This is a genomic window from Saccharibacillus kuerlensis DSM 22868 (assembly GCF_000378145.1).
In the GTDB taxonomy this organism is placed as follows: domain Bacteria; phylum Bacillota; class Bacilli; order Paenibacillales; family Paenibacillaceae; genus Saccharibacillus; species Saccharibacillus kuerlensis.
Window position 1 is genome coordinate 1 of the sequence record NZ_KB899300.1, and the last position, 55,637, is coordinate 55,637.

71 protein-coding genes, 1 rRNA gene and 1 other annotated feature (1 of these 73 running past the window's edge) are annotated in these 55,637 nt (G+C 50.6%); all 72 genes read right to left on the reverse strand.

Going from position 1 to position 55,637, the window contains the following annotated elements:
• Positions 1–75 (reverse strand): 16S ribosomal RNA (locus F456_RS0117405); the annotation flags it as partial.
• Between the two features lie 513 nt (positions 76–588).
• Positions 589–816 carry a hypothetical protein gene (locus F456_RS0117410; protein WP_018978333.1) on the reverse strand — a complete coding sequence of 76 codons (228 nt, stop codon included), beginning with the start codon at positions 814–816 and terminating at the stop codon, positions 589–591.
• A 112-nt stretch (positions 817–928) separates the two neighbouring features.
• Positions 929–1,549: a stage II sporulation protein M gene (locus tag F456_RS0117415; RefSeq protein WP_018978334.1), complete on the reverse strand. Its 621-nt coding sequence runs from the start codon at positions 1,547–1,549 to the stop codon at positions 929–931.
• Between the two features lie 11 nt (positions 1,550–1,560).
• Complete coding sequence (locus F456_RS0117420; protein ID WP_018978335.1) at positions 1,561–2,700, reverse strand: Mrp/NBP35 family ATP-binding protein; 1,140 nt, start codon at positions 2,698–2,700, stop codon at positions 1,561–1,563.
• Between the two features lie 138 nt (positions 2,701–2,838).
• Positions 2,839–4,008 (reverse strand): sulfate adenylyltransferase, encoded by a 1,170-nt coding sequence (gene sat / locus F456_RS0117425; protein WP_018978336.1) that lies wholly within the window; start codon positions 4,006–4,008, stop codon positions 2,839–2,841.
• A 39-nt stretch (positions 4,009–4,047) separates the two neighbouring features.
• A complete protein-coding gene (locus tag F456_RS0117430; RefSeq protein ID WP_018978337.1) occupies positions 4,048–4,740 on the reverse strand; it encodes a phosphoadenylyl-sulfate reductase in 693 nt (230 codons plus the stop codon).
• A 327-nt stretch (positions 4,741–5,067) separates the two neighbouring features.
• Positions 5,068–5,460 (reverse strand): 30S ribosomal protein S9, encoded by a 393-nt coding sequence (gene rpsI / locus F456_RS0117435; RefSeq protein ID WP_018978338.1) that lies wholly within the window; start codon positions 5,458–5,460, stop codon positions 5,068–5,070.
• 19 nt (positions 5,461–5,479) lie between these two features.
• Positions 5,480–5,917, reverse strand: a complete 438-nt coding sequence (rplM, locus tag F456_RS0117440) for a 50S ribosomal protein L13 (RefSeq protein ID WP_018978339.1) — start codon at positions 5,915–5,917, stop codon at positions 5,480–5,482.
• 258 nt (positions 5,918–6,175) lie between these two features.
• Positions 6,176–6,961 (reverse strand): tRNA pseudouridine(38-40) synthase TruA, encoded by a 786-nt coding sequence (gene truA / locus F456_RS0117445; RefSeq protein WP_018978340.1) that lies wholly within the window; start codon positions 6,959–6,961, stop codon positions 6,176–6,178.
• 127 nt (positions 6,962–7,088) lie between these two features.
• Complete coding sequence (rplQ, locus tag F456_RS0117450; protein ID WP_018978341.1) at positions 7,089–7,454, reverse strand: 50S ribosomal protein L17; 366 nt, start codon at positions 7,452–7,454, stop codon at positions 7,089–7,091.
• A gap of 33 nt (positions 7,455–7,487) precedes the next feature.
• Positions 7,488–8,432: a DNA-directed RNA polymerase subunit alpha gene (locus F456_RS0117455; protein ID WP_018978342.1), complete on the reverse strand. Its 945-nt coding sequence runs from the start codon at positions 8,430–8,432 to the stop codon at positions 7,488–7,490.
• A gap of 70 nt (positions 8,433–8,502) precedes the next feature.
• Complete coding sequence (gene rpsK, locus F456_RS0117460; RefSeq protein WP_018978343.1) at positions 8,503–8,898, reverse strand: 30S ribosomal protein S11; 396 nt, start codon at positions 8,896–8,898, stop codon at positions 8,503–8,505.
• Positions 8,899–8,917: 19 nt separating this feature from the next.
• On the reverse strand, positions 8,918–9,286 hold the full coding sequence (rpsM, locus tag F456_RS0117465; protein ID WP_018978344.1) for a 30S ribosomal protein S13: 369 nt from the start codon (positions 9,284–9,286) through the stop codon (positions 8,918–8,920).
• A 21-nt stretch (positions 9,287–9,307) separates the two neighbouring features.
• On the reverse strand, positions 9,308–9,421 hold the full coding sequence (rpmJ, locus tag F456_RS0117470; protein WP_003333770.1) for a 50S ribosomal protein L36: 114 nt from the start codon (positions 9,419–9,421) through the stop codon (positions 9,308–9,310).
• Between the two features lie 108 nt (positions 9,422–9,529).
• Entirely contained in the window at positions 9,530–9,745 is a 216-nt protein-coding gene (infA, locus tag F456_RS0117475) for a translation initiation factor IF-1 (RefSeq protein ID WP_018978345.1), read from the reverse strand.
• A 2-nt stretch (positions 9,746–9,747) separates the two neighbouring features.
• Complete coding sequence (locus tag F456_RS0117480; RefSeq protein ID WP_018978346.1) at positions 9,748–10,056, reverse strand: KOW domain-containing RNA-binding protein; 309 nt, start codon at positions 10,054–10,056, stop codon at positions 9,748–9,750.
• A gap of 9 nt (positions 10,057–10,065) precedes the next feature.
• Positions 10,066–10,818: a type I methionyl aminopeptidase gene (gene map, locus F456_RS0117485; RefSeq protein ID WP_018978347.1), complete on the reverse strand. Its 753-nt coding sequence runs from the start codon at positions 10,816–10,818 to the stop codon at positions 10,066–10,068.
• Between the two features lie 5 nt (positions 10,819–10,823).
• Positions 10,824–11,468, reverse strand: a complete 645-nt coding sequence (locus F456_RS0117490) for an adenylate kinase (protein ID WP_018978348.1) — start codon at positions 11,466–11,468, stop codon at positions 10,824–10,826.
• 93 nt (positions 11,469–11,561) lie between these two features.
• Positions 11,562–12,860 carry a preprotein translocase subunit SecY gene (secY, locus tag F456_RS0117495; RefSeq protein ID WP_018978349.1) on the reverse strand — a complete coding sequence of 433 codons (1,299 nt, stop codon included), beginning with the start codon at positions 12,858–12,860 and terminating at the stop codon, positions 11,562–11,564.
• A complete protein-coding gene (rplO, locus tag F456_RS0117500; protein ID WP_018978350.1) occupies positions 12,860–13,300 on the reverse strand; it encodes a 50S ribosomal protein L15 in 441 nt (146 codons plus the stop codon). Before rplO ends, secY begins: the two co-directional genes overlap by 1 nt.
• A 59-nt stretch (positions 13,301–13,359) precedes the next feature.
• The gene (gene rpmD, locus F456_RS0117505) at positions 13,360–13,545 is read right to left on the reverse strand and encodes a 50S ribosomal protein L30 (protein WP_018978351.1); all 186 of its coding nucleotides are present in this window, start codon (positions 13,543–13,545) and stop codon (positions 13,360–13,362) included.
• Positions 13,546–13,558: 13 nt separating this feature from the next.
• Positions 13,559–14,059, reverse strand: a complete 501-nt coding sequence (gene rpsE, locus F456_RS0117510) for a 30S ribosomal protein S5 (protein ID WP_018978352.1) — start codon at positions 14,057–14,059, stop codon at positions 13,559–13,561.
• Positions 14,060–14,084: 25 nt separating this feature from the next.
• A complete protein-coding gene (rplR, locus tag F456_RS0117515; protein WP_018978353.1) occupies positions 14,085–14,453 on the reverse strand; it encodes a 50S ribosomal protein L18 in 369 nt (122 codons plus the stop codon).
• A 78-nt stretch (positions 14,454–14,531) separates the two neighbouring features.
• Positions 14,532–15,074, reverse strand: coding sequence for a 50S ribosomal protein L6 (gene rplF / locus F456_RS0117520; RefSeq protein ID WP_018978354.1), 543 nt, complete (start codon positions 15,072–15,074; stop codon positions 14,532–14,534).
• 31 nt (positions 15,075–15,105) lie between these two features.
• Positions 15,106–15,504 carry a 30S ribosomal protein S8 gene (gene rpsH / locus F456_RS0117525; protein WP_018978355.1) on the reverse strand — a complete coding sequence of 133 codons (399 nt, stop codon included), beginning with the start codon at positions 15,502–15,504 and terminating at the stop codon, positions 15,106–15,108.
• Positions 15,505–15,537: 33 nt separating this feature from the next.
• Positions 15,538–15,723: a type Z 30S ribosomal protein S14 gene (locus tag F456_RS24085; RefSeq protein WP_037291562.1), complete on the reverse strand. Its 186-nt coding sequence runs from the start codon at positions 15,721–15,723 to the stop codon at positions 15,538–15,540.
• A 72-nt stretch (positions 15,724–15,795) separates the two neighbouring features.
• Complete coding sequence (rplE, locus tag F456_RS0117530) at positions 15,796–16,338, reverse strand: 50S ribosomal protein L5 (protein WP_018978356.1); 543 nt, start codon at positions 16,336–16,338, stop codon at positions 15,796–15,798.
• Between the two features lie 32 nt (positions 16,339–16,370).
• On the reverse strand, positions 16,371–16,727 hold the full coding sequence (gene rplX, locus F456_RS0117535; protein WP_018978357.1) for a 50S ribosomal protein L24: 357 nt from the start codon (positions 16,725–16,727) through the stop codon (positions 16,371–16,373).
• Between the two features lie 60 nt (positions 16,728–16,787).
• Positions 16,788–17,156 (reverse strand): 50S ribosomal protein L14, encoded by a 369-nt coding sequence (rplN, locus tag F456_RS0117540; RefSeq protein ID WP_018978358.1) that lies wholly within the window; start codon positions 17,154–17,156, stop codon positions 16,788–16,790.
• Positions 17,157–17,194: 38 nt separating this feature from the next.
• Positions 17,195–17,461, reverse strand: coding sequence for a 30S ribosomal protein S17 (gene rpsQ / locus F456_RS0117545; RefSeq protein WP_018978359.1), 267 nt, complete (start codon positions 17,459–17,461; stop codon positions 17,195–17,197).
• A 54-nt stretch (positions 17,462–17,515) separates the two neighbouring features.
• The gene (rpmC, locus tag F456_RS0117550) at positions 17,516–17,716 is read right to left on the reverse strand and encodes a 50S ribosomal protein L29 (protein ID WP_018978360.1); all 201 of its coding nucleotides are present in this window, start codon (positions 17,714–17,716) and stop codon (positions 17,516–17,518) included.
• Positions 17,706–18,140 carry a 50S ribosomal protein L16 gene (gene rplP, locus F456_RS0117555; protein WP_018978361.1) on the reverse strand — a complete coding sequence of 145 codons (435 nt, stop codon included), beginning with the start codon at positions 18,138–18,140 and terminating at the stop codon, positions 17,706–17,708. The genes rpmC and rplP overlap by 11 nt, the downstream gene beginning before the upstream one ends.
• A gap of 2 nt (positions 18,141–18,142) precedes the next feature.
• On the reverse strand, positions 18,143–18,808 hold the full coding sequence (rpsC, locus tag F456_RS0117560) for a 30S ribosomal protein S3 (RefSeq protein ID WP_018978362.1): 666 nt from the start codon (positions 18,806–18,808) through the stop codon (positions 18,143–18,145).
• A gap of 12 nt (positions 18,809–18,820) precedes the next feature.
• Positions 18,821–19,153, reverse strand: a complete 333-nt coding sequence (rplV, locus tag F456_RS0117565) for a 50S ribosomal protein L22 (protein ID WP_018978363.1) — start codon at positions 19,151–19,153, stop codon at positions 18,821–18,823.
• Between the two features lie 39 nt (positions 19,154–19,192).
• On the reverse strand, positions 19,193–19,471 hold the full coding sequence (gene rpsS / locus F456_RS0117570; protein ID WP_018978364.1) for a 30S ribosomal protein S19: 279 nt from the start codon (positions 19,469–19,471) through the stop codon (positions 19,193–19,195).
• A gap of 70 nt (positions 19,472–19,541) precedes the next feature.
• Positions 19,542–20,372 (reverse strand): 50S ribosomal protein L2, encoded by an 831-nt coding sequence (rplB, locus tag F456_RS0117575; RefSeq protein ID WP_018978365.1) that lies wholly within the window; start codon positions 20,370–20,372, stop codon positions 19,542–19,544.
• Positions 20,373–20,386: 14 nt separating this feature from the next.
• Entirely contained in the window at positions 20,387–20,680 is a 294-nt protein-coding gene (rplW, locus tag F456_RS0117580) for a 50S ribosomal protein L23 (RefSeq protein ID WP_018978366.1), read from the reverse strand.
• Positions 20,680–21,303, reverse strand: coding sequence for a 50S ribosomal protein L4 (gene rplD, locus F456_RS0117585; RefSeq protein WP_018978367.1), 624 nt, complete (start codon positions 21,301–21,303; stop codon positions 20,680–20,682). Before rplD ends, rplW begins: the two co-directional genes overlap by 1 nt.
• A gap of 30 nt (positions 21,304–21,333) precedes the next feature.
• Entirely contained in the window at positions 21,334–21,957 is a 624-nt protein-coding gene (rplC, locus tag F456_RS0117590) for a 50S ribosomal protein L3 (protein ID WP_018978368.1), read from the reverse strand.
• A gap of 39 nt (positions 21,958–21,996) precedes the next feature.
• On the reverse strand, positions 21,997–22,305 hold the full coding sequence (rpsJ, locus tag F456_RS0117595) for a 30S ribosomal protein S10 (RefSeq protein WP_018978369.1): 309 nt from the start codon (positions 22,303–22,305) through the stop codon (positions 21,997–21,999).
• 311 nt (positions 22,306–22,616) lie between these two features.
• Positions 22,617–23,807 (reverse strand): elongation factor Tu, encoded by a 1,191-nt coding sequence (gene tuf, locus F456_RS0117600; protein ID WP_018978370.1) that lies wholly within the window; start codon positions 23,805–23,807, stop codon positions 22,617–22,619.
• Positions 23,808–23,905: 98 nt separating this feature from the next.
• Complete coding sequence (gene fusA / locus F456_RS0117605; RefSeq protein WP_018978371.1) at positions 23,906–25,984, reverse strand: elongation factor G; 2,079 nt, start codon at positions 25,982–25,984, stop codon at positions 23,906–23,908.
• A gap of 49 nt (positions 25,985–26,033) precedes the next feature.
• Positions 26,034–26,504 (reverse strand): 30S ribosomal protein S7, encoded by a 471-nt coding sequence (gene rpsG, locus F456_RS0117610; RefSeq protein WP_018978372.1) that lies wholly within the window; start codon positions 26,502–26,504, stop codon positions 26,034–26,036.
• A 46-nt stretch (positions 26,505–26,550) separates the two neighbouring features.
• Positions 26,551–26,973 (reverse strand): 30S ribosomal protein S12, encoded by a 423-nt coding sequence (gene rpsL / locus F456_RS0117615; protein WP_026293957.1) that lies wholly within the window; start codon positions 26,971–26,973, stop codon positions 26,551–26,553.
• A gap of 160 nt (positions 26,974–27,133) precedes the next feature.
• Positions 27,134–27,382, reverse strand: coding sequence for a ribosomal L7Ae/L30e/S12e/Gadd45 family protein (locus F456_RS0117620; RefSeq protein WP_018978374.1), 249 nt, complete (start codon positions 27,380–27,382; stop codon positions 27,134–27,136).
• 157 nt (positions 27,383–27,539) lie between these two features.
• Positions 27,540–31,154 (reverse strand): DNA-directed RNA polymerase subunit beta', encoded by a 3,615-nt coding sequence (gene rpoC / locus F456_RS0117625; RefSeq protein WP_018978375.1) that lies wholly within the window; start codon positions 31,152–31,154, stop codon positions 27,540–27,542.
• A gap of 40 nt (positions 31,155–31,194) precedes the next feature.
• A complete protein-coding gene (gene rpoB, locus F456_RS0117630; protein ID WP_018978376.1) occupies positions 31,195–34,746 on the reverse strand; it encodes a DNA-directed RNA polymerase subunit beta in 3,552 nt (1,183 codons plus the stop codon).
• Positions 34,747–35,239: 493 nt separating this feature from the next.
• Entirely contained in the window at positions 35,240–35,839 is a 600-nt protein-coding gene (locus F456_RS0117635; RefSeq protein ID WP_018978377.1) for a class I SAM-dependent methyltransferase, read from the reverse strand.
• 162 nt (positions 35,840–36,001) lie between these two features.
• Positions 36,002–36,364, reverse strand: coding sequence for a 50S ribosomal protein L7/L12 (rplL, locus tag F456_RS0117640; RefSeq protein ID WP_018978378.1), 363 nt, complete (start codon positions 36,362–36,364; stop codon positions 36,002–36,004).
• A 179-nt stretch (positions 36,365–36,543) separates the two neighbouring features.
• Entirely contained in the window at positions 36,544–37,050 is a 507-nt protein-coding gene (gene rplJ, locus F456_RS0117645; RefSeq protein ID WP_018978379.1) for a 50S ribosomal protein L10, read from the reverse strand.
• Positions 37,051–37,156: 106 nt separating this feature from the next.
• Positions 37,157–37,288, reverse strand: a sequence feature (ribosomal protein L10 leader region).
• Between the two features lie 73 nt (positions 37,289–37,361).
• Positions 37,362–38,054 carry a 50S ribosomal protein L1 gene (rplA, locus tag F456_RS0117650; RefSeq protein ID WP_018978380.1) on the reverse strand — a complete coding sequence of 231 codons (693 nt, stop codon included), beginning with the start codon at positions 38,052–38,054 and terminating at the stop codon, positions 37,362–37,364.
• An 88-nt stretch (positions 38,055–38,142) separates the two neighbouring features.
• Positions 38,143–38,568: a 50S ribosomal protein L11 gene (rplK, locus tag F456_RS0117655; RefSeq protein ID WP_018978381.1), complete on the reverse strand. Its 426-nt coding sequence runs from the start codon at positions 38,566–38,568 to the stop codon at positions 38,143–38,145.
• 24 nt (positions 38,569–38,592) lie between these two features.
• Complete coding sequence (nusG, locus tag F456_RS0117660) at positions 38,593–39,126, reverse strand: transcription termination/antitermination protein NusG (protein ID WP_018978382.1); 534 nt, start codon at positions 39,124–39,126, stop codon at positions 38,593–38,595.
• 24 nt (positions 39,127–39,150) lie between these two features.
• Positions 39,151–39,342, reverse strand: coding sequence for a preprotein translocase subunit SecE (gene secE, locus F456_RS0117665; protein WP_026293958.1), 192 nt, complete (start codon positions 39,340–39,342; stop codon positions 39,151–39,153).
• Between the two features lie 21 nt (positions 39,343–39,363).
• A complete protein-coding gene (gene rpmG / locus F456_RS24090) occupies positions 39,364–39,513 on the reverse strand; it encodes a 50S ribosomal protein L33 (RefSeq protein ID WP_083923737.1) in 150 nt (49 codons plus the stop codon).
• Positions 39,514–39,749: 236 nt separating this feature from the next.
• Complete coding sequence (gene sigH, locus F456_RS0117670) at positions 39,750–40,397, reverse strand: RNA polymerase sporulation sigma factor SigH (protein WP_018978384.1); 648 nt, start codon at positions 40,395–40,397, stop codon at positions 39,750–39,752.
• Between the two features lie 185 nt (positions 40,398–40,582).
• On the reverse strand, positions 40,583–41,104 hold the full coding sequence (locus F456_RS0117675; RefSeq protein WP_026293959.1) for an NYN domain-containing protein: 522 nt from the start codon (positions 41,102–41,104) through the stop codon (positions 40,583–40,585).
• 9 nt (positions 41,105–41,113) lie between these two features.
• Positions 41,114–41,860: a 23S rRNA (guanosine(2251)-2'-O)-methyltransferase RlmB gene (gene rlmB, locus F456_RS0117680; protein WP_018978386.1), complete on the reverse strand. Its 747-nt coding sequence runs from the start codon at positions 41,858–41,860 to the stop codon at positions 41,114–41,116.
• Between the two features lie 55 nt (positions 41,861–41,915).
• A complete protein-coding gene (locus F456_RS0117685) occupies positions 41,916–42,380 on the reverse strand; it encodes a Mini-ribonuclease 3 (RefSeq protein WP_018978387.1) in 465 nt (154 codons plus the stop codon).
• Between the two features lies 1 nt (position 42,381).
• Positions 42,382–43,785 (reverse strand): cysteine--tRNA ligase, encoded by a 1,404-nt coding sequence (gene cysS / locus F456_RS0117690; protein WP_018978388.1) that lies wholly within the window; start codon positions 43,783–43,785, stop codon positions 42,382–42,384.
• 27 nt (positions 43,786–43,812) lie between these two features.
• Complete coding sequence (cysE, locus tag F456_RS0117695; RefSeq protein ID WP_018978389.1) at positions 43,813–44,493, reverse strand: serine O-acetyltransferase; 681 nt, start codon at positions 44,491–44,493, stop codon at positions 43,813–43,815.
• An 18-nt stretch (positions 44,494–44,511) separates the two neighbouring features.
• Positions 44,512–44,868: a hypothetical protein gene (locus F456_RS0117700; RefSeq protein ID WP_018978390.1), complete on the reverse strand. Its 357-nt coding sequence runs from the start codon at positions 44,866–44,868 to the stop codon at positions 44,512–44,514.
• A gap of 98 nt (positions 44,869–44,966) precedes the next feature.
• Positions 44,967–46,424, reverse strand: a complete 1,458-nt coding sequence (gene gltX, locus F456_RS0117705) for a glutamate--tRNA ligase (protein WP_018978391.1) — start codon at positions 46,422–46,424, stop codon at positions 44,967–44,969.
• A 34-nt stretch (positions 46,425–46,458) separates the two neighbouring features.
• Entirely contained in the window at positions 46,459–46,947 is a 489-nt protein-coding gene (ispF, locus tag F456_RS0117710; RefSeq protein ID WP_018978392.1) for a 2-C-methyl-D-erythritol 2,4-cyclodiphosphate synthase, read from the reverse strand.
• Positions 46,944–47,645, reverse strand: coding sequence for a 2-C-methyl-D-erythritol 4-phosphate cytidylyltransferase (ispD, locus tag F456_RS0117715; RefSeq protein ID WP_018978393.1), 702 nt, complete (start codon positions 47,643–47,645; stop codon positions 46,944–46,946). Before ispD ends, ispF begins: the two co-directional genes overlap by 4 nt.
• Positions 47,646–47,805: 160 nt before the next feature.
• Complete coding sequence (gene disA, locus F456_RS0117720) at positions 47,806–48,885, reverse strand: DNA integrity scanning diadenylate cyclase DisA (RefSeq protein WP_018978394.1); 1,080 nt, start codon at positions 48,883–48,885, stop codon at positions 47,806–47,808.
• A gap of 75 nt (positions 48,886–48,960) precedes the next feature.
• Positions 48,961–50,337, reverse strand: coding sequence for a DNA repair protein RadA (radA, locus tag F456_RS0117725; protein WP_026293960.1), 1,377 nt, complete (start codon positions 50,335–50,337; stop codon positions 48,961–48,963).
• A 275-nt stretch (positions 50,338–50,612) separates the two neighbouring features.
• A complete protein-coding gene (gene clpC / locus F456_RS0117730) occupies positions 50,613–53,075 on the reverse strand; it encodes an ATP-dependent protease ATP-binding subunit ClpC (protein ID WP_018978396.1) in 2,463 nt (820 codons plus the stop codon).
• A 66-nt stretch (positions 53,076–53,141) separates the two neighbouring features.
• Positions 53,142–54,206 (reverse strand): protein arginine kinase, encoded by a 1,065-nt coding sequence (gene mcsB, locus F456_RS0117735; protein ID WP_018978397.1) that lies wholly within the window; start codon positions 54,204–54,206, stop codon positions 53,142–53,144.
• A gap of 14 nt (positions 54,207–54,220) precedes the next feature.
• Positions 54,221–54,745, reverse strand: coding sequence for a protein-arginine kinase activator protein McsA (gene mcsA, locus F456_RS0117740; protein WP_018978398.1), 525 nt, complete (start codon positions 54,743–54,745; stop codon positions 54,221–54,223).
• A 54-nt stretch (positions 54,746–54,799) separates the two neighbouring features.
• A complete protein-coding gene (locus F456_RS0117745; RefSeq protein WP_018978399.1) occupies positions 54,800–55,267 on the reverse strand; it encodes a CtsR family transcriptional regulator in 468 nt (155 codons plus the stop codon).
• A 352-nt stretch (positions 55,268–55,619) separates the two neighbouring features.
• Positions 55,620–55,637, reverse strand: the 3' end of a protein-coding gene (locus F456_RS0117750; protein WP_018978400.1) for a glycosyl hydrolase family 28-related protein. It continues 1,110 nt past the right edge of the window; the window shows 18 of its 1,128 coding nt (coding positions 1,111–1,128); its start codon lies off the right edge, out of view; it ends in the stop codon at positions 55,620–55,622.

The following is a 55,637-nucleotide window of genomic DNA, read 5'->3' on the forward strand; positions in this document are numbered from 1 at the left end:
TCAACTCCGCTCGACTTGCATGTATTAGGCATGCCGCCAGCGTTCGTCCTGAGCCAGGATCAAACTCTCCATTAAAGTTGCGATTCCGAGGAATCGACTTATCTAGAAAGCACCATGTGCTCGTTAAAACGTGGCGGGAATTTTCATTCCCTATATTCTCTTCGCTTCAAGCTACGGTCCGAAGACTTTCACTTGTCGCGGAAACTCCAAATCACTATGCCCGGCTGGGTTAAGTGTTTTTCGTTTCTAACTCACTCATTGTTCAGTTTTCAAAGAACAAACCTTGTTGTGCTTGTTTCTTTTGTGCGTCACTGCATCTCAGCGGCGACTTTTATATCCTATCACAGTGGCGATCACTTCGTCAAGCACTTTTTTGAATTTCTTTTTCAGTGCTGATTTCCTGTTCGGTTGTGATGACTCTCTCTCGAAGAGCCGATTAATAATTTACCACGAACCAACCTAGCGAGTCAACACTTTTCTTCAAAAAACTTAAAAGCTTTTTTCCGTTTCCTTTAATGGCCTTTTACACAACAAAAGCGGCTCGGAAGTCACCGGCCGCTTTTCCGCGCTATATAAGCCATCTTTGCATTATCGCTCTCCGCTGTGACGCTTGTCCCGCACGTACTTGGATAACTCCTTAGGAGGCGCAACTCTCGCATACATTTGAAAGATTGTCTGGTATCGTTTAGAAATGGATTCACGCATACCTTTATCCAAACGCTTGTCGCTGAGATCGAACAACATCTCGTCCAGCTCCTTGCGCAGCACATATCCAAATTCTTTGCACTCCATATCGTTGAACATCATACCGAGCATTACAGTCCCTCCTTCCTTCCGGATCGTCCTCAATGTTGATTTGCTATTTCAACTTTGATTTAACCCAAAATGAAGCAGGGATAACCTTTCGATGCGCAAAAGTTTACAAAAGTTAGCGAAGCAGGTGATAAGTAAATGTACTTTCAATAATCGCGGCTATAAAAAGGAGAATTACAATCCATATAGCCGCATTAAGCATTTCTTTCATCCCCTGCTCCCACCGTGCTGCCAGACGATCTCTTTTACCCGCTCCGAGACTGAACAAACTGCCTATAACGAGACCGCCAAATTTCAATCCGTATCCGCATGCGATTACGATTGCAGGGAGTTCAACAATTCCGTGAGGAAGCAGCCCCAGAAAGATGAGTTCCGTTATATTTTCGCCTTGTCTATGCGCCACTTCTACTACAAACCCCAATACCATTCCGTTTAGCAGGAGAAAACCTATTGGAGCCAGGCCGAAGAATGCACCTAACAAGATCACAGCTATCGACTTGATTGCATTATTTAAGAAGATGAAGGTAAAAAAACTCAGCTCTACATGATCGGACTGCTCCAGCGACTTGGAAACCGATTGCAATCCTTCTAATTGGGAGAGAAGCAGCTGCTGCAGATCTTCCGCTCGTACCGCACCGATTGCAATTCCCGCGATAAACAATACGGCTGCGCTCAGCATGTAACCTTTGTTGCTTCCTAATCCTTTTATGAAGTTCCAAAACGACAATATTGCCATGATTCCCTCCTTTACTCTGAACCCCCGCCTTTATTCGTCTTTTTTACGATAGCTTGCGCCACCTCATTGTACATTCCACCGGTAACCGTATCCGCTTTATAGACAGACGGCGAGAAGTCGGGTTCTGAAATGTGATTGTCCGGTACACCAAGAGGGATTTGAGCCAAAAGCTCGGTATGCAGCGTTTCGGCCAATCTGCCTCCGCCTCCACGTCCGAAAACATAGTCCCGTTCTCCGTTTTTCTCATAGTAAGCCATATTCTCGACGACTCCCAGAATCTCGTGCCCGGTTTGCAGTGCCATAGCGCCCGCTCTAGCCGCAACAAACGCTGCTGTGCCGTGTGGAGTCGTAACGATGATCTGTTTACTCTGAGGCAGCAGCTGATGGACATCCAGCGCAATATCGCCGGTTCCTGGAGGGAGATCCAACAGCATGTAGTCAAGATCGCCCCATTCTGTCTCTTCAAAGAACTGTCTCAACATTCGCCCTAGCAGGGGACCACGCCAGACAACAGGATTATTTTCACGAATAAAGAAGCCCATGGACATTACCTTGACGCCAAAACGTTCAACCGGGCGCAGCAGTCCGTCAATCACTTCAGGACCTTCTTCGATCCCCATCATGTCCGGCACACTGAATCCGTAAATGTCCGCGTCAATCAGACCTACCTTTTTCCCGCGGCGGGCTAAAGCAACAGCCAGATTGACCGCTACAGTAGACTTCCCTACTCCGCCTTTGCCGCTTGCTACAGAAATGAATACGGTCGGGGAATCCTGGCTCAGCAGCGGAAGATGTTCAAGTCCCGCTGCATGCCCTTTAACCAGCACGGGATCTTCTTCGGGTTCATCTTCTTCGTCAGACCTAACTTGACTGTCTTTAATGATTGCCCGGCTGCGTTCTTTCTCCATATCTGTCGCTTCTTTGAATCGGATATGGACATTCTCGACCGCCAGCGACTGCAAAATGGAACGGATCTGCGTCTCCAGTCCTTGTCGGGTTTCTTCTTCATTATTCAGGCATACGACACTCAGTGATACCCGTCCTTCGCGAATAACAACATCACGGATTAGCCGCAGGTCGGATAAACGCACACGATAGACCGGATCTATCACCGCTTCAAGCGCTTCCACAACTTCTTCTCTTGTTACCATGCTGTTCACCCTCTCTCCCCGTATACGGGGAAATCTCATTCTTATTATACATGAAATAAAAACACCGAACCGCTCTCCCCTTTCAGGAAAACGATCCGGTGCTCCATCTTGAGTTCTATGCAAATCTACTGTCTAAGCTTATACCTGTTCCGCCAAACGTTCTCTCATGCCTTCGATCAGCACTTCCGCTACTTCCGGACGTGTGAATTCAGGAGGCGGGCATTCTCCATTACGCAGCAGAGCGCGGACTTTGGTACCAGATAGAGTCAAATGTTTTTCTTTGCCGTGCGGACATGTCTTGCTTGTCGCCATATTGCCGCAGTGCGTGCAGAAGAAGCTGTGCTCGAAAAAGAGCGGGGTAATATCCAATTCTTCCGGTTGGAAGCCAGAGAAGATTTCTTGTGCTTCATATGTGCCGTAGTAGTCGCCTACACCTGCATGATCGCGTCCTACGATAAAATGTGTACATCCGTAGTTTTTGCGTACGATAGCATGGAAAATGGCTTCTCTTGGGCCTGCATAGCGCATAGCTGCCGGGAATACGCCAAGAAACGTTCTTGCGGACGGATAATAGTTTTCGAGCAGTACCAAATAACTTCTCATTCGAATATCTGCAGGAACGTCATCCGACTTGGTCTCCCCCACAAGAGGATTTAGGAAGAGGGCATCGACTGTCTCCAAAGCGGATTTTTGAATGTACTCATGCGCTCGGTGAACCGGATTACGGGTCTGGAAGCCAACAACGGTTTTCCAACCTTTTTCCGCAAAGAGTCTTCTTGTCTCCGAAGGATCGAAATAAAACTCGTTAAAACGCTCGGGCTGCGGACGATTGAGCACCTTCACTTTGCCGCCAATGCGTTCAACCGGACGTTCATACAGCTTCTTGACTCCCGGATGCTCTTGATCGTCTGTTTTGAACACATTTAGAGCTTCCTTCTCGCGATCGATACTGTAGACACTCTCCACATCCAAGATTGCATATACGACTCCATCTTCTTCTCCTACAAGCGCTACTCGTTCACCTTTAAGTGAGACATCGGCACCTTCAAGGGGAAGCGTAATCGGGATGCTCCATACGGTACCATCCGCCAAACGCATACGACTGACCACACTCTCGTAGTCCTCTTCATTCATAAATCCTGTTAGCGGAGAAAAAGCGCCTACAGCAATCAAATCAAGATCGGACAGCACCCATGCATTAATCGGAATTTGCCGAAGCGTACGGGCCTCTGCAAGCAGTTGTTCGCGTTCCTCTCCCTCAGCGAGAAGATTGATCAGAATGCCGCCGTGCGGCTTGATAGAAGTCATATTCGGCAGTCGCTCCTTTGTCGGGTTCTTAAGCTTCTCTTACTTATGCAATCCGCATTCTGTCTTGTCATTGCCCGCCCAGCGGCCAGCACGAGGATCTTCTCCTGGCATAACCTGGCGTGTGCACTGCTCGCAGCCGATACTTGGGAAATTGCGATCATGCAGCGGGTTGTAGATTACATCGTTGTCCCGGATATATTTCCATACATCTTCGCTCGTCCAATCGGCCAACGGATTAAACTTCATCAAGCCAAACTTGTAATCGTACTCTACTTTTTTCGAATTCGCACGTGTTGGAGCCTGATCGCGACGAATTCCGGTAATCCAAGCATCGTAACGCGACAGATTTCGGGTCAACGGCTCAACTTTGCGGATATTGCAGCATAGGTTGGGATCGATAGTCCACAGCTTCGGCTCATGCTTCGCATCCTGTTCTTCCGGAGTCAGCAGCGGCGATACACGTACGAAGTCCAGGCCATAGCGATCTACCATACGGTCGCGAGTTTCGTAAGTTTCTTTGAAGTGAAAGTCGGTATCCAAGTAGAAAATGTCTGTATCTGGACTGATGTGCTGCAGCATATCAACAATAACTACGTCCTCTGCTCCGAAGCTGCAGGCAAAGGTAAGGCTTGAATACTGCTGAGTAGCAAAACGGATTACTTCTTCTGCGCTTAAATGCTCCAACTCTTCGGCTTTCACACGGGCAAAGTCTTCTTTTTCCAGCAAGTTCATTGTTTAAACCCTCCATCTCTGAATGGCAAATTAAATAGATTGAAATCCCATACGGCAGCTGCGGAAAAGAATAGCCGGCGGGCAGGCAGTTATAAGGTCACTTGACACTTTAGCGAATTAAACCAACTATTCTAATCTGAATTATGATAAGTATAAAACTTTCGCCGTAAACAATCAATTCTTTATTTCAAAATGAGAAAAACTTTTTTTGATGTTTGCTACTTGGACAAAACTTACTTGAATGTAGTTGTAAGAAAAGCAGGATCCCCTACTGTAGATACAACAAAAAAACCCAGCCACAAGGGGCTGGGTTTGTAGAAACGAATATTAACGCTTCGAGAACTGTGGAGCGCGACGTGCGGCTTTGAGACCGTACTTTTTGCGTTCCTTCATACGTGGGTCACGAGTCAGGAAGCCCGCTTTTTTCAGCGAACCGCGCAGCTCAGGATCTGCTTTAAGCAGAGCGCGCGAGATACCGTGACGGATAGCGCCGGCTTGGCCCGAAGTGCCACCGCCGTGTGCCAGTACGATTACATCGTACTTGCCAATCGTTTCAGTCAGGTTCAGTGGTTGGTTGACGATCAGTTTGAGCGTCTCCAGACCGAAGTATTCGTCGATTTCACGTTTGTTGATGACGATGCGTCCTTCACCCGGTACGAGGCGAACACGTGCTACCGAATGTTTACGACGACCAGTCCCATAGTATTGTACAGTTGCCATGAAAGGGTCCTCCTTTTATTTAGCCGCGAAGTTCGTAAACTTCCGGTTTCTGTGCTGCATGTGGATGCTCTGCTCCGGCATACGCTTTAAGTCTAAGTTTCATTCTGTCGCCCATACGAGTTTTAGGAAGCATGCCGGCTACAGCAAGTTCCAGAATACGTGCTGGCTTGTTTTTGATCATTTCGCCCGCGCTTGTTACTTTCAGACCGCCCGGGTGCATCGAGTGACGATAGTACTTCTTGTCCTGAAGCTTGTTGCCTGTCAGGTGGATCTTCTCTACGTTGATCACAACGACGAAGTCGCCGCCGTCAACGTGAGGAGTGAATTGTGTTTTGTGCTTGCCGCGGATGAGGGCAGCAGCTTCGCTAGCCAGACGGCCCAGCGTTTTGCCTTCGGCGTCGATGATGTGCCAGTTGCGCTCAACTTCGCTCGGCTTAGCCATGTAGGTAGTACGCATGAATAAGTTCCTCCTTCTAATCTTTGCATTAAATTCGTTTTTCGGTGTCAGAACGTTCCATGCCGCCGGGCTAAGATCCGGGGCTGCCGGAACGATTTATGTTTGCGATCATGGATAATTAAAAGTTAAAACAGTTGGTACTGCCCGTTTTCTTGATTGGGGGCCGTGGGAAGCCTTCAAGAAAACACAACTTTTATTCTACATGATTATTTCGCAAACCGCAATACATTTAAAAACAATTCCCTAAAGAACTTTCAATTACTGCGGCAGAAGATCGCCATAGTCTACATTCCACAGCGCCAACCCTTTACTTACTGCTGTTGGTCCAGCTGCTGCACGGTCGCAAGCGAGCAGAATAGTCTTCATATCCTCCGGTCTTCGCTTGCCTTCTCCCACCTGAAGAAGAGTACCGGTAATAATACGGACCATATGCTGCAAAAACCCTGTTCCCGTTAGAAAGATGTGAATGAACCCCTGATCAGTCGTTCCAGGCCGGCAGGTGCTCACGTCCACTTCAATCCAGGCTTCAAGCAAAGTGCGTACATGATTGGTCTTCTGCGAATGTCTGGAAGCGAACGACGTAAAGTCGTAAGTCCCGATCAGATACTGAAGTCCTTCTCTCATGTCTTCAATGTTCAGCTGCGGTGCAGGATGATGAAACTGCATATGCCGCTGGAACACATCCGGGAAACGGTTCGCATTGATTGTATAACGATACGTTTTACGCTTAGCTGCATGCCGGGAATTAAACTCAAGCGGAACTTCCCATGAACGGGTTAAGACGATATCTTGAGGCAGCCGGGCATTGAGCGCCAGCGGCCAGCGATCCGCAGGAATTTGCGAAGAAGTATGGAAGTTGAACACTTGAGCATACGCATGCACACCAGCGTCGGTCCGGCCCGAAGCAATGATCTTGGGTTTATCGCCGGTTAGAGCCAGAATGGATGCTTCCAGTTCGTCCTGGACGGTCTGCCCGATCGGCTGCGTTTGAAAACCGTTGTAATGGGTTCCGTCGTAAGCGACGGTCATGCACAGGTTGCGCAAGAGATCACCTTCCTCGTTCTTCGAGTCAAAAAAAAAGAAACGGCTCTGCCGCCTTGGACAGGCGGCATACGTTTCTCGGGAATCCAGTGGGCGGGGTCACCCCCGGCCCGAACCGTTACACCGACGACTAGGCGCGGTCAACCAGTTCCAGGTAAACCATAGGTGCTGCATCGCCACGGCGAGGTCCCAGCTTCAGGATACGAGTGTATCCGCCCGGACGGTCCGCATAACGCGGTGCCAGATCAGCGAACAGTTTTTGGATTGCATCTTGCTCACCATCGATCGTTTCGCGACGAACGTATGCAGCCACTTGACGGCGTGCATGCAGATCTCCACGTTTGGAAAGGGTGATCAGTTTTTCAGCAACGGAGCGGGCTTCTTTCGCTTTCGCTTCCGTCGTTTCGATACGCTCATACAGGAACAGGTCGGTTACCAGGTCGCGAAGCAGAGCTTTGCGCGCGCTGGAGTTACGTCCCAACTTTTGGTATGCCATTGTTTTCCCTCCTTCACATAATGCTCTTCGTTCTTAGTCTTCTTGACGAAGACCGAGTCCCAGCTCTTCGAGCTTCTCTTGAACTTCTTCCAAAGACTTGCGGCCCAGATTACGAACCTTCATCATGTCTTCTTCGGATTTCGTGGTCAGCTCTTGTACCGTATTGATGCCGGCACGTTTCAGACAGTTGTAGGAACGCACGGAGAGATCGAGTTCTTCGATCGTCATCTCCAACACTTTTTCCTTCTTGTCTTCTTCTTTTTCGACCATGATTTCCGCGTCGCGAGCTTCGTCGGTCAGACCCACGAAGAGCAGCACGTGCTCGGTCAAAATTTTGGCGCCCAGGCTTACCGCTTCTTCCGGACGAATGCTGCCATCAGTCCAGACTTCAAGTGTCAGCTTGTCGTAGTTTGTGACTTGTCCAACCCGAGTGTTTTCCACTGCGTAGTTTACGCGGGAAATCGGGGTGTAGATCGAATCGATCGGAATAACACCGATCGGTTGATCGTCATGTTTGTTTTTGACGGACTGGACATATCCGCGGCCGCGGCCAGCGAAAATGCGCACATGCAGTCTCGATCCCGGTGCCAGAGTGGCGATATGCAAATCCGGATTAAGGATCTCCACATCGCTATCTGCGCGGATGTCGCCGGCCGTTACAAGACCTTCGCCTTCCGCGTCGATTTCCAGTACCTTTTCTTCATCGGAATGAATCTTCAGCGAAAGAGCCTTCAGATTCAGAATGATTTCCGTTACGTCTTCCGTAACGCCGGGGATCGTCGAGAATTCGTGCAGAACGCCGTCGATTTGGACCGAAGTGACCGCTGCGCCGGGAAGCGACGACAGCAGGATGCGGCGAAGCGAGTTTCCAAGCGTCGTACCGTATCCACGTTCCAAAGGCTCAACGACAAATTTACCGTACGTGCCTCCGTCATTGATCTCTACGGTCTCAATTTTCGGCTTTTCGATTTCTATCACTACAATACCCCTCCTTCAAAACGTCGCTTCCGTGAAACCAAGCATACTGAACACATAATGCTTATGAATACTATACGCGGCGACGCTTAGGAGGACGGCATCCGTTGTGAGGAACCGGAGTTACGTCCTTGATCAGGTTGATTTCCAGACCTGTAGCTTGCAGCGAGCGGATTGCCGCTTCACGGCCCGCGCCAGGACCTTTAACCATAACTTCAACAGTTTTCAGGCCGTGTTCCATTGCGGCTTTAGCAGCTGTTTCGGCAGCGAGCTGAGCGGCAAATGGAGTCGATTTACGGGAACCTCTGAAACCGAGATTACCTGAGCTTGCCCAGGAGATCGCGTTTCCGTGCGGATCCGTAATGGTAACAATCGTATTGTTAAACGTGGAACGGATGTGTGCCACGCCAGATTCGATATTTTTACGGTCGCGACGTTTCGTACGTACGACTTTTTTAGGTTTAGCCATTTTCAGTTATCCCCCTTTCTTACTTCTTCTTGTTCGCTACAGTACGACGAGGACCTTTACGAGTACGAGCATTCGTTTTCGTACGTTGTCCGCGTACCGGCAATCCACGACGATGACGGATACCACGATAAGATCCGATCTCGATCAGACGTTTGATGTTCAGAGACACTTCGCGACGCAGGTCGCCCTCTACCTTCACATTAGCGTCAATCGTTTCACGCAGCTTGCTTACCTCATCCTCAGTCAGATCGCGAACACGAGTGTCCGGGCTGATTCCTGTTTGGCTCAGGAGTTTTTGGGAAGTCGTTTTACCGATTCCGAAGATATAAGTCAAGGCGATCTCAACGCGTTTGTCACGTGGCAAATCCACACCAGCAATACGAGCCATTACGCTACACCCCCTTCTAAGTTATCCTTGTTTTTGTTTGTGTTTCGGATTTTCGCAGATTACCATGACATTCCCTTTGCGACGAATGACTTTGCATTTTTCGCAGATTGGTTTGACCGACGGTCTAACCTTCATGATTATTACCTCCTCAAAAGCATTCGGTTTAATCGTGCACGAACGCCCCGGCCGGACCGGAATCGTTCCAAGCACTAGAACGTTGTATATCCAAAAAGCGACGTATCCTTATTTACGGTAAGTGATACGGCCGCGAGTCAGATCGTAAGGCGATAACTGTACGACCACTTTGTCTCCCGTCAGAATACGGATAAAGTGCATGCGCAGCTTTCCGGAAACGTGAGCGAGAATTTGATGACCGTTCTCGAGTTCCACCTTGAACATCGCATTCGGCAGCGGTTCGATAACCACGCCTTCGATTTCAATGACATCTTCCTTGGCCATAATCATTCTCCTTTCTGCTTAGCATTCTGTGCGTCGGATTCCATAAACACGTTAACTGCATGGCGCAGCTTCGCATTTGTAACCCTGCCGCTCTCCTGCAAACTGTTTACGACTTCGCTGCTGATTGCCGTCTGGGATTCAAGGTGCAGCGGATTCTTCTTCTTTGGACGGTCAAACTTGCGTTTGTGTCCATCTGCGATCCAAATCCCCTGTTCCTCGTCCAGCCTTACGACCACCGCCACCTGCCCTGCATCGCGGCCTTTCCGGATCTTCACGAGTTGACCGATCTGCAGGGGATGTTCCTTTTTCAAGTGTATCACCTACGCGCTCAATTTTGTGAAAATTTCCAGTCCGTCTTTCGTAACCGCCACTGTGTGCTCAAAGTGAGCGCACAGCGAACCATCTACTGTTACGACGGTCCAGTTGTCCTCCAGCGTCCGAACCAGTCTTCCGCCAAGGTTAACCATCGGTTCGATTGCCAGCACCATACCGGGTTTGAGCAGCGGACCGCGACCCTCGATGCCGTAATTCGGTATCTTCGGTTCTTCGTGCAGGTCACGACCGATGCCGTGACCGACGAACTCCCGAACAACCGACATTCCAGACTGTTCGATATGGCGCTGAATCGCATGCGAAATGGTAAACAGACGCACATCCGGCTTCAAAAGTGCCAGTCCTGCGTACAGGGAGCCTTCCGTAACGTCCAGCAGCCGCTGGGCTTCCTCGGAAATACGCCCTACCGGGTAAGTCCAGGCGGAATCGCCATGGTATCCGCGATACTGCGCTCCGATATCGATTGATACGATATCGCCTTCCCGAAGCTTGCGCTCGCTGGGGAATCCGTGTACCAGCTGGTCGTTAACCGACGCACAAATGCTGGCCGGAAAACCATTATAGCCTTTGAAAGACGGCACCGCATCCTGGCTGCGGATGGTTGCATCGGCCAGCGCATCAAGTTCGGCCGTCGTAACGCCCGGTTCGATCGCCCCTGCCAACACTCGGTGAGTCTCAGCCACAATCCGTCCCGCTTCTCTCATAAAGCCGAGCTCCGTTTCGGACTTGCAAATGATCATTACAGTTAACCTCGCAGTACGGACAGGATTCCTTCCGATACCGTACCGATCTCCTGGTCTCCGTCGATCTGCCGCAGCAAGCCTTTGTTTGCATAGTAATCGATCAGAGGCGCCGTTTTGCTTGCATATTCCTCAAGCCGTGTGCGTACGCTCTCTTCGTTGTCGTCCGGACGTTGGTAAAGTTCCCCACCGTCTTTGTCACACACGCCATCTTGCTTCGGCGGGTTGAAGATCACATGATAGGTCGCTCCGCAAGTTTTGCAGATGCGGCGACCCGTAATCCGAACAAGCAGCTTCTCCGGATCAACGTTCAGATTGATAACATGATCAAGCTTACGGCCAGACTCGAGCAAAAGTGCATCCAATGCTTCGGCCTGCAGCAGAGTTCTCGGAAATCCGTCGAGCAAGAAACCTTTTTCGCAATCCGGCTGGCTTAGCCGTTCGCGGACGATACCGTTCGTTACGTCATCCGGTACGAGCAGCCCTTGATCGATGTATTCTTTCGCTTTTACTCCGATTGGAGTTCCCTCTTTGATCGCCAGACGAAATGCATCGCCCGTCGAAATATGAGGAATGCTGAATGCATCTACAATGACCTGTGCCTGTGTTCCTTTACCTGCCCCGGGAGGCCCCATGAATAGAATGTTCACGTCATGTCCACTCCTTACGTCTTACCCATGCATGCCTAACAGCACAAAAGGCGCCGGGCGAGCGCATGGAGTCGGACCCGTCCGGAACCTGAGCTATTTATTGATAAAACCTTTATAGTGCCGTTTAATCAACTGACTTTCGATTGTCTTCATCGTATCCAGTGCTACCCCGACGACGATCAGCAGCGAAGTGCCGCCAATTTGAACCGACTGGGGAAGGCCGGAAAGCGAACCGAATGCAATCGGCAGTAGAGAAATTACAGTTAGGAAGAGTGCGCCGGTTACAGTGAGTCGCGACATCACGCGAGTGATGTACTTCTCAGTTGCTTTACCCGGACGAACTCCAGGAATGTAGCCGCCATTTTTCTTCATGTTCTCTGCCATCTGCTGAGGATTAATCTGCACGAAGGTATAGAAGAACGTGAAGCCGATGATCATGACTGCATAAAGCACCATGCCAAGCGGTTGGCTGTGGTTCAAGTTATTTTGCACCCATTCTGCCCACGCGTACGTTGACCAGAAGTTTGCAAGGATAACCGGGAATTGCAGCAGAGATATGGCAAAGATAACCGGGATAACACCCGCAGCGTTAACTTTCAACGGAATGTGGGTATTTTGACCGCCGTACATTTTATTGCCGACGACCCGTTTTGCATATTGAACCGGAACTTTCCGGATCCCCTGCTGAATAAAAATAACACCGATAATAATTAGGATCAAGACAAGAACAATAATCACGGTCTTCATTGCGTTCAGGAACGTTTGTCCGTCTACGATGAAATCGGATTGAGCTGTTGTCGAGATATAACCTGGAATGTTTGCAACGATACCGGCAAAGATCAGGATCGAAATCCCGTTACCGATACCTTTTTCTGTGATCTGCTCGCCCAGCCACATCAAGAGGGCTGTACCGGCAGTCAAGACAATTGCAATCAGAATGTAGTCGACGGTCGTGGCATTCGGAATCATTTCCGATTGATAAATACGGTTGAATCCGATTGCCGTGGCGAACGCCTGAATCAAACCCAGAACTATGGTGCCGTATCGGGTGATCTGCGCCAGCTTTTTCTTTCCGTGTTCACCTTGTTTAGACCACTCGGTGAATTTCGGAATGACATCCATCGACAGCAGCTGTACGATGATCGATGCCGTTACGTACGGATAGATGCTGAGCGCGAAGATCGAGAACTGCATAAGCGCCCCTCCGGAGAAGGTGTTAAGCAGCCCCATCAACTGGCTGCCGGCCTCATTGGCCGACTGGAGTACGTCCGTGTTAACTCCCGGAACCGGGATGAACGTACCGATACGGTAGATGACCAAAACCATCAGCGTAAACAGAATTCGTTTACGGAGGTCGTCGACCCGCCATATATTCTTCAGGGTATTGAACATTAGATCACCTCGGTTTTACCGCCGGCAGCCTCGATTTTCTCCACCGCAGATTGAGAGAACTTGCTTGCTTTGACAGTCAACTTAACTGTCACATCGCCATTACCGAGAATCTTGATGCCGCTCTTTGTATCTTTAACGATACCTTGTTCCTTAAGCAGCTCAGGAGTTACTTCGGTGTTTTCTGCAAAGTTGTTCAGCTCTTCGATGTTCACGATGGCATATTCTTTACGGGTTGGATTAACAAACCCACGTTTTGGCAAGCGACGATACAGCGGGTTCTGACCGCCTTCGAAGCCTGGACGAACACCGCCGCCGGAACGAGCGTTTTGGCCTTTATGACCGCGACCGGCTGTTTTACCCGTACCGCTACTCGTACCGCGACCGATGCGTTTGCGCTCTTTAGTCGAACCCGGAGCTGGAGAAAGCTCATGTAACTTCATCGTTCGTTGCACCTCCTTGATTCATTCTATTGGTTCGCTTCTTTCAAAGCGATATTTTTTTAAGCTTCGATTTCTTTTACGGAAACCAAGTGCTGGACTTGGTTGACCATACCGCGAATCGCTGCGTTGTCGTTTTGTACAACAACTTGGTTCGTTTTACGCAGTCCCAACGTGTTAACGGTCGTGCGTTGGTTTTTCGGACGTCCGATCAGGCTGCGTACGAGGGTAATTTCCAATTTAGCCATTGCTTTTCCCTCCTTAGCCTCTCAGTTCTTCGACGGATTTTCCGCGAAGCTTTGCCACATCTTCGGCACGCTTCAAACGGGACAATCCTTCCAAAGTCGCGTTGACCATGTTCATGGAGTTCGAAGAACCCAGGGATTTTGTCAAGATGTCGCCTACGCCTGCAAGTTCCAGTACTGCACGTACCGGACCGCCAGCGATAACGCCTGTACCTTCGGATGCTGGTTTCAGCAATACGCTGCCCGCTCCGAATTTACCTGTAACCAAGTGAGTGATCGTTGTTCCAACGAGAGGAACATGGATCATGTTCTTCTTAGCATCTTCGATGCCTTTGCGGATCGCATCCGGAACTTCTCCGGCTTTACCGATTCCTGCTCCGACGTTTCCGTTACCGTCGCCTACGACAACCAGTGCGCTAAAGCTGAAACGGCGTCCGCCCTTTACAACTTTTGCTACGCGGTTGATGTGTACAACGCGTTCCGTCAGTTCTCCTACAGTGCTCATATCTACACGCAAGTCGTTTACCTCCTTTTGTCTCGGTTTAGAATTCCAGTCCGGCTTCGCGGGCTGCGTCGGCCAGTGCTTGAATCCGTCCATGGTAGAGGTATCCTCCGCGGTCGAAAACGACTACGGCATAACCTTTTTCCTTAGCGCGGTTTGCAACCAGGGTTCCGACTTTACGGGCAGCTTCAACGTTGCCGCCGTTTGTGATTTCGCTTTTCAGCTCTTTGTCCATTGTCGAAGCGGAAACGATGGTTACACCGCTCACGTCGTCGATCAGTTGGGCATAGATGTGCTTCTCTGAACGGTACACGTTCAGGCGAGGGCGTTGAGCCGTACCTTGAATTTTCTTACGCACGCGCAAGTGTCTTTTCAGGCGGCCTTTATTTTTATCACCTTTGGTAATCATGACTACTTTCACTCCTTCCCATCTGCTTATTAGGCAGCTTCACATAAACAAGCTAAGGGTAATGCGAAGGAAAGCGGCTTATTTCTTCTTGCCGGCTTTACCTTCTTTACGGATGATGCGTTCGCCTTCGTACTTGATACCTTTGCCTTTATACGGCTCTGGTTCACGTACCGAACGGATTTGAGCAGCATAAGCGCCTACGCGCTCTTTGTCGATCCCGCGAACGATGATCTTCGTGTTCGAAGGAACTTCGAACTCGATGCCCGATTCCGGAGTGATTTCAACCGGGTGGGAGTAACCTACGTTCAAAACGATTTTTTCTCCGGACTTGCTGGCACGGTATCCGACCCCAACCAGTTCAAGCGACTTGGAGAAACCTTCCGTTACACCACTTACCATGTTGCTGACAACGCTGCGAGTCGTGCCGTGAAGGGAACGATGCTCTTTGTTGTCGGAAGGACGTTCTACTGTAATTGTATTACCTTCCACCGTTACTTTCATATCTCTATGAATTTCACGAGTGAGAGTACCTTTAGGACCTTTGACCGTAATCACCGTGTTGTTCAGTGTTACTTCAACGCCACCTGGTACTTCGATTGGTTTGCGACCAATACGAGACATATTTGTTGCACCTCCTTGTGTTCTGACGTAATTACCAAACGTAGCAGATTACTTCGCCGCCAGCTTTCGCTTGACGAGCTTCTTTGTCGGTCATAACTCCCTTGGACGTGGAGACAATCGCGATACCCAGGCCGCCCAGCACGCGAGGAACTTCGTTGCTCTTCGTGTACACGCGCAGACCCGGCTTACTGATTCTTTTCAGACCAGTGATAACGCGCTCGTTGTTTTGTCCGTATTTCAGGAAGATACGGATGATGCCCTGCTTGTTATCCTTTACGAATTCCGCGTCGCGGATAAAACCTTCACGTTTCAGGATCTCAGCAATTTGCTTTTTCATCGCAGAAGCCGGCATTTCGACTTTCTCGTGACGAACCACGTTCGCGTTGCGAATGCGTGTAAGCATATCTGCAATCGGATCGGACATAGTCATAATGTGTGAACCTCCTTCCTTGTTATGCGGTAATTACCAGCTTGCTTTTTTAACGCCAGGGATCTGGCCTTTATGAGCCAATTCGCGGAAGCAAATACGGCAGATCTTAAACTTTTGTAACACCGAGTGTGGACGACCGCAACGTTCGCAGCGCGTGTATGCACGCACCTTGAATTTAGGTGTGCGTTGCTGTTTAACTTTCATCGAAGTTTTTGCCACTTTAGCCTGACACCTCCTGGGTAGTTTCGGAAGAACAGGGTCATGGATCATGGCCCTAGATACTGGCCGATATTATTTTGCGAAAGGCATTCCGAGACCTGCGAGAAGCTCGCGGCCCTCTTCGTCCGTTTTCGCCGTAGTTACGATAACGATATCCATACCGCGGACTTTGTCCACTTGATCGTATTGGATTTCTGGGAAGATAAGCTGTTCTTTCAGACCAAGTGTGTAGTTACCGCGGCCGTCGAAGGCTTTGTTGGATACACCCTGGAAGTCACGTACGCGTGGAAGCGCAACGTTGAACAGTTTGTCGAGGAACTGGTACATACGCTCGCCGCGCAGAGTTACCTTTGTTCCGATCGGCATGTTCTCACGCAGTTTGAAACCTGCGATCGATTTCTTAGCACGAGTGATAACTGGCTTTTGACCAGCAATTTGCTCGAGCTCAGCTACTGCAGTATCGAGAACTTTCGAGTTGGATACGGCTTCGCCGACACCCATGTTGATGACAACCTTCTCCAGTTTCGGAACCTGCATAACCGTCGTATAGTTGAACTTCTGCATCAGAGCAGGAGTACTTTCGTTCAAATAACGTTCTTTCAATCTTGTTACCATGAAGGATGAACCTCCTTTCCGTAAAAATAAGATTATTCGATAACTTCTCCGGATCTTTTCGCAACGCGCACTTTTTTACCGTTGTCCAGCGTCTTGTAACCTACGCGGGTTACTTTGCTGCCGTCTTTCGGGTCAATATGCATCACGTTCGATACGTGGATCGAAGCTTCCTGCTCAACGATTCCGCCTTGCGGGTTCGCTTGGCTTGGCTTTTGGTGTTTTTTCACCATGTTCACGCCTTCGATCAACACGCGGTTTTCACGAGGGTAAGCTGCGATAACGCGGCCTTTTTTGCCTTTGTCTTTACCGCTAATCACGATAACGACATCGTCTTTTTTCACGTGAAGTTTGTTGTTGTGAGATTCCAGAACCTTTTTCACTCTTGCCATTAGGTACACCTCCTATGACTTACCGGCCGGCGGCCGACAAGAAAATCGTGCATGCTTATATTAGATAACTTCCGGTGCCAAGGAAACGATTTTCATGAAGTCCTTGTCGCGAAGTTCACGGGCAACTGGTCCGAAGATACGCGTACCACGTGGGCCACGATCGTCTTTTACCACTACCGCTGCGTTTTCGTCGAATGCGATGTAAGATCCGTCTTTACGACGTACCGAACGCTTCGTACGAACAACTACCGCTTTAACTACGTCGCCTTTTTTGACAACGCCCCCTGGTGTTGCTTGTTTTACCGAGCACACGATCAGGTCTCCGATGTTAGCTGTGCGACGTCCCGTACCACCAAGTACGCGGATACACATCAGTTCCTTCGCACCGGAGTTATCGGCTACAGCCAAACGAGTAAATGGTTGAATCATTGTTGATGTCCTCCTTTCGGATGAGCTTTATCGTTCAATTAGATAGTGATCGCTTTTTCAGTGACTGCAGTCAGTCTCCAGCGCTTATCTTTCGACAGCGGGCGAGTTTCAACGATTCTTACCGTATCGCCAATTTTCGCTTCGTTGCTTTCATCATGCGCTTTGAATTTCTTCGTCGACTTAATGCGTTTATGATACAGATCATGTTTTTTGTAAGTTTCTACAGCAACAACGATCGTTTTATCCATTTTATCGCTCACGACTTTACCTACCAGCACTTTACGCGAGTTGCGTTGTTCGGTCATGGTTAGCCTCCTTCCTGAATAACGGGTTCACCTACCCGGAGGGGTTCAAAGGAATTACGAAGTAATTCCGAGTTCTCTTTGACGCAGAACAGTTTTAGCACGAGCGATTTCCTTACGGACTACGCTGATGCGGGTTGGGTTATCGAGTTGACCAGTAGCGAGCTGAAAGCGCAGGTTAAAGAGTTCCTCTTTAAAACCGGAAACCTTCTGTTCGATCTCGGCAGTGGTCAGGTCACGCAGTTCCTTAGCCTTCATTTGCTTCACCACCCAATTCTTCACGTTTCACAAACTTAGTTTTGACAGGCAGTTTGTGAGAAGCAAGACGCATCGCTTCGCGAGCAATCTCTTCCGATACACCGGCAAGTTCAAACATGATCTTACCCGGTTTCACGACTGCTACCCATCTTTCAACGTTACCTTTACCGCTACCCATCCGGACCTCGAGAGGCTTTTGAGTAATCGGCTTGTCAGGGAAAATTTTGATCCAAACTTTACCGCCACGTTTGATGTAACGAGTCATAGCGATACGCGCTGCTTCGATCTGACGGTTCGTGATCCAAGAAGGTTCAGTTGCCTGCAGGCCGAATTCGCCGAAGTTCAATTCAGTACCGCCTTTAGCACGACCGGCCAGACTGCCGCGTTGCTGTTTACGGTGTTTTACACGTTTAGGTACCAACATGATTAGTTGCCTCCTTCCTGAGCAGCTTGTTTCTTAGCTGGGGGAAGAATCTCTCCACGGTAGATCCATACTTTAACGCCGATACGACCGTAAGTCGTGTGCGCTTCTGCTGTACCATAGTCGATATCGGCACGCAGGGTATGAAGTGGAACAGTTCCTTCGCTGTAGCCTTCCGAACGAGCGATTTCCGCGCCGCCAAGACGACCGCTAACCGCAGTTTTGATTCCTTTAGCACCGGAACGCATAGTTCTTTGCATTGCTTGCTTCAGAGCACGACGGAACGATACACGACGTTCCAATTGTTGTGCAATGCTTTCTGCAACCAGGATAGCGTCCAGCTCTTGATTTTTGATTTCCGCAATGTTGATGTGTACTTTTTTGCCTTTAGCAATCTTAGTGATCGCTCCACGCAGTACCTCAACTTCCGCACCACCACGTCCGATAACCATACCCGGTTTAGCAGTATGAATGGTTACGTTAACGCGGTTCGCAGCTCTTTCGATCTCGATCTTGGAGACAGCGGATTCTTTAAGTTTTGCTTTCAGGTATTCGCGAATTTTCACGTCTTCCATCAGCAGATCGCCGAAGTCTTTACCAGCGTACCATTTAGATTCCCAGTCACGGATAATTCCTACACGGAGTCCGACCGGATTTACTTTTTGTCCCACACGTATCCCTCCTTACTTTTCAGATACAGCCACAGTGATATGACTGGTGCGTTTATTGATCCGGCTTGCGCGTCCCATTGCCCGAGGGCGGAAACGTTTGAGAGTCGGTCCTTGGTTAACGTAAACCTGCGAGATTACCAGTTTGCTTACGTCCATCGAATGATTGTGCTCCGCATTGGCGATAGCCGAGTTCAGCAGCTTCTCCAGGATTGGCGATGCCGCCTTCGGAGTGTGACGCAGAATCGCGATCGCTTCACCTACTTGCTTGCCACGGATCAGGTCCGCTACGAGCTTAGCTTTACGAGGAGCGATGCGGGAATATTTCAAATGCGCTTGTGCTTCCATTCTATCATAACCTCCCTTCGGACTTTACTTAGGTCCGTTTTAGCGTCTTGTTTTCTTATCGTCGTCGGTATGGCCTTTGTAAGTACGCGTCGGCGCGAACTCACCCAGTTTGTGTCCAACCATGTCTTCCGTCACATAAACCGGTACATGCTTACGTCCGTCATAAACGGCGAAAGTGTGTCCGATGAATTGTGGGAAAATCGTGGAGCGTCTGGACCAAGTTTTGATAACGGCCTTTTTGCTGGCTTCGTTCATTACTTCTACCTTTTTCAGCAGGTATCCGTCAATGAAAGGGCCTTTTTTGAGACTGCGTGTCATCGATTGTAGTCCTCCCTTCAGCTGGCTTGTTCCATAACCCTAGCCGGCGAAGCAATGCGGGATAAGCGCATTACTTCGTGCGGCGACGGATGATGTATTGATCCGAAGATTTGTTTTTCTTGCGTGTTTTGTAACCAAGTGTCGGCTTGCCCCAAGGAGACAGCGGGGACTTACGTCCGATCGGAGCACGGCCTTCACCACCACCGTGTGGGTGATCGTTCGGGTTCATAACTACGCCGCGGACTTCAGGACGCTTGCCCAACCAGCGGTTACGACCGGCTTTACCGATTTTCACGAGTTCGTGGTCTTGGTTGCCTACCGAACCAATTGTAGCACGGCAAACTTTAAGAACGCGACGAACTTCGCCCGAAGACAGGCGGATCGAAACGTAACGCTCTTCTTTACCCAGCAGCTGAGCTTCTGTTCCGGCTGCGCGAACCATTTGGCCGCCTTTGCCTGGCTTCAACTCGATGTTGTGGATAACTGTACCTACCGGAATGTTTTCCAGTGGCAGTGCGTTACCGATTTTGATGTCTGCATCAGGACCGGAGAAGATCGTGTCGCCAACTTTCAGACCCTTAGGCGCCAGAATGTAGCGCTTTTCGCCGTCTGCATAGTTGATCAATGCGATGTTCGAAGTACGGTTTGGATCGTATTCGATTGTAGCAACGCGGCCTGGAATTCCATCTTTAGTCCGCTTAAAGTCGATAATCCGGTATTTACGTTTGTGTCCGCCGCCTTGGTGACGAACCGTAATTTTACCTTGGTTGTTGCGGCCTGCTTTGTTGAAGAGCGGCGACAACAGCGATTTCTCCGGCTGGTTCGTTGTGATTTCTTCGAACGTCGACACGCTCATTGCGCGGCGGGCCGGGGATGTTGGTTTATACTTTTTGATTGGCACGTTGGTTTCCCTCCTTACTCTGCAGATTCAAAGAATTCGAGCGATTTGCTATCTGGAGTCAGCGTCACGATCGCTTTTTTCCATTCGCTTGTATAACCGGAGTGACGGCCGTAGCGTTTCGGCTTAGCCGGCACGCGCAGAACGTTGACTTTCAGCACTTTTACGCCGAAAATCGATTCTACTGCCTTCTTCACTTCCGTCTTGTTAGCGCTCATTTGCACTTCAAACACGTACTTCGATTGACTCATCGCTTCAGCTGTACGTTCCGTAATAATCGGACGTTTGATAAGGTCGCGAGGATCTTTCATTATGCGAATACCTCCTCTACCTTCTGTACTGCGTCCTTCGTGATGATAAGCTTATCATACACGAGCACGTCGAGAACATTAATGCCGTCAGCCTGGACGAACTTGACGCCCGGGATGTTACGAGCGGACAGAGCAACATTGTTGTCGTATTCCGGAGCCACTACAAGGGCTTTACGGTCTACGTTCAGTTTGCTCAGAATAGCCGCGAATTCTTTAGTCTTCGGAGCGTTCAGGCTCAGTGCATCCAGAACGATAATTTCGTTCGCGATGACTTTCGAAGACAGTGCCGATTTGATCGCCAGACGACGAACTTTTTTAGGCAGTTTGAAAGAGTAGCTGCGCGGAGTTGGTCCGAAGACGATACCGCCGCCTCTCCACTGTGGAGAACGAATGGAACCTTGACGAGCACGTCCTGTACCTTTTTGTTTCCAAGGTTTACGACCGCCGCCACGAACTTCCGAACGTCCTTTGACTTTATGCGTACCGGAGCGCAGGGATGCTTGCTGCATCACTACTGCCTGGTGAAGCACATGTCCGTTAGGGTTGATTCCGAATACCGAGTCGCTCAGTTCGATTTCACCAACTTCGCTGCCTTCGATATTGAAAACTGTTACTTTAGGCATTTCATGTTCCTCCTTTCTTCTAAAAATCTATTATTTCTTCACCGATGCGCGAACTTTAACGAAGCTGTTTTTAGGACCCGGAATGGAGCCTTTAACGAGCAGCACGTTACGTTCAGCATCAATTCTTACGATTTCGAGGTTTTGAACAGTGATCGAGTCGTGACCCATGTGTCCTGGCAGGCGTTTACCTTTCGGTACACGGTTAGCCTGGATGGAACCCATCGAACCCGGTCTGCGGTGGTAACGCGAGCCGTGCGCCATTGGTCCGCGGCTTTGTCCCCAACGTTTGATAACGCCGGCAAAACCTTTACCTTTGGATACGCCGCTTACGTCAACGAATTCGCCTTCTGCAAATACGTCCGCTTTAAGCACTTGTCCAACCTCGTAAGTTCCGAGGTCAACACCGCGAAGTTCGCGAATGTAGCGCTTAGGTGCAGTATCCGCCTTTTTGGCGTGGCCTGCCTCCGGTTTGTTGGAACGAGTAGTCTTCTTATCCGCAAAACCGATTTGTACCGCTTCATAACCATCGTTTTCCAGGTCTTTCTTCTGCAGAACCACGCAAGGGCCTGCTTCGATAACCGTTACCGGAACGACGTTACCTTCAGCGGTGAACACTTGGGTCATACCCAGTTTTTTCCCTAAGATACCTTTCATGTTGACACCTCTTTTCATTTATGTCCTTATTCAGGAGTATTACAGCTTGATTTCGATATCTACACCGGACGGCAGGTCCAAACGCATCAGTGCGTCCACAGTTTGTGGAGTCGGGTTCACGATGTCGATCAGACGCTTGTGCGTACGCATCTCGAACTGTTCGCGCGAGTCTTTGTACTTGTGCACCGCACGGAGAACGGTAATGATTTGCTTTTCAGTTGGCAGCGGAATCGGACCAGAAACACCGGCACCCGAACGTTTTGCTGTCTCAACGATTTTCTCAGCGGACTGATCCAGAACTCTGTGATCATATGCCTTCAAACGAATACGAATTTTTTGCTTTGCCATTATAATTCCCTCCTTCTATCGCCCAATTTGATATCGGACATACTCCGCGAAAATTTTCCGCGCACGACCACTATGGCAAAGGAGCCGGGTGTGTCGGTAACCTCTCGCATCATCGCAACGTCGCAGAACAACATTCATTATTATATAGAAGAAGACGCGACAATGCAATACCTTTTTTAAAATTACACAAAAAGAAAACGAGGCCCTATCCCGACTCCGGGATAAAGGCCCCGCCTCGTGTTTCGTTTACAGTACATTGTTACTCGTTCCAGTACACTGTTGCTTTATAAACGGTCTTTTGAGGAACCGTATTATTTTTGGATTGTTGCTACGGCACCTGCGCCTACTGTACGTCCGCCTTCACGAATGGAGAACTTAGTTCCTTCTTCGATAGCGATCGGGTTGATCAGCGAAACAGTAACCGTGATGTTGTCGCCTGGCATTACCATCTCCGCGCCTTCTGGCAGGTTGATGATGCCTGTTACGTCAGTTGTACGGAAGTAGAACTGAGGACGGTATCCTGTGAAGAAAGGCTTGTGACGGCCACCTTCTTCTTTAGTCAGGACGTAGATTTGAGCTGTGAACTCAGTGTGCGGCTTAACCGAACCTGGTTTCGACAGAACTTGTCCACGCTCGATTTGCTGACGGTCTACACCGCGCAGCAGGGCGCCGATGTTGTCGCCGGCTTGAGCGGAATCCATCAGCTTACGGAACATTTCTACGCCCGTAACAACCGATTTCTTGGACTCTTCAGCGATACCTACGATTTCGATTTCGTCGCCGATCTTAACCGTACCACGTTCGATACGACCAGTTGCTACCGTACCACGACCAGTGATCGAGAACACGTCCTCGACTGGCATCAGGAAAGGCTTATCTGTGTCGCGCTCTGGAGTTGGGATGTACTCATCGATGATGTTGAACATTTCAACGATTTTCTGAGCCCACTCGCCCTCTGGGTTTTGCAGAGCTTCACGAGCCGAACCTTGGATGATTGGAGTGTCGTCGCCTGGGAAGTCATATTCGCTCAGCAGGTCACGTACTTCCATTTCAACCAGTTCCAACAGTTCAGCATCTTCAACCATATCGCATTTGTTCAGGAATACGACGATGTAAGGAACGCCTACCTGACGGGAGAGCAGGATATGTTCGCGAGTTTGCGGCATTGGGCCGTCAGCTGCGGATACAACCAGGATAGCTCCGTCCATTTGAGCAGCGCCAGTGATCATGTTTTTAACATAGTCGGCGTGTCCTGGGCAGTCAACGTGTGCGTAGTGACGAGCAGGAGTCTCGTATTCTACGTGTGCTGTCGAGATCGTGATACCACGTTCTCTTTCTTCTGGAGCCTTATCGATTTGGTCAAATGCGATAGCAGCGCCACCATAAGTTTTCGACAGTACAGTTGTGATAGCGGCAGTCAGGGTCGTTTTACCATGGTCGACGTGACCGATAGTACCGATGTTAACGTGCGGCTTATTACGTTCAAATTTAGCTTTAGCCATTTGAGACAGTTCCTCCTTAATTTAGAAAAATTATAGGTTTAAATTAATCCGGGAAGCGATCTCCATAAGGATCCGCCTCCCAGCGGTGAAAACGAGGATTACTCCCCTGCTTTCGTTTTCGATACGATTTCTTCAGCGATGTTTTTCGGAACTTCTTCATAGTGAGAAAGTTCCATCGAGAACACGCCGCGTCCTTGCGTACCGGAGCGCAGAGTCGTCGAGTAACCGAACATTTCGGAGAGAGGTACCTTCGCACGGATGATTTGAGCACCGCTGCGGGAATCCATACCTTCGATACGGCCGCGACGGGAGCTCAGCATACCCATAACGTCGCCCATGTACTCCTCGGGAACCGTTACTTCGACTTTCATGATTGGCTCAAGCAGGACAGGGTTACACTTTTCCTTCGCTGCTTTGAGTGCCATCGAACCGGCAATTTTGAATGCCATTTCGTTGGAATCGACATCGTGATAAGAGCCGTCGACGATTGTCGCTTTAACGTCTACCAGCGGGAAGCCCGCGATAACGCCGCTCTTCATCTGTTCTTCGATACCTGCAAGGGCCGGCTGCACATATTCGCGCGGTACGGAACCACCGACTACCTTACTTTCGAATTGACTGCCTGTACCCGGCTCCAGCGGTTCGAACTCAACCCATACGTGACCGTATTGACCACGGCCGCCGGATTGACGAACGAACTTACCTTCTACGCGGGCTGGCTGACGGAAAGTTTCACGGTAAGCTACCTGTGGTTTACCCACGTTGGTTTCTACCTTAAATTCCCGACGCATCCGGTCGATAATGATATCAAGGTGGAGTTCACCCATGCCTGCCAGAATGGTCTGACCGGTTTCTTCGTCTGTATGAGCACGAAGGGTTGGATCTTCTTCCGTCAACTTACCAAGTGCTACGCCCAATTTATCTTGGTCGGCTTTGGTTTTCGGTTCCACGGCGATCTCGATAACGGGATCTGGGAAGTTCATCGACTCGAGAATGACCGGGCTCTTCTCATCACACAGTGTATCACCTGTACCCGTATCTTTCAAACCAACAGCTGCTGCGATATCACCGGAGTATACAACGCTGATTTCTTGACGGCTGTTAGCATGCATTTGCAGGATACGACCGATCCGCTCACGTTTGCCTTTCGATGCATTCAGTACATACGAACCGGATTGAAGCGTACCGGAGTATACACGGAAGAACGTCAGTTTACCCACGTAAGGGTCTGTCATGATTTTGAATGCGAGTGCGGAGAACGGCTCTTCATCCGAAGAATGACGAACTGCTTCCGTACCATCTTCAAGAGTACCCTGGATTGCAGGTACGTCGATTGGAGCTGGGAGATAATCAACAACAGCGTCCAGCATAAGCTGGATACCTTTGTTTTTGTAAGAAGATCCGCAGATAACTGGGAAAATCTTAACATCAACAACGCCTTTACGCAGAGCGGCTTTGATCTCATCAACTGTGATCTCTTCGCCTTCCAGGTATTTCATTGTCAATTCTTCGTCCAGTTCCGAAACTTTCTCGATCAGGATAGCACGAAGTTCTTCGGCTTGTCCCAGATATTCTTCCGGGATGTCGACAACTTCAATGTTCTGACCAAGATCATCTTTGTACATGTGAGCTTTTTGCTCTACCAGGTCGATAATACCGGCAAAGTCGTTTTCTGCGCCGATAGGCAGCTGGATAGCTACCGCATTAGCTTGAAGACGCTCGCCCATATCTTTAACTACGTTAAGGAAGTCTGCACCGATAATGTCCATCTTGTTGACATAAGCGATCCGGGGAACGCCATAACGGTCAGCCTGTCTCCATACGGTTTCCGACTGAGGTTCGACACCTTCTTTGGCACTGAATACGCCTACTGCCCCGTCCAATACACGAAGGGAACGTTCAACTTCAACTGTGAAGTCAACGTGTCCCGGGGTATCGATGATATTGACGCGGTAACCGTTCCATTGAGCGGTTGTAGCGGCGGACGTGATCGTGATTCCGCGCTCCTGCTCCTGCTCCATCCAGTCCATCGTTGCAGCGCCATCGTGAACTTCACCGATTTTGTGCGTGATGCCTGTGTAGAACAGAATCCGTTCAGTGGTAGTCGTTTTACCAGCGTCAATATGCGCCATGATACCGATGTTACGTGTATTTTTCAAGGAGAACTCTCTTGCCATGAATGGGAATCTCCCTTCAAATATCAGTATTGGTTGCTAAGCCGAAATCCTACCAGCGGTAGTGAGCAAACGCTTTGTTCGCTTCAGCCATTTTGTGCGTGTCTTCGCGTTTCTTCACAGATGCGCCTGTATTGTTCGATGCATCGATGATTTCAGCCGCCAGACGCTCTTCCATTGTCTTCTCGCCGCGGTTGCGGGAGTAGTTAACGAGCCAACGGAGACCAAGAGCCGTCCGTCTTTCTGGTTTAACTTCGATCGGTACCTGATAGTTGGCACCACCTACACGGCGGGCTTTAACTTCGAGAACCGGCATGATGTTCTTGATTGCAGCTTCAAATACTTCCATCGGGTCGTTGCCCGTCCGTTCTTGAATCAACTTGAACGAGTTATACAGGATGTTCTGAGCTACACCGCGTTTACCGTCGATCATAATGCGGTTGATCAGACGAGTAACCAGTTTGCTGTTGTACACCGGATCCGGCAGTACGTCTCTTTTGGTAACTGGACCTTTGCGTGGCATGGATATCCCCCTTTCTCCAATAGTTGAACGCCCTTAGGCGCTCAAATTAATTTTTCTTTTCTTTTGGACGCTTAGCGCCGTATTTCGAACGGGCTTGCATACGTCCGTTTACGCCTGCAGTATCAAGAGCACCGCGAACGATATGGTAACGTACACCCGCCAAGTCCTTTACGCGACCTCCGCGAACCAGCACGACGCTGTGTTCTTGCAGGTTGTGTCCGATACCCGGAATGTAAGCAGTCACCTCGATACGGTTCGTCAAACGAACACGGGCATACTTACGAAGCGCGGAGTTCGGTTTACGTGGAGTCATCGTACCTACACGAGTGCAGACACCGCGTTTTTGCGGGGCGCTCAGGTTTGTTTCCTCACGCTTCAGTGCGTTGAAACCCTTTTGCAATGCTGGGGATTTCGACTTTACGACTTTCGCTTGACGTCCTTTACGGACGAGTTGGTTAATAGTTGGCATTTTCATTGCCACCCCCTTCCCATATTGATAAACATCCTTGTTATAAACCATTTTCCCAAGTCCACAGACCCAGGTGGTTCATAAAAGAACAAATGAAAGTTTTTGCCCCAGACGCTCATTGCTTCTGAAACAAAAACGTTCTTACACAGTTATGACTTGCTCACTTCAGAACCGCAACCATCGCCGCTCCGACTTCGATCCCACAAGCTTTGCCGAGCTCTCGCATCGTCTCAACTTCGGTGATCTTTACGCCGGACTTGCTGCACAACGATGTGATCTTTGCGATCATCCGCTGATCTGCGTCCATGGCTACATAAACTTCGGAAGCTTCACCAAGTTCGACCGCACGTACGGTCTGCTTAGCGCCGATTTTGACATGAGCATCCTGGAGTCCTTTATCATTAGACATTCGGCATATCCTCCAAAAGACAGGATTGGTACTGCCTGCTCACGCACCTTTGCTATATTAGCATTTGATCTAGAGGTATGTCAAGCAAAGAATTTCGGGGCTTCAGAGGAAGATCGCTCTCCCTCTCCACCCCAATTCTTTGAAAACTGCAGCGGCCTTATTCGGTCGTTACAGGTTCCATGGATTCTTCTCCGCTTTCCATGCCTTCCGGATCTTCAAAACGAATATTGCGATAACGACTCATACCGGTACCGGCAGGAATCAGCTTACCGATCAAGACGTTTTCTTTCAGGCCAAGCAGTTGGTCGACTTTACCTTTGATCGCTGCGTCGGTAAGGACGCGAGTCGTTTCCTGGAACGATGCGGCCGACAGGAAGGAGTCAGTCTCCAGGGATGCTTTCGTAATACCGAGCAGAACCGGTTTGGCTACAGCAGGGTCTTTGCCCTTCAGCATCGCTTCCTTGTTGGCTTTTTCGTACTCATGAAGATCGACGAACGATCCCGGCAGCAGTGTCGTTTCGCCAGCGTCTACAATGCGGATCTTGCGCAGCATTTGACGAATCATGACTTCGACGTGCTTGTCGTTGATTTCTACGCCCTGGTTCCGATATACGCGCTGAACTTCCTGAAGGATATAGTTCTGCACGCCGCGGATACCTTTAATGCGCAGCATTTCTTTTGGATCGATCGAACCATCTGTCAGCTCGTCTCCAGCTTCTACAGTCACACCTTCGCGTACACGCAGACGGGAACCGTAAGTGACCAGATACGTTTTGCTTTCGGCTTCGCCTTGAATTTCAATCTCGCGACGGTCTTTCGCTTCGCGGATCTCTTTCACGACGCCGTCGATTTCGCTGATCGTGGCTTGACCTTTAGGGTTACGAGCCTCGAACAACTCTTGGATACGCGGCAGACCCTGCGTGATGTCATCGCCGGCAACGCCGCCGGTGTGGAACGTACGCATAGTAAGCTGTGTTCCTGGTTCGCCGATCGATTGAGCGGCGATGATACCAACCGCTTCGCCGATCTCGACGTGTTTACCTGTAGCCAGGTTTCGTCCATAGCACTTTTTGCACACACCATGACGGGCGCGGCAGCTGAGTACGGAACGAATTTGCAGTTTCTCAACGCCGGCTTTGATGATTTCTTCCGCTTTGTCAGAAGTGATCAGCTCATTGCGAGTGGCGATGATTTCTTTGGTTTCCGGATGGCGAACAGTCTCGAAGCAGTAACGGCCTTCAATACGGTCGTACAGATCTTCGATCACTTCTTTGCCGTCTTGGATACGACTTACCATAAAGCCTTTGTCGGTTCCGCAGTCGTCTTCGCGCACGATCACGTCTTGAGCCACGTCAACCAGACGACGGGTCAAGTAACCCGAGTCGGCCGTACGCAGGGCGGTATCGGCAAGACCTTTACGCGCTCCGTGTGTGGACAGGAAGTACTCGAGGACCGTCAGGCCTTCGCGGAAGTTCGACTTGATTGGGAGTTCGATGATCCGACCGGATGGGTTGGCCATCAGACCACGCATACCGCCCAGCTGGGTGATCTGCGATTTGTTACCACGGGCTTTGGAGTCGACCATGAGCATGATGGAGTTGTAACGGTCCATGGATTTCATCAGAATGTCACTAATTTGATCCTTGGCGTGCGACCAAATTTCGATTACACGGTCATACCGTTCTTCGTTGGTGATCAGACCACGACGGTATTGGTTTGTAATAACCGCAACCTTCTTGTCCGATTCCTCCATCAGATCTTTCTTCTCAGGCGGTACGACAACATCAGACACGGCTACCGTTACACCCGAACGAGTCGAGTACGTAAAGCCAAGCTGTTTGATTTCATCGAGGATCATCGAAGTTTGAGTCGTCTGGTAAACCTCGAAGCAGCGTCCGATGATTTCGCCCAGATACTCTTTACCGATGCCCTTCGTTTGCGGAGCATTGATGATACGATCGGTAACATTTTCACCTTTTTCATAGATGAAGAAGTCTTCCGCCACGCCGTCAAACAAGTTCGCACGAGTCGCGTCATTGATATACGGGAAGCTTGCCGGGAAAATCTCGTTAAAGATAATCCGACCGACTGTCGTAATCAACATAGCGTCCTGCTGTTTTTCGGTGAAGCTTGTTTTATTGAGAGCTTTAACCGGAATCGCCACGCGAGCGTGGAGGTCGGCTGTGCCGCGCTGATAAGCGGACACCGCTTCATTGACGTTGCGTAAGATCATACCTGCGCCCTTGGCTTGATTGTTGTCCATCGTCAGATAGTAGATTCCGAGAACCATATCCTGCGAAGGAGTAACAACAGGCTTGCCGTCTTTCGGGTTCAGGATGTTACCGGATGCCAGCATCAGGATACGGGCTTCCGCCTGCGCTTCCGCAGAAAGCGGAACGTGCACGGCCATCTGGTCACCGTCGAAGTCGGCGTTGTAAGCCGTACATACGAGTGGATGCAGACGAATCGCTTTACCTTCAACCAAGATCGGTTCGAACGCTTGAATACCGAGACGGTGAAGCGTAGGGGCACGGTTCAACAGAACCGGATGCTCCTTAATTACTTCTTCGAGAACATCCCAGACTTCGGCGCTTACGCGTTCAACTTTGCGTTTCGCACTCTTGATATTATGAGCCAGTCCTTTGTTGACGAGTTCTTTCATTACGAAAGGCTTGAACAGTTCCAACGCCATTTCCTTCGGAAGACCGCATTGGTACATCTTCAGGTTCGGACCTACGACGATAACGGAACGACCGGAATAATCGACACGTTTACCGAGAAGGTTCTGACGGAAACGTCCCTGTTTACCTTTAAGCATGTGGCTGAGGGATTTGAGTGGACGGTTACCTGGACCTGTGACAGGACGACCACGACGGCCGTTGTCGATCAAGGCATCTACCGCTTCCTGCAGCATACGCTTCTCGTTCTGAACAATGATATCCGGAGCACCAAGATCAAGCAGTCTTTTCAGACGGTTGTTCCGGTTGATTACGCGGCGATACAGATCATTCAAGTCGGACGTTGCAAAACGGCCGCCATCCAGCTGTACCATCGGACGCAGTTCCGGTGGAATAACCGGCAGTACATCGAGGATCATCCAGTCCGGATTGTTACCCGAACTCTTGAACGCTTCGATAACTTCCAGACGTTTGATCGCCCGGCTTCTGCGCTGTCCCTGCGTTGTACGCAGTTCTTCTTTGAGGAACTCAAGTTCCTTGTCGATATCCATATCCTGAAGGAGCTTCTTCACTGCTTCGGCACCCATGCCCGCATGGAATCCGTAGCCATACTTTTCGCGGTAGCTGCGGTATTCTTTTTCGGACAGAAGCTGCTTTCTTTCCAGTGGCGTTTCGCCCGGATCGGTTACAACGTAAGAAGCGAAGTAAATGACTTCTTCGAGCGAGCGCGGCGACATGTCCAGCGCCAGACCCATACGACTCGGGATTCCTTTGAAGTACCAGATGTGGGAAACCGGAGCGGCGAGCTCGATATGGCCCATCCGCTCGCGGCGTACTTTTGCACGGGTAACTTCAACGCCGCAGCGATCGCAGACGACGCCTTTATAACGAACCCGTTTGTACTTTCCGCAGTGGCATTCCCAGTCTTTGGTCGGTCCGAAGATCTTTTCGCAGAAAAGACCTTCTTTCTCCGGTTTGAGCGTACGATAGTTGATCGTTTCCGGCTTTTTCACCTCGCCCCGGGACCAAGAACGAATCTTGTCCGGCGAAGCGAGCCCGATCTTGATAAACTCGAAGTTGTTTACATCCAACAAGGAGCAACCCTCCCTATATGCGGTTCCTGATTTTTAAAACTTATTGTTCCGCGCCGACTTCCGAACCTTCCAAATTGAGGCCCAGTTTGTCGCCGCCGGTCGGTTCTTCCTCGTCGTCCAATTCTTTCATTTCGATCTCCTGCTCGTCTTCGCCAAGGATTTTAACGTCCATGCCCAAACTCTGCAGTTCCTTGATCAAAACTTTGAACGCTTCCGGTACACCAGGTTCCGGAACGTTCTCGCCCTTAACGATGGACTCGTACGTTTTCACGCGGCCAACCACGTCATCGGACTTGACAGTTAGAATTTCCTGCAGCGTGTATGCCGCGCCGTAGGCTTCCAGTGCCCATACTTCCATTTCCCCGAAACGCTGTCCACCGAACTGAGCTTTACCACCCAGAGGCTGCTGTGTAACGAGCGAGTAAGGACCCGTGGAACGGGCGTGGATCTTATCGTCAACCATGTGCGCCAGTTTGATCATATGCATGACGCCGACCGTAACTTCACGCTCGAAGCGTTCGCCGGTACGTCCGTCGTACAAGATCGTTTTACCGTTGCGCTGCATGCCGGCTTCTTCCATCGTATCGAATACATCGTACTCGTTCGCTCCGTCGAATACCGGAGTGGCTACGTGGATACCCAGACGCTGTGCCGCCATGCCCAGGTGGACTTCCAGTATTTGTCCGATGTTCATACGCGAAGGTACGCCCAGTGGGTTCAGTACGATCTGAACCGGCGTGCCGTCCGGCAGGAACGGCATATCTTCCTCAGGCATGATGCGCGATACGACACCCTTGTTACCGTGACGTCCGGCCATCTTGTCGCCCTGGGAGATCTTCCGTTTCTGTGCGATATACACACGAACAAGCTGGTTAACGCCCGGAGGCAGTTCGTCGCCGTTTTCGCGGGTGAAGACTTTGACGTCCACAACGATTCCGTCGGTACCGTGAGGTACACGCAAGGAAGTATCGCGAACTTCGCGGGCCTTCTCGCCGAAGATTGCATGCAGCAGACGCTCTTCCGCCGTCAGTTCCGTTACGCCCTTAGGCGTGACTTTACCGACAAGGATATCGCCAGCAGCAATTTCCGCACCAATGCGGATAATGCCGCGATCGTCGAGGTTCTTCAGCGCTTCTTCGCCGACATTCGGGATATCGCGCGTGATTTCTTCCGGTCCGAGCTTCGTATCGCGTGCATCGGATTCGTATTCCTCGATGTGAATCGAAGTGTATACATCTTCCTTAACAAGCTTTTCGCTCAGCAGAATAGCATCCTCGTAGTTGTAACCTTCCCAAGTCATGAAGGCTACGACAACGTTGCGGCCCAGAGCCAATTCGCCCATTTCGGTCGAAGGACCGTCCGCCAGAATATCACCTTTTTTCACGACGTCGCCTGCGCGAACGATCGGGCGCTGGTTGATGCACGTCCCTTGGTTCGAACGCATGAATTTGTGTAATTTATAAGTGACCAAGTCGCCTTTGACTTCTTGCCCATCGACCATCTCGACGCGGCGCAGCGTAATTTCACTTGCAGTCGAGCGTTCGATGTAACCGTCATGCTTGGCGACGATACATACACCGGAGTCTTTAGCCGCCTTGTGTTCCATACCGGTACCTACAAGAGGTGCCTTAGGAATCAACAAAGGAACGGCCTGACGCTGCATGTTTGATCCCATCAGTGCGCGGTTGGAGTCATCGTTCTCAAGGAACGGAATGAGCGCCGTCGCGACGGATACGACCTGTTTTGGCGAAACGTCCATGTAATCGACGCGAGTACTCGGCATCGGGAGGATGTTGTCGGCCTGTTTGTTGTAACGAACGATAACCATCTCGTCGGCGAAAGAGTCATCTTCGGTCAGCTGGGCATTAGCCTGAGCCACCACATAGTTATCTTCTTCGTCGGCTGTCAGATAGTCGATATGTTCCGTTACCTTGTTGGTCTTCGGATCGACTCTGCGGTAAGGCGCTTCGATGAAGCCGTACTCGTTAATCCGCGCGAACGTGGACAGCGAGTTGATCAGACCGATGTTCGGTCCTTCCGGCGTCTCGATCGGACACATCCGGCCATAGTGACTGGCGTGAACGTCTCGAACTTCGAAGCCCGCACGTTCGCGGGTTAGACCGCCGGGTCCGAGTGCGGACAGACGACGTTTGTGCGTCAACTCTGCAAGCGGGTTCGTCTGGTCCATGAACTGGGAGAGCTGCGAACTACCGAAGAACTCCTTGATCGATGCGATAACCGGACGTATGTTGATCAGAGCCTGAGGCGTGATCACGTTAGCGTCCTGAATCGACATCCGTTCGCGTACAACACGTTCCATCCGGGACAAACCGATACGGAACTGGTTCTGAAGCAGTTCGCCTACGGAACGCAGACGACGGTTGCCCAAGTGGTCGATATCGTCGGTATCGCCGATACCGTGCAGCAGGTCGATAAAGTAACTGATCGAAGCTACGATGTCAGCAGGCGTAATATTTTTGACCGACTTGTCGATCAGGCCGTTTGCAATAACTTTGACGACTTTACCGTCTTCAATCGGCGAAAATACATCGATCGACTGCATCGGAATGTCGTTGGCATCAAGAACGCCGCCTGCAACGTGATACGTCTTCACGCTGTGCTCGCTTTCCAGATAAGGCAGAATTTCGTCAAGAAGACGACGATCTACCATCTGGCCCGCTTCAGCGATGATTTCACCTGTTACAGTGTCGACCAGAGTTTCAGCCAACCGCTGGTTGAAGAGACGGTTTTTGATATGAAGCTTTTTGTTGATTTTATAACGACCTACATTGGCGAGATCGTATCTCTTTGGATCGAAGAAGCGTGCAATCAGAAGGCTTCTCGCATTATCCAATGTTGGTGGTTCACCCGGACGCAGACGTTCGTAGATCTCGATCAGTGCTTTTTCCGTCGAGTCTGTGTTGTCCTTGTCGAGCGTGTTGCGGATATACTCGTCATTGCCGAGCAGATCCAGAATTTCGGCATCGCTGCCGAAACCGAGCGCACGAAGCAGCACCGTAACCGGGATCTTTCTTGTACGGTCAATTCGGACGTAGATAATGTCCTTGGCGTCCGTTTCGAGCTCAAGCCATGCGCCGCGGTTCGGGATGACAGTCGCGCTGTATGTTTTCTTTCCGTTTTTGTCCACTTTATTATTGAAGTAGACGCTTGGAGAGCGAACCAACTGACTGACAATAACCCGTTCCGCACCGTTTATGATAAACGTACCGGTTTCGGTCATCAGCGGGAAGTCGCCCATAAATACTTCCTGCTCTTTGACTTCGCCCGTTTCTTTGTTGATCAGGCGGACTTTCACGCGCAGCGGCGCCGCGTATGTTACGTCACGCTCTTTGGCATCGTCTGTCGTGTATTTCGGTTCCCCAAGGCTGTAATCGATAAATTCCAGAATCAGATTCCCGGTAAAGTCCTGGATCGGCGAAATATCATGAAACATCTCGCGAAGACCTTGCTCTAGAAACCAGTCGTACGATTTCTGTTGAATCTCGATCAGATTCGGAACTTCGAGCACCTCATGAATTCGCGAATAACTCCGCCGAGTGCGTCGACCATATTGAACAAGATGTCCCGTCAACTATACTCACCCCTCAATGTCTACTCAACTTTAGGCACTTTTTGGATGAAAAATGCCGAGTTTAAAAATTCCATTGCGACCCTTACTTTGAATCACGTATAATGTAATCAAAACGGGCGCGACCCTTACATGCAGAAAAGCCCTTATCGAGTATGATTCGAAAAAAGAGCGTCGCATGGCCGGATCATTAATGAATCAAAGCATAAATGAAAAACGTCGCTGCATACCTTTCACGGTGCCGTCAAAAATGCCCGCACATCCACCTTCACACATCAAAACATTAAGCCCCAAACAAAACCGCGCTTCCTTTGCTGTTTTGCGGAGCCTCTTGACATTTTAATATGCTAAAGCCACGTAGGGCATTCTATACTGACATTTTACAACTATAACATGATCTTTATGGCCGGTCAATCCCTTTTCCGAATTTTATCGAAAAAGATAATTTGCTCCGTCTTACTTCAGGTCTTTTCAATAAGCCGTATCCCGAGAAATGTTATTCCCCTTTTACTGCTTTATAGATCCGATACCCTTTGTCTTTCGTTACTTCTTCTACATATTGAAACAGCATCTCCAGCTTGGCTTTTGCCGACGGCGCTCCCTGCTTTTTCTGTATCACGATCCACAACGCTCCGCCAGGATTCAAACATTCGCTTGCCTGTTCGAACAAACGATGTACCGTTTCTTTGCCTGCCCGAATCGGAGGATTGGTGATAATGACATCAAAGCGTTCTCCGGCTACCGCCTGAAGCAGATCGCTCTGCGCAGCCTTAACGTTCGAAATGCCATTGGCCGCCGCATTTTCGCGTGCCAATTCCACCGCACGCTCGTTAACATCCAGCATAGTGATACTTGAAGCGCCCATAATTCCAGCAGCAATACCGATTGGTCCGTAGCCGCATCCGACATCCAATACAGAAGCCCCTTCGGGAATATCCAGCGCATCAATCAGCACTCGGCTTCCGTAGTCAAGACCACCTTTGGAAAAGACACCTGCATCCGTAACCAAATGAACTTTTTTGCCGCGTAGATCGGCTTCGATCGTCTTACGATCGTGAGCCGCAGAGGGACGGTTGGAATAATAATGATCCGACATCCGATTCAACCCCTTTATCGGTGATCGAAGGCTCAAAGCCTACTCCAAAACAAAACGAAATAAAAACGACTTGTTTCGAAATTGGCATCAAATACGAGAACAGACCCCCGAAGCAGGATAACTTCGAGGGTCTGCCCTGTGTAACGCTTATTTAAAAAGCAATTACTTCACTTCTACGGAAGCGCCTGCTTCTTCGAGCTTTGCTTTTACAGCTTCTGCATCTTCTTTAGAAGTTTTTTCTTTGATTGGTTTTGGAGCGTTGTCTACTACTTCTTTTGCTTCTTTCAGGCCAAGACCTGTGATTTCGCGAACTGCTTTGATAACGTTGATCTTCGAAGCGCCAGCGCTTGTCAGGATAACGTCGAATTCAGTTTGCTCAGCTTCAGCTGCTGCTGCGCCGCCGCCTACCATTGCCATAGGAGCTGCTGCAGTTACGCCGAATTCTTCTTCGATTGCTTTAACCAGGTCGTTCAGTTCCAGTACAGTCATGCCTTTGATGGCTTCAAGGATTTGCTCGTTGCTCATGATTGAACCTCCATTTGGGTATGTGGGATCAGCCGATTAAGGCTGTCAGTTTTGTGAAACGGGATGAAACATGCCCAATCTGTTTATTCAGCAGATCAGGGCTTCCGAATATTCGGACGAAGTCCAAATACTCGGTCCCTCAAATCGCTTCAGCACGCATCCGCGATTCTCGGTACTTCTTAAGCGCTTTGCTGCTCGTCTTTTTCCGCAACGGCTTTGACTGCCAGCGCGAAGTTGCGCATAGGAGCCTGAAGCACGCTGAGGAGCATGGACAGCAAACCTTCGCGGGAAGGCAGGGAAGCCAGTGCTTTCAGTTCGTCGGCACTTACTACACGTCCTTCTACCACGCCGCCTTTAAGTTCCAGAGCGTCGTTCGCTTTCGCGAAGTCGTTCAGGATTTTAGCAGGCGTTACAACGTCTTCCGTACCGAACGCGATTGCCGTCGGTCCTGTGAGAACCGCGTCAAGATCGCTCAGTTCGGCAGCTGCAGTCGCACGGCGAACCAGCGAGTTTTTCAGAACCTGGAACTCGATGCCCGCTTCACGCAGCTGTTTACGCAGCTCGGTAACTTGAGCAACGTTCAGACCACGGTAATCGACAACCACGGTTGTCACGCTTTCGCGCAATTTACCAGCGATTACGTCTACCGCTTCTTGTTTGGATTGAATCACTTTTGCGTTAGCCAAATCGTACACCTCCTGTTGAATTCGAGTGAAACGCGGAACCGCCTTACAGACGGCCCATTCGTTCCCCACTGTTGCTGCATTTTCAACGTAAGTTAAAAATGCACCGTAGGCAATAAGAAAAGCCTCCGCAGAAGACGAAGGCTTGACGAATCAGCAAAGCTGAAATTCTATCACGACACCTCGGTAGGAAATTAAGCCCAAGAGCACCTACTGTCTACGGTAAGCATATTCAAATTTAGCAATCGTTCCGAAGAACTGATTGAAACAACTTCTACAGATTATCAGAAACGTTGACGTTAGTCAACATTTTTTTATTTGTACGAAGTTGTGTTAACGCGAACGCTCGGTCCCATCGTTGCGGACACTGCTACGCCCTTCAGGTAAACGCCTTTGGCAGCAGCTGGTTTCGCACGGTTCAGTGCGTCCATCAGTGCTTTCAGGTTTTCGTTCAACTGATCCTCACTGAACGACGCTTTGCCGATCGGTGCATGGATTTGGCCTGCTTTGTCCAGACGGTATTCGATTTTACCGGCTTTGATTTCTTGAACAGCCTTGGTAACGTCGAAAGTAACTGTACCTGCTTTAGGGTTAGGCATGAGGCCTTTACCACCCAGCAGACGACCCAGTTTACCGACTTCGCTCATCATGTCAGGCGTTGCTACGCAGACGTCGAACTCGAACCAACCTTGTTGGATCTTGTTGATCATATCCTGATCGCCTACGAAGTCAGCTCCGGCAGCTTCCGCTTCCTTTGCTTTATCGCCTTTTGCAAATACCAATACGCGCTGCGTTTTACCCGTGCCGTGTGGCAGGACAACGACGCCGCGAACGGCTTGGTCTTGTTTACGTGGGTCTACACCCAAACGTACTGCCGCTTCGACTGTTTCGTCGAATTTAGCTGTAGCTGTCTTTTTAACGATGCTTACAGCTTCGGCTGGTTCGTAAACTGCTTCAACGTCAATCAGTTTGGCAGCTTCGAGGTACTTCTTACCGTGTTTAGCCATTGTGTATTCCTCCTTTGTGGTGTTAGCGGGTAACCCTCCCACGTATGCCGCACTGCCTTGAGGCTCGGCTTTGGACGATACTCAAGAATTAGTCTTGGATCGTGATACCCATGCTGCGTGCTGTACCTTCAACCATACGCATTGCGGACTCAACGCTCGCAGCGTTCAGGTCAGGCATTTTTTGCTCGGCGATTTGGCGAACAGTATCGCGGTTAACCGTAGCAACTTTCTTTTTGTTCGGTTCGCCCGAACCCTTCTCGATCTTCGCAGCGACGCGCAGCAGAACTGCAGCCGGTGGAGTTTTCGTGATGAAAGTGAACGAACGGTCTTCAAATACGGAGATCTCGACCGGAATGATCAGACCTGCCTGGTCGGCTGTGCGAGCATTGAATTCTTTACAGAATGCCATGATGTTCACACCTGCTTGACCCAATGCTGGACCTACTGGAGGCGCTGGGTTAGCTTTGCCTGCAGGAATTTGAAGTTTCACCATTTTAATGACTTTCTTTGCCATCTGAGAAACACCTCCTTGCGTTAATTAAATCTTCTCGACTTGCGTGTAATCCAATTCAAGCGGCGTTTCGCGCCCGAACATGTTGACATGAACCTTCAGCTTGCTTTTCTCGAGCAGAATTTCTTCCACTGTTCCGACAAAGTTTGCAAAAGGTCCCACTTTGATGCGCACGGATTCCTTTAGATCGAATTCGATCTTCGGTTTCGGTTCGGACATGCCCATGTGCTTCAGAATTTGTTCTACTTCTTCCGGAAGCAGGGCTGTCGGCTTGGAACCGGAACCCGTTGAACCTACAAAACCTGTGACTCCAGGCGTGTTGCGTACAACGTACCAAGAATCATCGGTCTGGACCATTTCCACCAAGACATAACCCGGATAGACCTTACGCATGACGGTTTTTTTCTTACCGTCTTTGTCGACCACTTCTTCTTCCATAGGAACAAGAACCCGGAAAATCTTGTCTTCCATGCCCATCGATTCTACGCGTTTTTCCAAATTGGCTTTGACTTTGTTCTCATACCCGGAATAGGTATGAACGACGTACCATCTTTTTTCCATATCAAGCCACCTACAGGCCTTTCCTTAAATTATCGCTTCAATCGCATAGGAGAGTCCGATGTCGATTACCCAAAAGAATACAGCCATCACAACAATCGTACCAAGCACGACCAGCGTGTAATTGGTTAGTTCTTTGCGATTGGGCCAGCGAACCTTTTTAAGTTCAGCCCAGCTTTCAGAGAAAAAGGAAAACATAGACTTGAAGCTCTTTTTCACGCCCATGACACCTCCAACAGACTATCTAGTCTCACGATGAGGAGTTTGCGAGTTACAATACTTGCAATACTTCTTCATCTCCATGCGGTCAGGGTGATTACGTTTGTTTTTCATCGTTGTATAATTGCGCTGCTTGCATTCTGTGCATGCCAACGTGATAATAACCCGCATAGATGTACACCTCCCGAAGATATCCTTCAATCAAGAAGAACTCGTATTGAGCCTAAAATCATGATTTTAGGCCTACCTAAAACACTTTAGCATAGCCGACATATACTGTCAACGAAAACCTTGAAGCGACGCGGTTTTTTCGTAATATGCAAAAAGACTCCGATATCGGAGTCTTTTTCTGTCTTTCATATTTCAGATGGAGCTTTCTATAAGCCGACCGGCTCTCCGGCATATGCTTATACTTGGTCGCGCACTTCCAAGTACCGTTCCAATTTCCGCTTAACTCGCTGCAGCGCATTATCGATCGATTTCACGTGTCTTCGAAGGTCAACTGCAATTTCTTGGTAAGAACGTCCGTCCAAATAAAGCATCAGGACCTGACGTTCCAATTCACTTAAAATTTCCGCCATTTTGTCTTCCAGCCCACTGAATTCTTCCCGGTTGATGACCAATTCTTCCGGATCGCATACTTGGGAGACACTGATGACATCCAGCAGTGTACGTTCCGAATCTTCTTCATAAATCGGCTTGTCCAACGAAACGTACGAATTGAGCGGAATATGTTTTTGCCGCGTCGCCGTCTTGATCGCCGTTATGATCTGCCGGGTAATGCACAGCTCAGCAAACGCCTTGAAAGAAGCCAGCTTGTCTCCGCGAAAATCACGAATCGACTTATACAGGCCGATCATGCCTTCCTGGATAATATCCTCGCGGTCTGCTCCGATCAGAAAATAAGACCGTGCCTTGGCCCGGACAAAATTTCTATACTTATTGATCAGATATTCCAACGCTTCGCTGTCGCCGGTATGTACCGCTTCCACAACTTCTTCATCACTCTGAAAATCATAGGGTGAAACCATGACGTCTTTGAGATCTACACTCACCAGCAATCCCTCCGGCCGCGGCGCAAGTTTCGAGCCTGTCTTAAAAGTTAGCCTCAGTATATATTATGTCACCTTACACAGTCAACTGCATAACGTGCAAAAGAGAGCTGTTGTACCGTATAATTCCTTTTTGTTCACCAATTGATAAAAAAACGCTTACTTTTTGCTTGGGAAGAAAGCGCCGCTTATTGGCGGCGCCAGCGTTCAAACATTTTGAGCTGCTCAGGCGTCAGTTTGCCGTCAAGCGTATTGCGGTGGCCTTGACGTGCCTGCTCGGCAATCTTTTTCCCGATCTCCTTTTCGCTCTGCTCGACATCGACCAACAATTCAAGCGCCGGTACTCTCAGCGCTCCCTGTGCAAAAGCGACACTTTGCTCCATAAAGTCGCTCGTCGCCACATAAATTAGACGGCGCTTTACCCGGAGCTGTACGGCAAAACGTTCGATCGCTTCGTCCGCAGTCTCTTTTTCTTTTGTAAAGTAGACTTCGACTCTGCCCTGCTCAAACGTTTTGCCTTTGCCGGGCACCCGGTAGGCATCAAATACCGCAATCACTCTCCGGCCTGTAAAAGCCTGATAATCGGCCAGACGCTCAAGCAGGCGGTCACGTGCCTCATTCATGTCGATTTGCGACAGCGAAGCCAGGTCGGGCCAGGCTCCGATCATGTTGTAGCCGTCCACCAGAAGCACATCCCGCAAATCGGCCATCATCTTACGCTACTTTCTTCCGCTGCGCTGGCGCAGCACTTCATACATGACTACGCCGGCGGCGACGGAAGCGTTAAGCGAGTTGATTCGGCCCTGCATCGGCAGCTTGATCAGAACATCGCATTTTTCGCGAATCAGGCGTCCCATACCTTCGCCTTCATTGCCGATCACAATCGCCAGCGGTCCTTTGAAGACGTCCGTATCGTAAATTTCGCCTTCGGCGCGGACGTCGGTACCTGCGATCCAAACTCCGGATTCTTTAAGCTTTTCCATTGTTTGCACCAAGTTTGTTACCCGTGCGACCGGAACGTATTCAGCAGCGCCAGCGCTTGTTTTCGAGACTGTAACATTGACCTGTGCCGAACGACGCTTTGGGATGATCACGCCGTGAACTCCTGTGCAGTCGGCGGTACGCAGAATCGAACCCAAATTATGCGGATCTTCAATCTCGTCCAGAATAAGCAAAAACGGATCTTCGTCTTTCGCAGCAGCTGCTGCAAGCAGATCTTCAACTTCCGCATAGACATACGGCGCAGCTTGTGCAACTACTCCTTGATGCTGAATGCCGGGTACGAGCGTATCCAACTTTCGTTTATCCGCCGATTGAACAATGACGCCTCGTTTTTTCGCTTCTGTCAAAATTGGCTGCATCTGCTTCTGCTGCGTACCCTCCGCGATCCAAATTTTGTTGATGCTTCGTCCGGCTCTCAGCGCCTCGGCGACTGAGTGCTTGCCGGCAATCAATTCTTCATCCATGTTGTAACTCCCTTTCTGCCGGCGTCATTTGTTCGCCGCTTTCTAAAATAATCGTTCATGTGCGTTCCGGCGGATCTGACGCTTCGGCATCGGAAGAAGCAAGTCCCTGACGAACCAGCTCTTCCAGACGTCCGACGCGGCCGCTGTAATAGAGATAGCCGGCCAGGCACTCCAATGCCGTTGCGTGCCGATACTCCAACGCATCCGCATTTTTTGGAATAGATCCCGATTTGGCGTTACGCCCTCGACGGACGATATCCGCTTCTTCTTCGGTCAACTCCCCCTCGATCCGAAACAACATCCGCGCCTGTGCACCGGCCGAGACCAATTTGGTCGCCTCCCGATGCAGATGATGGGGCCGAAGGTTGGTATGACCGATCAAATACTGTCGGATTGCTACCTCAAATATCGCGTCGCCAATATAGGCCAGTACGATTGGCGGCAGCAGTCCCGGAGCCTTGGACGGAGGAAAACCGAACAGCATGCCGTCCATCCCGTCTCTTCCCTCGTGATCGGTCATCTTATTTCCTCCGCCATCTCATGCCCTGCGGCGTATCTTCCAACAGAATCCCCTGCTCCGCCAACAGATCGCGAATTTCGTCGGAGCGGCTCCAGTTTTTCATCTTGCGAGCTTCCGTACGCTCGACGATCAAAGCTTCCACTTCTTCGTCCAGCAGTTCCGCACCCGGTTCGGATGCAATACGGAGCACCCTGTTCATTTTGCGGAACGTATCCAGCAGCGCTTCGAGGTCGGCCTTTCTCGCCACTTCCCCACGCAAAATCAGATTCGCTTCGTTCACCCATTCGAAAATTGCGGTAACCGCATCGGGCGTATTGAAATCTTCGTCCATTTTCGCATAAAAGTCATTCAGTACGGCCTCCAGCTTCGTACGAAGCTCATCCGATACGCCTTCTCCACCAACCGTCGCTGTTTCGAGACGGTGATGAACACCGCTCACGGCATTTTCAATCCGTTCTACGCTGTTGATCGACTGCTGCATGTTGTCCGCACTGAAGTTCAACGGGTTTCGATAGTGGGTCGAGAGGACAAAATAACGCAGCGCTTCTTTTTTGTACCGCTTGCGCAGATCTTGTACCGTAATGCCGTTGCCGAGCGATTTGGACATTTTTTCGTTATTGATGTTGACGTAGCCGTTATGCATCCAGTAGTTGGACAACGAGTGGCCGCTCAGGCACTCCGATTGGGCAATTTCGCACTCATGATGCGGAAACTGCAGATCCTGTCCGCCTCCATGAATGTCCAGCGTATCCCCGAGGTAGCGGCGCGCCATTGCCGAGCATTCGATATGCCAGCCCGGACGACCCGCTCCCCATGGGCTATCCCAAGAGATTTCACCAGGCTTGGCGCCTTTCCACAGAACGAAGTCCTCTTGATTCTCCTTGCGTGCGTCGACTTCGATCCGGATGCCGAACTGCAGCTGTTCCAGGTTCTGACGCGACAATTTGCCATATGATTCGAAGCTGGAAGTCCGGAAATAGACGTCCCCGCCGCTCGGATACGCATGCCCCGTTTTCACCAACTCGTCGATAAAGGCGATGATATCGTCCATATTTTCCGTTACCCGAGGGTTCAGCGTTGCTTTCTCCACTCCAAGTCCTTCAATATCTTCGTAATACGCCGCAATAAACTTCTCTGCCACTTCCGTAACCGTTGTGTTCATCGCTTCCGCCTTGCGGATCAGCTTGTCATCCACGTCCGTAAAGTTAACTACGTATTTGACCTCGTAGCCGCGGTCTTCCAAGTAAGCGCGCACTACATCAAAAAAGATAACCGGACGCGCATTCCCGATATGAATATAGTCGTAAACGGTTGGACCGCACACATACATATTCACCTTGCCTGGAGTAACGGGTACAAACTCTTCTTTCTCTCTTGTCATCGTGTTATAAATTTGCAAAGTCATTAGTCACATTCCTCTCTTTCACATCGCTCATTGCTGTCTGTCTCCGTTACCTGCCGCACGCGGCGGTTCCCTATATGCATCCCGCCGGACCTGTTCGAGTTCCCTCTGCAGCTCTCCGATCTGGCGGCGCAGCTCGCAGATCGCATCGCGCGAAGGATCAGGCATCTGGTGGCTGAGGCGATCCACCTTGCGTCCGTGCTGCCGAACGATCTGTCCAGGTATGCCGACTACCGTACTGTTCGGCGGCACTTCCTTGAGCACGACAGAATTTGAACCGATATTGCTCTGATCGCCTATTGTAATGGAACCGAGCACTTTGGCACCCGAACCGATTACCACATTGCTGCCGATCGTCGGATGCCTCTTTCCTTTTTCTTTACCCGTACCGCCCAGCGTGACGCCCTGATAGATGACGACATCGTCACCGATCTCGCACGTCTCACCGATCACGACACCCATGCCGTGGTCAATGAACAGACGATTGCCGATGGTCGCCCCCGGATGAATCTCGATTCCCGTGAAAAAGCGACTGGTCTGCGAAACGAATCTTGCCAGCGTAAAACGCCGCCATTTGTAGAGTTTATGCGCTACCCGATGTGCCCAAATCGCATGCAGCCCCGAGTAGGTAAATACGACTTCAAACAAACTTCTTGCCGCCGGATCATTGTCGAATACCGCCCGGACATCGGATCTGATCGATTTGAACATCTCGCTTCCTCGCTTCCATTACCCAAAATAAAAACGCCCCGGCAGCATGATGCTGCAGAGGCGTTTGACCGCGGTTCCACTCTGCTTGGATTTCCGGGTAACCAGGAAATCCATCTTGTTCAAAGTCCGTAACGGGGACTGGCCGGCGGATTCTAGACGCAAACGCCCGCAGAGGCTGTTCACGCTTCGAATCCGCAGCTCCCAGGCGCATTTCCGCCTACCGACTCCGGACGGCTCCCAGCCGTCTGCAGAACGCCACTGCGGCGTCCTGCAGCGGCCGTCCTCTCTGGGGAATCGGCGTACGACGTACTTCTCCTGTTCTTCGCTATCCAATATTCGATTAATAACAACTTTGTATCGATCTTGTGTAGCCATTATAAACGAATCGCCTGGGTCTGACAATCGGGTAAAGCCGCCGAGCGTCGTTTCGTTAATTACTTTTGATCGGGAATCGCTTCTGATCCTGTCTGGGCTTAGGCCGTCTGAGCTTTAAGCCGTTCGATAACCGTTTCCTTGCCCAGCAGGTAGATGGTCTGGTTGAGGTCGCGACCATGCATTTGTCCAGTCAGCGCTACGCGGATCGGCATGAACAGCTGTTTGCCTTTGATTCCGTTCTCCTTCTGCACTTCCTTGATCAGGGCAGCCATACGCTCTGGCGAGAATTCTTCTGAAGCTTCAACTTTGGCCAGAAACGCTCCCAAAGCAGCAGGCGCTTTCTCGTCGGCGAGCACGGCACTTTCTTCTTCGCCGAACTCTACTTCTTTGCGGAAGAACATCTCCGACAAGCTTACGATGTCCGAAGCGGCGTTCATCTGCTCCTGGTACAGGGCCACCAGACGCTGTGCCCAATCCTGCTGCGCGGCATCCAACGTTTCCGGCAGAAGACCCGCTTTTTGCAAATGAGGAATGGCCAAATCGGCGATCCGCTGCGGATCGGCATTCTTGATGTAATGGTTGTTGATGTGCGCCAGCTTTTGCGGATCGAATACGGCGGGACTCTTCGAGAGACGGCTTGCATTGAAGATCGAGATCAATTCTTCACGGCTGAAGATTTCCTCTTCACCTTCCGGCGACCAGCCGAGCAGCGCGATATAGTTGAACAGCGCTTCAGGCAGGTAGCCCAGCTCTTCATACTGCGAAATGAATTGGATAATCGATTCGTTTCGCTTGCTCAGCTTCTTATGGTCGTCGCCTACGATGAGCGTCATATGTGCAAAGCGCGGCGGCTCCCAGCCCAGTGCTTCGTAGATCATCAATTGACGCGGTGTATTGGAGATATGGTCTTCTCCGCGCAGTACATGCGAGATTTTCATCAAATAGTCGTCGATGACTACAGCGAAATTATAAGTAGGGATACCGTCTCTTTTTACAATAACGAAGTCGCCCGTATCTTCGGTCGTAAAGGAGATTTCGCCTTTAACCATGTCGTCGAACGTATATGTTTTGTTTTCAGGCACGCGGAAACGTACGCTCGGTACGCGTCCTTCGGCTTCAAATGCTTGGCGCTGCTCCAGCGTCAGATTTCGGTGCTTGCCCGAATAGCGCGGAGTCTGGTTGGCCGCCATCTGTTCTTCGCGTTCTTTTTCAAGCTCTTCTTCCGTGCAGTAGCAAAGGTAAGCCAATCCTTTGTCCAGCAGCTCCTGCCAGTACGTCTTATAGATGTCCACGCGTTCCGTCTGGCGGTAAGGGCCGTATTCCCCGCCGATATCGATACTTTCATCCCAATCGATGCCCAGCCACTGCATATACTTGAGCTGGCTTTCTTCTCCGCCGGCTACATTCCGCTTCACATCGGTATCCTCAATACGGACGATAAATTTGCCCCCTTGATTGCGGGCATACAGGTAATTAAACAGTGCCGTTCTGGCGTTGCCGATATGCAGATGTCCTGTCGGACTCGGTGCGTAACGTACGCGTACTTCCTTACTCATCATTGTCTTCCTCCCGTGTCGTTTCTAAACTCTTTCAAGATGATAGCATACCCTTTGTCAGGCAGACAACGGCCTGTGCCGCGATTCCTTCGCCGCGGCCGGTAAAGCCCAGCCACTCGGTTGTCGTCGCTTTAACATTAACCTGCGATTCGTCGGCGCCCAGAGCGCCTGCAATGATTGTCACCATTTGCGGAATGTAAGGCGCCATCTTCGGCTTCTGCGCAATGATTGTAGCATCAACGTTGCCGAGAACGTATCCGCGCTCCTCCGCCATTTTCCAGACATGCTTCAGCAGCTTCAGACTGTCCGCATCTTTGAATTCCGGATCTGTATCGGGAAAATGCCGACCGATATCGCCCAGCGCCAGCGCTCCCAAGATGGCGTCGCTGATCGTATGCAGAAGCACGTCGGCATCGGAGTGCCCGAGCAGCCCTTTTTCATGCGGAATGGTGACACCCCCGATAATGCAGGGACGTCCCTCCACCAGTTGGTGCACATCAAACCCTTGTCCTATTCTGATCATGACTCTGTCTCCTTCCGCTCCGACCGAATCAAAAATTCCGCGTAATCCAGATCCTCGGGCGTCGTAATCTTGATATTCGTATAGTCGCCGCGTGCTACGCTGACCGTCACGCCGAGCCGTTCAATCAGCATGGAGTCGTCGGTACCGACAAATCCTTCTCCGGCTGCCTGTTCGTGTGCACGAAGCAGTTCCTCGGTCCGGAACCCCTGCGGAGTCTGAATGGCCCACAGCAGACTGCGGTTAGGCGTATCGACAATCATGCCGTCTCCGCCTACGGTCTTGATCGTGTCTTTGACCGGTACAGCCAATACGGCCGCACCAGTGCGAAGCATCTCCCCATAGCAGGATTCGATATCTTCTACCCGGATAAAAGGTCTCACGCCGTCGTGTACCATCACCCATGGCGAAGAGGCCTGCTTAAGTCCTTGGTAGACGGAATGCTGACGTTCTGTTCCGCCAGCTACGACCGTCTTTACGCGTAGGCAACCCGCTTGTTCGATATAGCGTCTGCAGCGCTCGACATCTGCTTCACCTGTTACCACAATGATCTCCGCAGTCGCATCGAATCGTCCAAACGCTTCGATCGCCCGCAGGAACAACGGACGTCCGCCCAGTTCGAGAAACTGCTTGCTTTCTTTCGTACCCATGCGCGACCCGCGACCGGCCGCGACTACGATTGCGCTCAAGTTCCGTTCCATTGCTTCAAGCCCCGCCTTTATCCCCATTTCGCTGTTTTCGCGTCTCTTTAGTATACCCGCGGCAGGCCGCGAAAACTACAATCCGGCATGAAAACTTACAGGAGCACATATGAAAAAAGCGCCTTTCCCAAGGAAAGACGCCTGTTCTCTCATTTTGCGATTATACCTGCCGTTCAATAAACACCTGATCCTGCAGACGCCGCAGTCCTTCCTTGATCGTCCGCGCACGAGCGCCGCCAATGCCGTCGACCTCATCCAGATGTTCAAGTTCCGCGCGTACCACATGCCCCAATTGACCGAAGTGTTCGGTAAGATTGTTCACGATGATGTTCGGAAGACGAGGAATCTTGCTCAGCACGCGATATCCACGGGGCGTAAGCAGTTCTTCCGTAACCGATGCCTGCGCCGGATAACCGAGCAGCCGTACGATATGCGTCGTATCGAGCAGTTCTTCGTCCGTAGAACGGCGGAGCGAGGACAGCACTTCTTTAACTTTGTCCTTGTCGTCTCCCGGATGGGCAATATAGTCCTTGAGCAGCAGCAGCACTTCGCGCTCCGTATTGCCGACAAGCTCTTCCATCTGCATGGAGATCAATCGGCCTTCGTTGCCCAGCTCGCTGACATAACGCTGAATTTCCGTTTTGATCCGGAGCACCATTTCAACGCGGCGGATGACTCCGACGACTTCTGCCAGCGTGACCAGCTCTTCGAACTCGGAAGCGGTCAGGTTGGTCAACGCCTGCGTCAGCACTACCCTGTATTTTTCAAGAGTTTGAATAGCCTGGTTAGCTTTGGTCAGGATGACTCCGACTTCTTTAAGCGCATAACGCAGATTCCCTAAATATAAAGTAATAATATTGCGCCGCTGCGAAATGGACACGACCAGTTTGCCGGTCTGCTTTGCTACCCGCTCCGCTGTCCGGTGCCGAATTCCTGTCTCTGACGAAGAGATCGCCGGGTCCGGAATCAGCTGGGTATTAGCGTACAGGATGCGTTTCAGATCTTCGCTGAGAATGATCGCACCGTCCATTTTGGCCAGCTCATACAAATAGTTCGGCGAAAAATCGCAGTTGATCGAAAATCCACCGTCGACAACTTCCATGACTTCCGGACTGTAACCGACTACGATTAACGCGCCCGTTTTGGCTCGCAGCACATTCTCAAGCCCATCGCGAAAAGGAGCCCCCGGCGCGACAAGTTTGAGCAGTTCATTCATTTTCACAGATTCCGCTTCTTTCATTGCCTACCTCCCACTGCGTTGACCGCTTTAATTGTTTCTCTCAGCTCATCTCATCGATCCAACCCGGTCAACGCCCTACTCCAGCGCTGCTTTAAGCGCCTGCGAAACGGTCTCGACGCCGATCAGTTCGATGCCTTTGGGATGCTTCCATCCTTTTAAACTCTTACTCGGCATAATTACCCGTTTGAAGCCCAACTTCTGCGCTTCCTTGACCCGCTGTTCGGCCCGTGCCACGGCACGCACTTCTCCTGTCAGACCAATTTCGCCAAATACAGCGTCATAAGGCCGGGTCGGCTTGTCCTGCACGCTGGACGCAATACTAACGGCCACAGCCAGATCGACCGCCGGTTCATCGAGACGGACGCCGCCCGCTACATTAACGTAAGCATCCTGCGTCTGCATGTATAGACCCATACGTTTTTCCAATACAGCGATAATCAGATTCAAGCGATTGTAATCAATACCGGTTCCCATGCGTCTAGGCGATGGAAAATGTGTTGTCGCAACCAGCGCCTGGATCTCGACCAATACGGGTCTTGTTCCCTCCATGCTGGCCACTACGGTTGTTCCCGATACGCCCATCGCCCGTTCGGATAGAAACAGTTCCGAAGGATTGGTGACTTCGTCCAGGCCATGCTCCCGCATCTCGAAGATTCCCATCTCGTTTGTTGATCCGAACCGGTTTTTGACCGCTCGAAGAATCCGGTACGTGTGATGGCGTTCTCCCTCAAAGTAAAGGACACAGTCCACCATATGCTCCAACATACGCGGCCCTGCGATCGCACCTTCCTTCGTCACATGACCGACCAATACAATGGCAATGCCGCCGTTCTTCGCCAAACGCATAAAGCGGGCTGTACATTCCCGCACCTGCGATACGCTGCCCGGTGCACTGGTCACATCCGGTTGATATACCGTCTGAATGGAGTCAATGACGAGGAAGTCGGGAGCGATCTGTTCAATCGCCTGCTCGATCTGCTCCATGTTACTCTCGCAGAGTACATACAGTTGTGCAGAAAGCGCGCCGAGACGTTCGGCACGCAGCTTGGTCTGCTTAACCGATTCTTCGCCGGAAATATATAGAACTTTCAATCCCGAAGCGGCTAACGAATGCGACGCCTGCAGCAGCAGGGTCGACTTTCCGATACCGGGATCGCCGCCGACAAGAATAAGCGAACCAGGCACGACGCCTCCGCCGAGCACGCGGTTCAACTCACCGATCTTCGTATCGACCCGCGGCTCTTGACCTCCTTCAATATCGACAATAGAAAGAGGTTTTTGCGTTCCTTGGAACAGGGAAGCATTCATGCCGCTCATCCCCTGAGTTTTTACGCTGCTGACCGTTTCCTCCACCATGGAGTTCCAGGATTGACAGCCTGGGCATTTCCCATACCATTTTGGCGACTCATAGCCGCACTCGGTGCAATAAAACTTTGTTTTTGTTTTGGCCATGGATCTCCTCTCTTACCGGTTATCCCGGCATACCGAACCCGTCCGCTCGCCTCCGGCCTACGGAAAGCTCTTTATTAAAAGTTTATCATTTATCGCTTGTAAAAGTAAGGGTTCATCCGCATGCAAACTCCCCTGCCAAGCAAAAAAGCCGAACCGCGAAGACAAAACTTCGCGGCCCGGCTTTGACGGCCGGCAGACCGGAGGAGCGCAAAGCATCGCCCGGCCCGGGCCTTGTATATAATTAGCCGGCTTCTAATGAAGCTTGGCCACTACCTTTACTTATCTGATTTTTCAATCGTTACAGCCGGCTGCTCTTCCGTCTTATCGACAGTAAGCGCACCGTCCTTCTCGTCGATCAGCAGCGAATCGCCTTGAGTTACGCGGCCTGTCAGCAGTTCTTCGGACAGACGATCCTCAATGTGCTTTTGGATCGCCCGACGAAGCGGTCGAGCGCCGTATGCAGGATCATAGCCTTCCTTAGCCAGGAATGCTTTCGCAGCATCGGTCAACGTGAAGTTCACGCCGTATTCGTTCAACCGCTTGCGCAGTTCTTCCGACATCAGCGTCACAATCTGGCCGATGTGCTTCTCTTCCAGAGAGTGGAAGACGATGACTTCGTCGATCCGGTTCAGGAACTCCGGACGGAAACTCTTTTTGAGCTCGTCCATGACTTTCCCTTTCATATTGCTGTATTCCGCTCCACTGTCCACAGCAGCCGTAAAGCCCAGCGTCGAATTGCGACGAATCGCATCTGCGCCAACATTGGATGTCAGAATGATCAGCGTATTGCGGAAGTCGACAACGCGGCCTTTGGAATCGGTCAGACGTCCGTCTTCCAGCACCTGCAGCAAAATGTTGAATACTTCAGGGTGCGCTTTTTCGATCTCATCCAGCAGTACAACGGAATACGGTTTACGGCGAACCTTCTCGGTCAGTTGACCGCCTTCTTCATAACCCACGTATCCTGGAGGAGCTCCGACAAGTCGGGAAGTCGAGTGTTTCTCCATGTACTCGGACATGTCGATTCGGATGACCGCATTCTCGTCGCCGAACATTGCTTCCGCCAACGCACGTGCCAGCTCGGTTTTACCGACACCAGTAGGGCCGAGGAAAATGAACGAGCCCATCGGACGCTTCGGATCCTTCAGACCGGCACGAGCACGGCGAAGCGCGCGGCTGACAGCAACAACAGCTTCGTCTTGGCCGATGACACGGTTATGAAGCAGTTCTTCCATATTCAGCAGGCGTTCCGTTTCTTCTTCCTTCAGCTTTGTTACCGGCACGCCGGTCCAACTGCTGACAACGTCCGCGATATCTTCCGGCGTTACTTCGGAATCGGTACGACCCTGCTTTTCCTTCCACTGGTTCCGGGTTACTTCCAGCTCTTCGCGAATCTTTTGTTCGGTATCGCGCAGAGCTGCCGCTTTTTCGAATTCCTGACTTTGAACCGCGGAATCCTTCTCCTTGCGGATGTCTTCAAGACGATTCTCCAACTGCTTCAAGTTTGGCGGTACCGTATACGTATGCAGCCTTACTTTCGATCCCGCTTCGTCGATCAAGTCGATCGCTTTGTCCGGAAGGAAACGGTCCGTGATATAACGGTCCGACAGCTTAACCGCCTGTTCAATCGCCTCATCCGTAATTTTGACACGGTGATGCGCTTCGTAACGGTCACGCAGTCCCATCAAGATCTGAATCGCTTCGTCGACCGAAGGCTGATCAACCGTGATCGGCTGGAAGCGGCGTTCCAATGCGGCATCTTTTTCGATATATTTGCGATATTCGTCCAGCGTTGTCGCTCCGATACACTGCAGCTCGCCGCGTGCCAACGAAGGCTTGAGGATATTGGAGGCGTCAATTGCACCTTCCGCTCCGCCCGCACCGATCAGCGTATGAAGCTCATCGATAAACAGGATAACATTGCCCGCCTGACGAATCTCATCCATAATCTTTTTCAGACGATCCTCGAACTCACCGCGATATTTAGTACCCGCTACGACAGAGCCCATATCAAGCGTCATGACTCTCTTCTCGCGCAGCGTTTCGGGAATTTCGTTATTGATAATCTTTTGCGCCAAGCCTTCGGCAATCGCCGTCTTACCTACACCAGGTTCGCCGATCAGCACCGGATTATTTTTGGTCCGGCGGCTCAGAACCTGAATGACGCGGTCGATTTCTTTGCTGCGACCGATTACCGGATCGATATTGCCATCTTTCGCATAAGCGGTCAGATCGCGTGCCAAGCTGTCCAATGTAGGCGTACTGACATTGGCCGGCGTACCGTGATGACTGGATACAGCTTCACTGCTGCCAAGCAGCTGCAGAACCTGCTGCCGGGCTTTGTTCAAGCTGATGCCCAGGTTGTTCAGCACCCGTGCCGCTACACCTTCACCTTCACGAATCAGGCCGAGCAGGATGTGCTCCGTACCGACATAAGTGTGGCCGAGCTTACGTGCTTCGTCCATCGACAGTTCGATGACCTTTTTCGCCCGCGGAGTATATGCGATATTCGTCGGCTGTTCCTGACCGCGTCCGATCAGCGTCTCGACTTCGTTCTGGATCTGTTCCAATCCGAGTCCGAGTCCGATCAACGCTTTGGCTGCGATCCCTTCGCCTTCACGAATCAAGCCGAGCAGAATGTGTTCGGTGCCAATGTTGTTATGTCCGAGTCTTACCGCTTCTTCTTGGGCAAGAGCCAGAACTTTTTGCGCGCGTTCCGTAAATCTGCCAAACATCATATGCAAAGCACCTCCAGAAAGTAGTTAGCTCCTGGCCAAATAATTATTCAGCCGTCGAACCGGATGCTATTCTTTACTTTTAACCAGTTTATCCCGGATTAACTGCGCCCGGTACATATCCTTCTCTGATGTGTTCATTGTAGCACCGAACGTTTTCTGAAGGAAATTTGGTTGAGTCAAAATGGTCAATTCGTTCAGCAGCGTTATCGGAAGCCCTTCGATCCAGCCAAGATCCACACCAAGACGAAGATCGGACAGCCGCTGCGCGGCTTCTTTTCCATCGATGATTGCTGCATGGGTCAGAATACCATATGATCGCATGACCCGATCATACAGCCGAATCTTGGACTCACTGACAAGCCGACTGCGCGCCTGACGTTCATATTCAATGATTTGCGCGACAATTCCTTCGAGGTTGTCCACAATCTCTTTCTCGCTCTGACCCAGAGTAATCTGATTGGAGATCTGAAACAGATTGCCCTGAGCCTCGCTGCCTTCTCCATAAATGCCGCGAACCGTCAGACCTACCTGGGAGACGGCGTTCAATACGCGGCCAATCTGATGCGTCATAACAAGCGCGGGCATGTGAATCATAACCGAAGCCCGCAGACCTGTTCCGACATTCGTCGGACAACTGGTCAGGTAGCCTCTACGGTCGTCAAAAGCATAATCCACATGGGCTTCGAGCGCATCGTCTACCGAAGTTGCCCGTTCCCACGCCTCCTTCACCTGAAATCCCGGACGGAGACATTGAATACGGATATGATCTTCTTCATTTACCATAATGCTCAGCGATTCATCGGTGCTGAGCACAACGGCCGCTTCCCTGGATTCATTCACAAGCGCCGGACTGACCAAGTGCTTCTCAACCAATACCTGCCGATCAATCTCGTTCAGCTCTTCAAGCCGAATCGGCTGCATTGGGCCCAGCTCTTCAGCCGCCTGTTCAGACGCTGCGATAACCGCCTGTCTGACTTCTTCCGCCTGCTCCTCGCTTGCAACGAGCGGGAACGGCAGCGATCGCAGATTGCGTGCAATTCGCACTCGGCTGCTGATAACGATGTCGGAATCTTTTCCTTCACCCTTCATCCAACTGCTAAGCGCATTTTTCGTAAATGCAAAATCCGACATGGACCGGCCCTCCTTTAACGCTGGGACCGCTGCAGCTCAAGCTCGCGTATGCGGTCTCTAAGCTGTGCGGCCGTTTCGAATTCCTGCTTTTCGACCCGCTGCTGCAGTTCCTGCTTGAGCGTTTCGATCTCTCGCTGAAGCTGAAGATCAGCTCCTCCGCGCTTCGGTACCTTGCCGGCATGCACGGTTCCCCCATGTACACGTTTGAGCAGCGGATCGATCTTGCCGTCAAAATGCTTATAACAGGAGCTGCATCCGAAACGTCCAATCTTGCGAAACTGCGCATAAGTCATACCGCACTCTTCGCAATGAAGCTGCTGGGCCTGCGCGGCTCCTCCAGACTGTGTCTTACCGGTCATATCAAAATCCAGAAATCCTGAAAGCAGGTTATGGATCGAGAATCCGCCGGATGTTCCCGGAATCATCTCACCCTTTTCCCGTGCACAATGTTCACAAATATGAAATTCGTTTTTTTCACCGTTGATGATTTTCGTAAAATGCAGGGTTGCGGGCCGCTGCTGGCATTCCTGACAAAGCACTCGCCCCACCTCCTTCACAAAATAAACGCGGGTTAACCCGATCTGCTCACCGATTTATTCCTGCTGCCCCATCAGAGCAATCAGCATCGCTTTCATAATACGCGCGCGCATCTCATCTCGATAGGGAAGCTTAAGAAGCAGCGTATTGCGCGAAACAGCCGAACGAATCAGCGCGGCTTCGCGTCCCGTAATCAAATTCGCTTCCTGCAGCCGATAGATCAGCCCTTCTGCAGCCGACTGGCTCATTTGACTGCCAATCGTTTCATGAACATGGGCATGAAGCTCGGAATGGGTCGGCAGTTGAATTCGCTGAATACGAATGTACCCGCCGCCGCCGCGCTTGCTTTCGACCAAGTAACCTTTTTCCAAAGTAAAACGTGTACTGATAACATAATTGATCTGAGAAGGTACGCAGGAAAAACGATCGGCCAGATCATTGCGCTGAATTTCGATCATGCCTCCCTGACTTTCCTGCAAAACCGTCTTTAGATAATGCTCAATGACATCGGAAATGTTACGCATTGATTCGCCCTCCACGATCTGCCTGAGCCGCCGCCCGACTTGATATCCGGATGTGGAGCCTACTCTTAAAATAACCCTTCCGCAAAAAGGAAGAAACGTCTGGTTTTTTCGAGCATTCTGAACGCACTCATTCTATTCAAAAGAAATCCGTTCAAGATGCGAGGCACCGTTCGCTTGCGGCGTATTGCAGGGTATTAAAGTAACTGCTGTCCAGCTGACTTTGACTTTCTTTGACTTATATTTATTATATCATATTTTCTTCGATTGCCAAGTGCTCTGCTTCTCTTACATGCAAAAAAAGACTGCGGTCTCCCGCAGCCTTCTTCTGTTGCTTCGGTTCCATTCTATCCGATCAGAAACCGCTGTTTCC

What these genes read in the sequence shown, in the direction of transcription:
- rplF (WP_018978354.1), bottom strand. Translation starts at nt 15,074, where the DNA reads ATGTCTCGTATTGGTCGCAAACCAATCGAAGTACCAGGTGGCGTTGAA.
- F456_RS0117700 (WP_018978390.1), bottom strand. Translation starts at nt 44,868, where the DNA reads ATGGCTACACAAGATCGATACAAAGTTGTTATTAATCGAATATTGGAT.
- rplV (WP_018978363.1), bottom strand. Translation starts at nt 19,153, where the DNA reads ATGGAAGCACAAGCGCATTTGAAATATTCCCGCATCGCTCCTCGTAAA.
- rplO (WP_018978350.1), bottom strand. Translation starts at nt 13,300, where the DNA reads ATGAAGTTACATGAGCTTTCTCCAGCTCCGGGTTCGACTAAAGAGCGC.
- rplN (WP_018978358.1), bottom strand. Translation starts at nt 17,156, where the DNA reads ATGATTCAACCATTTACTCGTTTGGCTGTAGCCGATAACTCCGGTGCG.
- F456_RS0117635 (WP_018978377.1), bottom strand. Translation starts at nt 35,839, where the DNA reads ATGTCGGATCATTATTATTCCAACCGTCCCTCTGCGGCTCACGATCGT.
- mcsB (WP_018978397.1), bottom strand. Translation starts at nt 54,206, where the DNA reads ATGTCGGATTTTGCATTTACGAAAAATGCGCTTAGCAGTTGGATGAAG.
- rplM (WP_018978339.1), bottom strand. Translation starts at nt 5,917, where the DNA reads ATGCGTACTACCTACATGGCTAAGCCGAGCGAAGTTGAGCGCAACTGG.
- rplD (WP_018978367.1), bottom strand. Translation starts at nt 21,303, where the DNA reads ATGCCTAAAGTAACAGTTTTCAATATCGAAGGCAGCGAAGTTGGTGAA.
- rpmC (WP_018978360.1), bottom strand. Translation starts at nt 17,716, where the DNA reads ATGAAGGCTAAGGAACTGCGTGACCTGACCACTGCCGAGATCGAACAG.
- rplK (WP_018978381.1), bottom strand. Translation starts at nt 38,568, where the DNA reads ATGGCAAAGAAAGTCATTAAAATGGTGAAACTTCAAATTCCTGCAGGC.
- rpsS (WP_018978364.1), bottom strand. Translation starts at nt 19,471, where the DNA reads ATGACACGCAGTCTCAAAAAAGGCCCTTTCATTGACGGATACCTGCTG.
- cysS (WP_018978388.1), bottom strand. Translation starts at nt 43,785, where the DNA reads ATGACTTTGCAAATTTATAACACGATGACAAGAGAGAAAGAAGAGTTT.
- rplL (WP_018978378.1), bottom strand. Translation starts at nt 36,364, where the DNA reads ATGAGCAACGAGCAAATCCTTGAAGCCATCAAAGGCATGACTGTACTG.
- nusG (WP_018978382.1), bottom strand. Translation starts at nt 39,126, where the DNA reads ATGGAAAAAAGATGGTACGTCGTTCATACCTATTCCGGGTATGAGAAC.
- rpsQ (WP_018978359.1), bottom strand. Translation starts at nt 17,461, where the DNA reads ATGACCGAACAACGCAACTCGCGTAAAGTGCTGGTAGGTAAAGTCGTG.
- rplW (WP_018978366.1), bottom strand. Translation starts at nt 20,680, where the DNA reads ATGAAAGATCCTCGCGACCTTATCAAACGTCCGATTATTACGGAACGT.
- rpsL (WP_026293957.1), bottom strand. Translation starts at nt 26,973, where the DNA reads ATGCCAACTATTAACCAACTCGTCCGTAAAGGACGTCAAGCGAAAGTC.
- rpsI (WP_018978338.1), bottom strand. Translation starts at nt 5,460, where the DNA reads ATGGCAACTGTACAATACTATGGGACTGGTCGTCGTAAACATTCGGTA.
- F456_RS0117430 (WP_018978337.1), bottom strand. Translation starts at nt 4,740, where the DNA reads ATGAACTTGCTGGAAAAAGAAGACTTTGCCCGTGTGAAAGCCGAAGAG.
- sat (WP_018978336.1), bottom strand. Translation starts at nt 4,008, where the DNA reads ATGACTTCTATCAAGCCGCACGGCGGCATTCTGATCAATCTTCTCGCT.
- F456_RS0117675 (WP_026293959.1), bottom strand. Translation starts at nt 41,104, where the DNA reads ATGGCCGATTTGCGGGATGTGCTTCTGGTGGACGGCTACAACATGATC.
- disA (WP_018978394.1), bottom strand. Translation starts at nt 48,885, where the DNA reads ATGAAAGAAGCGGAATCTGTGAAAATGAATGAACTGCTCAAACTTGTC.
- F456_RS0117410 (WP_018978333.1), bottom strand. Translation starts at nt 816, where the DNA reads ATGCTCGGTATGATGTTCAACGATATGGAGTGCAAAGAATTTGGATAT.
- rpsM (WP_018978344.1), bottom strand. Translation starts at nt 9,286, where the DNA reads ATGGCTCGTATTGCTGGTGTGGATTTGCCACGTGACAAACGCGTTGAG.
- F456_RS0117415 (WP_018978334.1), bottom strand. Translation starts at nt 1,549, where the DNA reads ATGGCAATATTGTCGTTTTGGAACTTCATAAAAGGATTAGGAAGCAAC.
- rpsG (WP_018978372.1), bottom strand. Translation starts at nt 26,504, where the DNA reads ATGCCACGCAAAGGTCCAGTTACCAAAAGAGACGTACTGCCGGATCCG.
- ispD (WP_018978393.1), bottom strand. Translation starts at nt 47,645, where the DNA reads ATGGAACGGAACTTGAGCGCAATCGTAGTCGCGGCCGGTCGCGGGTCG.
- F456_RS0117685 (WP_018978387.1), bottom strand. Translation starts at nt 42,380, where the DNA reads ATGACCGATCACGAGGGAAGAGACGGGATGGACGGCATGCTGTTCGGT.
- cysE (WP_018978389.1), bottom strand. Translation starts at nt 44,493, where the DNA reads ATGTTCAAATCGATCAGATCCGATGTCCGGGCGGTATTCGACAATGAT.
- rplA (WP_018978380.1), bottom strand. Translation starts at nt 38,054, where the DNA reads ATGGCTAAACACGGTAAGAAGTACCTCGAAGCTGCCAAACTGATTGAC.
- secY (WP_018978349.1), bottom strand. Translation starts at nt 12,860, where the DNA reads ATGTTCAATACCCTGAAGAATATATGGCGGGTCGACGACCTCCGTAAA.
- rplP (WP_018978361.1), bottom strand. Translation starts at nt 18,140, where the DNA reads ATGTTGGTACCTAAACGTGTAAAACACCGTAAACAGCAACGCGGCAGT.
- F456_RS0117420 (WP_018978335.1), bottom strand. Translation starts at nt 2,700, where the DNA reads ATGGTAACAAGAGAAGAAGTTGTGGAAGCGCTTGAAGCGGTGATAGAT.
- rplX (WP_018978357.1), bottom strand. Translation starts at nt 16,727, where the DNA reads ATGGCAAGAGTGAAAAAGGTTCTGGAATCTCACAACAACAAACTTCAC.
- map (WP_018978347.1), bottom strand. Translation starts at nt 10,818, where the DNA reads ATGATCATTTGCAAGTCCGAAACGGAGCTCGGCTTTATGAGAGAAGCG.
- infA (WP_018978345.1), bottom strand. Translation starts at nt 9,745, where the DNA reads ATGGCCAAGGAAGATGTCATTGAAATCGAAGGCGTGGTTATCGAACCG.
- fusA (WP_018978371.1), bottom strand. Translation starts at nt 25,984, where the DNA reads ATGGCAAGAGAGTTCTCCTTGAAAAATACACGTAACATCGGTATCATG.
- rpsH (WP_018978355.1), bottom strand. Translation starts at nt 15,504, where the DNA reads ATGACTATGTCCGATCCGATTGCAGATATGCTTACACGCATTCGCAAC.
- rplR (WP_018978353.1), bottom strand. Translation starts at nt 14,453, where the DNA reads ATGATTACCAAAGGTGATAAAAATAAAGGCCGCCTGAAAAGACACTTG.
- gltX (WP_018978391.1), bottom strand. Translation starts at nt 46,424, where the DNA reads ATGAGTAAGGAAGTACGCGTACGTTACGCACCGAGTCCGACAGGACAT.
- F456_RS0117745 (WP_018978399.1), bottom strand. Translation starts at nt 55,267, where the DNA reads ATGCGTAACATTTCCGATGTCATTGAGCATTATCTAAAGACGGTTTTG.
- rpsJ (WP_018978369.1), bottom strand. Translation starts at nt 22,305, where the DNA reads ATGGCAAAGCAAAAAATTCGTATTCGTTTGAAGGCATATGATCACAGA.
- rpmD (WP_018978351.1), bottom strand. Translation starts at nt 13,545, where the DNA reads ATGGCTAAATTGGAAATTACCCTCGTACGCAGCCTGATCGGACGTCCG.
- rplC (WP_018978368.1), bottom strand. Translation starts at nt 21,957, where the DNA reads ATGAAAGGTATCTTAGGGAAAAAACTGGGTATGACCCAAGTGTTCACC.
- rpmG (WP_083923737.1), bottom strand. Translation starts at nt 39,513, where the DNA reads ATGCGGGTTATTATCACGTTGGCATGCACAGAATGCAAGCAGCGCAAT.
- clpC (WP_018978396.1), bottom strand. Translation starts at nt 53,075, where the DNA reads ATGATGTTTGGCAGATTTACGGAACGCGCGCAAAAAGTTCTGGCTCTT.
- rlmB (WP_018978386.1), bottom strand. Translation starts at nt 41,860, where the DNA reads ATGGATGAAGAATTGATTGCCGGCAAGCACTCAGTCGCCGAGGCGCTG.
- radA (WP_026293960.1), bottom strand. Translation starts at nt 50,337, where the DNA reads ATGGCCAAAACAAAAACAAAGTTTTATTGCACCGAGTGCGGCTATGAG.
- tuf (WP_018978370.1), bottom strand. Translation starts at nt 23,807, where the DNA reads ATGGCTAAAGCTAAATTTGAACGTAATAAGCCGCACGTTAACATCGGT.
- rplQ (WP_018978341.1), bottom strand. Translation starts at nt 7,454, where the DNA reads ATGGCATACCAAAAGTTGGGACGTAACTCCAGCGCGCGCAAAGCTCTG.
- F456_RS0117620 (WP_018978374.1), bottom strand. Translation starts at nt 27,382, where the DNA reads ATGTCTAATGATAAAGGACTCCAGGATGCTCATGTCAAAATCGGCGCT.
- rpsK (WP_018978343.1), bottom strand. Translation starts at nt 8,898, where the DNA reads ATGGCTAAACCTAAAAAAGTCGTACGTACGAAACGTCGCGACCGTAAA.
- rplE (WP_018978356.1), bottom strand. Translation starts at nt 16,338, where the DNA reads ATGGTAACAAGATTGAAAGAACGTTATTTGAACGAAAGTACTCCTGCT.
- ispF (WP_018978392.1), bottom strand. Translation starts at nt 46,947, where the DNA reads ATGATCAGAATAGGACAAGGGTTTGATGTGCACCAACTGGTGGAGGGA.
- rpmJ (WP_003333770.1), bottom strand. Translation starts at nt 9,421, where the DNA reads ATGAAGGTTAGACCGTCGGTCAAACCAATCTGCGAAAAATGCAAAGTC.